The organism is Legionella massiliensis (genome assembly GCF_000756815.1).
Lineage (GTDB): Bacteria > Pseudomonadota > Gammaproteobacteria > Legionellales > Legionellaceae > Tatlockia > Tatlockia massiliensis.
On record NZ_CCVW01000001.1, the window covers coordinates 692,056 to 749,726 of the forward strand.

Consider the following 57,671-nt stretch of genomic DNA (forward strand, 5'->3'; position numbering starts at 1 on the left):
GACGTACGTCATGTCGAACGTAGAGAGACATCTCCTGAGTGTAGCACTGTGCTAATCCCGGAGATCCCTCACTATGTTCGGGATGACGGGGTCTTTATCGATGTTTGCCCCTAAGAGGCTGGGGCGCTCAGGATGACGAAATATAAGGTGATCCTATAAAACCCCCCTACCCCCTCACTGTAAAAACCCGACCATTCTGTACAGTGGCAAGCACTGGAATATCCTTGATTGTCATAGATGGCTCTGTCAGTGGGTCGCGTGCTAAGACTGTAAAATCAGCCCGTTTGCCAATTTCTATACTACCAATTTCATTTTGCAGATTAAGCAGATAGGCTGCATTAATGGTGACAGCCCGTAGGGCATCCTCTGCTGAGATTCTCTGGCTTGCATTTAAGACACGCCCAGAGGCTGTAACTCGATTCATTGCTGTCCACATGGAATATAACGGACCGAGGGGTGTTACCGGCGAATCACTGTGAAGGGAAAAAATAAGTCCCTGGCGTTTTGCTTCTGCAGCATTATCCAAACGATTTGTCCGATCAGGACCTAAGACAAAGGAATAATATTGATCACCCCAGTAATAAAGATGGTTTGTCAACAGGTTAATATAGGCCCCTAAATCTTGAGCTAATTTTAATTGCGTCGCATTCGCCATTTGGCTGTGTTCTATAGTGAAAAGGGTCGGCGTGCGCGGTGCGAAGTTTTGCAAATATTGCAGGCTATTGAGTACGGCAGTTATGGCCTGATCGCCATTGCTGTGAATATGAATTGGAAAACCAGCCTCCCAGAACGGCAGTACTTTCTTTTCAAGTGCTTCAGTAGTTGCATTAAAAACGCCATTGGATTTGCCATTAATGTAGCCTGGCCAATCAAGGCGAGCTGTAAGTCCCTCTATGGAACCATCAGATACAAATTTAACATGGCCAAAATTTAAATTCGTTGAATTTAGCGCCATTAAATGCCGAAGATGACGTATCCCTGTGCCGGCATTTCTAGTTTCCAGGTTGTAAAGTAATTCTCCATTGTAAACAAGCACCATGCGCTCAGGAAAATTAGGATCTTTGGCTGCTTGTTCTAGAATGGGTACCATTAGCTTCTCTCCTGAGCCCCCAAACATCAGATCGCTAAAGGTGGTTAATCCCAAATGTTGTGCGGTGTCTGCCAAGCTATAGAGCGATTGCCTAAACGATTCTTCAGTGAATAATTGATGATAGAAGGTCTTAAGTGCTGGCCCAATTGCCGCCATTTCTTTTAACACCCCAGTCGGCTGACCATTGGGCCCCTTGAGTACCCCTGTTAGTTTGCTCTGTGCGTTATAGTCTAGATTCTTAAGTAAGACGCTATTCACATAAGCAATTTGATCGCTGGCATGTAACACAAAAATGGCTCTAGTCTTAGATACCTTGTCCAGGTCTTCGGCGCAAAGTGTCTGGTCTTTTAATGAAAGCGGGTCATAGCCCCAGGCAAAGAGCACGGTCTTAGGATTTGTTAAGCGTTTATTTTCTGCTTTAAGCCGAGCAAGTATTTCTGCTTTAGACTTGGCAGCAGGAATAGTGGTTCCATTGAATCCTGGATAATCCCAATAACCTACATAGGGTTGGGACATTAGAATGGTGAGTAAGGTTAGATGGCTATGCGATTCGATAAGCCCGGGAGTTAGGAAATGATTAGCAAAGTGACTATCTACTTTATAACTACCTGGCTTCATCCAGGTTTTCATTTCTTGCAAAGTACCAACAGAAAATATTTTCCCTTCTTTAACTGCAACAGCACTGGCTTCGGGTTGTATTGGATCCATGGTAATGATTTTCTTAGCAACATAGATGGTAACGGCGGGCTGTGTAGCGTAACTTTCATTAAAAAAACCGATGCAACAACAAAGCAAAAAAGCGAATTTATAATGCGATCCCTGCATGGAGGCTCTCAATACAGATCTACGGAAGATCATTATAGAGGGGTAAAAAATGCCCTGTAAAGCGAGTTGATGTAATAGAGATGAAGAGCTGAGATCTTGCAAAAAAGATCAATTATAAAAGAAGAGCTTATGTTTTTAAGATTAATTATTAATATTCGGTATTAAGAAATTGAAAGAAAGTCAGCTATTTTCAAGGGTATCAAAAAGAGCATTTGCCTAAATTAAAACCAAATATTTAGAGAAAAACTTTTAATAACAAGGAGTTATATCTAAGTATTTGAAGCTTGGCTAAGGATCTCGGTCTAAACAAAAGATCGGATGTAAACCTCAGTATAAAAGGTTCTTTGTTTGCCCAATGTATCTAGAAATGATATTTTTCGCACAATATTTAATCTCCAAGTGATAAGATGGCAAAAAATACCTTATATCAGTTTCTCATTGGTTTTAAACAGGAAGCCGCAGCTCATGGTATTAGAATTGAGCAGGATAGTAATAGACAACAGGTTTCTTATCTTCGTATTTCTTTACCTGAAATAAATGCTGCTCCCTTGAAATTGCTGGCGCATCATATCAGTGTTTATGCAAATGAAAGTGAATCAAACCCCTTCCTTAGCCAATATCACTACACTGGACTGTTTATGGATGAGCTGGGTCATACATGGAAGGCACATCTTTACTTTAACGAAGAGGATCTGATCATTCACTGTGATTACACAGTAGTTGCAAATTCAACCGCTAGTTCTTCCACTGCCCCCATTACTCATACACAGCTAAAGCCACCATTCAGAGATGATGAAATGATGCAGCTGGCAAAATTAGTCTGTGAGCCGGTTATGAGTTATTTGCGAGTCAGCTTTAATCACAAGGTATCATCGCTTTGCGAAGCCTATCAGCGCCTCGAGCAAGAAGCAACTGAGTTATCAAAAGACCCACGATGTGAGCATTACCCAGCAAAGCTTGTTGAGATTTGTGGGATTCTTCGTGAACTAGATCCCCTGGTTAGACATTCAAAATATAAGGCTATTCAGAATTTTATAACTCGGTTATTGGTTGGATTACAAACTATCGAATCTCAGGATGCTCCTGTTGAGGAAGAGCCTATATCAATATCTGTTGCTGCTTCTTCTGAGCCTCAATCCATGTCTTTTTTCTCTCAATCACCTAGGGAACCAAAGAAAGAGCGGCAATTAGATGATGAATCGATTGCGGAGTTATCTTTGCGCTTTACTAATCTAGAAGAAGCAACACCAGAGGTACAGGTTCAGCAATTTCCCTCTTTGTTTGCTATATTGAACTCCTTGTCATTGTTGCGGGGAGCAGGAAGGAATACCCTGGTGAGCTTGCATCAACTTTATAAGGATATGAGGACTTTTGGGGAGCTAGTGTTTAAAAAGTCTTTGCTGTTGGGATACTTTAAAGCTGCCGCGGAAATGAAGATGTTTCATCATTTGTTATCCGAACAAGATTTGGAGTTGGCCTTGCATTTAAACAAGGCACTTCTATTAAAATTTATCCTGAAACACGGTGATAAATCTCTACTTAAAAGGCCAGTAAAGGTTAAGGGCTCTGTGTTTCCTTCGCCTGTTCATGCCTGTATCGGCTTGGATAATTCGAGTAGCTCAATGCATGATTGTTTAACCGTATTGGTAAATTTTGGCGCATCCATGCTACAACGATTTGATAATGGACTGCCCATAGGCCACATTATCCTATCGAGGAAGGAATCTAAACTTAGGGATGCACTGTATAGTTGTCCTAATAGTCCCGGTCATTGCCCAACATTTTTTAATCATTTGATCAATACACTGCAGGTTTTTATCAATAGCCACTCAGAAATGGAAGCCAAAGAAAGGGAGTCACTGGAAAACTCGATTAAAGAGTATTCCTATAGAAAAACAGCAGCTTCTTGGACTCAATATATACAAACTTCTACTTCTGGTAAGAGTTATATAAGAGATCTTGGTTTTGCAACAAGCTTTGCAGATTCTGTGCCACTCATCAAAAAACTAGTGGATGATCTTGATTATTTGGCGATTCTTGCAGAAAAACAGCAACTAGAAATGTGTTATCTAAAATTATGTAGTAATAGTGACCGACAGGCCTGGGTTAAATCCTCAGGTAGTACTAATAAGGCTGTATTTAGTGTTGCCCCTGCGACTTTTTTGATGCTGGAACTTGTTCCTTACGAGGTATTTAAGCAAATGATACTAAAAAAGATTCGCCAAGAGATAGAAGAGTTAAGAGTTGCTTGTGAGACTTTATTACAAGAAAGTGAAATCTCTAGGAAGAGCAATCATCAATCACAGCGCTCTCGCACTAATCATATTCTATGTGAGGCTATGGCAAGAACTGAAGATCAGATAAGCCAATTAGAAGACAGGGGTCATCAATATCAAGAATGCGAAGAATTGAAGGAGCTTGTTGCCGAAGCACTTACAGAGAGTTATCGGCCCTGAGTATTACCTCTTAGCTTTGTCACCCTAACATAGCCCGTCATCCAGATTGCAGTGAAGGATCTCCTGAATGTGGCACCGTGCTAATCTCGGAGATCCTTCGCTGCGCTCTGGATGACGGAATGTAGGGCAAGGGGGCGACCTATTACAATCCGGGAATTCGGAGCCACTGCTCCCGGATTTTGCTGCGCTGCATCCAGGCTACGATAAGGCAACTAGCCTACTCAAAATCAAACTGTCTCTACCTTTGCTCGCTCTTCCAAAATCGCTACAGCAGGCAAGGTCTTACCTTCCAGAAACTCAAGGAAAGCGCCGCCGCCAGTAGAAATATAGGAAATCTGCTGGGTCAGATCATACTGATCAACCGCCGCAAGCGTGTCTCCGCCACCAGCAATTGAAAAGGCATCACTGTCAGCAATGGCAATTGCCAGGGCTCGTGTTCCATAGGCAAATTGCGGAAATTCAAATACTCCTACAGGACCATTCCAGATAATCGTTTTCGCAATATCGATAATAGCAACATAATGTTTTACAGTTTCTGGACCTATGTCCATAATCATGTCGTCGCTGGCAAGATTGTTCAGGGCTTTATTAAAGGCTGGGCAACTGTCAGAAAACGATTTGCCAACTACAACATCCGAAGGTAGTGGCATCTGACAACCATGTTCAGCAGCCAACGCTAGAATTTCACGGGCTGAATCGAGTAAGCCTTCTTCATAAAGCGATACGCCCACTTCAAAGCCTTGTGCTTTGAGGAAGGTATTGGCAATTCCACCGCCGGGGATTAAATAATCAACTTTGGTAACTAATTGTTTTAACAGTGTTAATTTAGAAGAAACCTTGGCACCGCCAACAATCGCGACAATGGGTTTTTCTGGGTTTTTCAATACATGATGGAGGGCTTCCAATTCACGAACTAGCAGGGGGCCTGCAGCAGCTAACGGCGCGTATTTGGCCACACCATGGGTTGAAGCCTGGGCGCGGTGCGCAGTACCAAAGGCGTCCATGACAAAAATATCGCATAAGCGAGCGAGTTTTTGTGCTAGCACATCATCATTTGCTTTCTCGCCAGGATTAAATCGCACATTTTCGCAGATCACTAACTCGCCTGGATGCACATCAATTCCATCTAGGTAGTCGTCAACAAAGCGAACTGGGTATTGGAGATTAGCAGTTAAATAATCTGCAACTGGCTTGAGAGAAAAGCGTTTTTCAAAGCGCCCTTCCTCTGGTCTGCCTAAATGTGAGAGCACCATAACAGCTGCGCCTTCTTCAAGTGCGGCTTGCAGGGTTGGTAAGGCAGCCTGTAGTCGTTGGTCGCTGGTTATAATTCCGTCTTTGATAGGAACATTTAAATCTTCACGAATCAATATTCGTTTACCACGAAGACTGAGCTCGCTCATTTTTACTAGATTCATTTGACTGTCCTTTAACGAGTCATCATACAATTCGCGGTATCTAACATACGGTTAGAAAATCCCCATTCATTGTCATACCAGGCAACAACTTTAACAAGATTGCCCAAGACTTTTGTTTGTGTCGTATCAAAAACAGCTGAGGCAGGACAATGATTAAAGTCACAAGAGACCAGAGGGTCTTCGTTAATATGCAAGATATCACTTTTAGCTTTACGCATGATGTCATTGACTTCAGCTGCTGTTGTCTCACGCTTTGCTGTAAAGGTCAAATCAACTACAGAAACATTAAGTGTAGGAACGCGCATAGCAAAACCATCTAATTTACCTGCTAGCTCAGGGAGGACTAAGCCAACGGCTGATGCTGCGCCAGTTTTTGTAGGAATAATTGATTGAGTGGCTGAACGCGCACGACGAAGGTCAGAATGGCTGCCATCCAATAACATTTGATCTTTGGTGTAGGCATGGACGGTATTGACTAATCCATGTTCTATGCCTAAGGCATCATGTAAGGGTTTAACAACTGGAGCCAGGCAATTTGTTGTGCAAGACGCATTAGACACTATGATATCGGTTGCTTGCAGCACCTGATGGTTTACCCCATAGACAATCGTGGCATCCGCCTCTTTTCCTGGTGCTGAAATCAACACCTTCTTTGCACCCGCTGCAATATGTTGCATTGCTGCATCGCGCTGAGTAAAGCGCCCTGTGCATTCGAAGACCAGATCAATGCCTAATTCTTTCCAGGGCAGTTCTGCAGGATTACGATCAGCTGTGACGCGGATGGGATGATTATCGACGATTAGGTTTGAGCCATCGACACGGACTTCAAAGCCAAAGCGACCATGCGTTGAATCATAACGTGTAAGATGAGCAGTGGTTTCTATTCCAGAGACATCATTGATCGCCACAATATTGAATTGGTTTTGGCGGTTATATTCGAAAATTGATCGCAAAATACATCGGCCAATGCGGCCGTAACCATTTATAGCGACGCGTATTGTCATACTACTTCTCCAAATTGCATTGACCCTTTCGATGAGCCAATTTTTAAATTAGTTCTTCTCTAAGGCCAAGATAATATTGTCTACTGTGATACCCAAATAGTTATAGGCGTCAGACGCAGGTGCAGAAACGCCAAAACGATCGATGCCAATAACAGTCCCGTCTAAACCAACAAAACGATACCAATAAGTGCTCGATGCTGCTTCAATCGCAACACGCTTACGTACTGAGTTGGGTAAAACCTGTTCTTGATAAGCACGGTCCTGTGCTAGGAAACGCTCACAACATGGCATGGAAACAACCCTGATTTTTCTACCAGTTTCACGCATTTTTTCTGCCGCTTTCAGTGCTAATTGCACCTCCGAGCCTGTCGCCAAAAGAATGGCTTCGGGAGTTCCCTGACAATCACTCAGGATATACCCCCCTTTAGCAATTAGCTCCGCAGCATTGTCCCCTAGGGATAACGCGGGAAGATTTTGTCTTGATAGCAACATAGAACTAGGGCCGGTATGATGTTCAAGCGCTTGCTGCCAGGCAACTGCTGTTTCTACTAAGTCAGCAGGCCGCCATACTTGCATATTCGGGGTCATGCGTAACATGGCCGCATGTTCAATAGGTTGATGCGTTGGGCCATCTTCACCTAGACCAATGGAGTCATGGGTAAAGACATAAATAACTCGCTGTTTCATCAACGCGCTTAAGCGTACAGCATTTCGTGCATAATCAGCAAAGACTAAAAAAGTACCGCCGTAGGGAATAAAACCGCCATGCAGGGCCAGGCCATTCATAATAGCTGCCATCGCAAATTCGCGTACACCATAGTACAGATAGTTTCCAGAGAAATCATCAGCCCTAATCGCTTTTGTACCTGTCCAATCAGTATTATTCGAACCAGTTAGATCTGCAGAACCACCTAACATTTCCGGTAACAGACTTGCAAATTGCTCTATGCATTGTTGTGAGCTTTTGCGAGTTGCCTGCGCTTTATCATTTTTCCGGCATTGCTCAATAAATTCTTTGGCTACTCTGTCCCAATTATCAGGCAAATCACCATTAATACGGCGCAAAAACTCGTGATAATCACTTTGGTGCTGCTCTTGGTAGGCGTGGCAACGAGTCAGCCATTGCTTTTCATCAACCTGTCCTTGTTCGACATGATTCCACTGAGCATAAATGTTATCTGGGATTACAAAGGAGGCATGTGGCCAGTTAAAGCATTCCCGTACCTTAGCAACCCCAGCTGCTCCTAGAGGTGAACCATGTGATTTTTCGCTGCCAGCAACAGGCGAGCCAAGACCAATAATTGTTTTACAGATAATGAGGCTGGGTCTTCTAGTGTCTTGACGGGCTTGTTTAATAGCCTGTTCAATTGCTTGCTGATCATGACCATCAATCGGGCCGATAACTTGCCAGTTATAGGCTTTAAAACGAGTTGCACTGTCATCGGTAAACCAGGATTCTACCTTACCATCAATCGAAATGCCGTTATCATCATAAAAGACAATCAATTTACCTAAACCCAAGGTTCCCGCCAAAGAGCAAGCCTCATGGGAAATACCTTCCATCAAGCAACCATCACCGACAAAGGTATAGGTGTAATGATTAACCAACTCTAATTCAGGGCGGTTGAACTGAGCAGCTAGTGCTTTCTCAGCAATAGCCATCCCTACAGAGTTTGCTAATCCTTGGCCTAAAGGCCCTGTTGTGGTTTCAACGCCAGGTGTATCCGCATGTTCTGGATGGCCAGGTGTTTTGGAATGCAATTGACGGAAATGTTTCAATTCATCCAAATTCAGGTTATAACCTGTTAGATGCAACAAGGAATAAAGCAGCATAGATCCATGACCATTTGACAAGACAAAACGGTCACGATCAAACCAGTGCGGGTTTTTGGGGTTGTGCTTCAGGAATTTTTTCCAAAGCACGGTAGCAATATCTGCCATACCTAAAGGCATTCCGGGATGTCCGGATTGGGCTTGTTCGACTGCGTCTATGCTTAAAAAGCGGATGGCATCGGCTAATTCATTGGAAAGGCTCATGCGTTCTCTTTAATGCTATCATCAGGGGCACTATTGTCGCTCAGAAGCTACTAATCGGCAAGTTGGCTATCTATTCATTGTAGCAATTAGGAGAGAATTAATTTCATCTAACCAGGAAATGATGAAAATTATCTTCAAAAATTTACTTTTTGTTTATTTTTTGGGATGATTGCACGGTTTCCACTAATTTATAGGTACTATGTCAGTAGTATTGCAAGGATTACAGCCCCTAATCGGTGAGCCATTTATTAGGGAGGATGGGAATGAAGCTACTTGGGAGCTTAGCGGGAAGCTTGCTCTGAAGGAGGATGCTTTTTATGAGCCCATGGTAACCGATCATCCTATTCTAAATATGCGATACAGCGTGTTATGCGCGCGCTTGGCCCATAACTTGGCCCTTATTGACAAAGAAGCAGACTACGAAGAACAAAAAGCAGAGGAACTGACCCAGCAACTTGCTGATGCTCTAGCCTTGGCGGAAATACTAGCTTTTATTTACGGCTATTATCTTTATGTGCCCAGAGAGGTAAAGCGCTTGCTGGATGAACAAGAGGCTTTTCGTGATTTACTGAAAATGCGCGGTTATGTATTTCCCGAGGCCTCTAAGAAACCGACCTTAGACGAAAAACAGGCGGTTAGCTTTACTGAATCGTTGAAAACGCACCATAGAGAATTGAATTGGCCTAGATTATTTTCAGTTCGTCTTCGTCGTATATTTGTAGTTCTACAACCTTACTTCCAAGATCTAAAAAGGTACGGTGAAGTTTTTGGTATGGTTGATCAATTTATTGCCCCAGTACTCAATCATCTCGCCTATCTCTTTTTTATCCCTAGATTAGCTGTAAATACCTTTTTGCTTTTCAAACATCTTATACCTGGATGGTGGCTGTCTGCGGAAGAAAAAAAGCTAAGTTGGTTGACTCGTCTCCAAGCGCAATTACAACGACGTTGGTTTGAAATGTTGAATGATACTGCTTGGATGATAGGTGGTTTGCTCAATTGCTATGTATTAATTGGTGCTTTGGCTCCTGTAGGAATGTATGTCAGTATTTCTCTTTTTTTCTTCGATGTGATACTTGCTGGTGTGAAGGCTTTTATTGAGTTAGGGCGATTGAACACACTGCGAAATGAATATAAAGACGCTCTCAATGGAGAGGGGCTAGATCCCGACGCGCGTAAAGAAATAGAAGACTATCAAGTTTATCTCGAGCAACGTTTTATCAGTGAGCGGAGACAACTGCTACTTAGTGTTGTGAGTACTAGCGCCTTATTTTTAGCAATGTGTTTCGCAATACCGGCTCTTGCTGGAACCCCTGCTCTTCCGCTTGTTGGGGCTGTTTTGGTGCTTATTATTACTTTGGCAACCTACTTAGTTGGAGAGTGGTTAAAATCTATTAAGCCTTCTTATGACTTAAAAGGAATTAAAGAAGATGGCACAGCACTATTTGCAAAATCACCCCATAATTTCTTCCATCACCCCAGGAATACCCAAGACTCCGATGAATCAGCAGAGCTGAGTGACGTAATACCTAGGCCTATACATATATCCAAAAGTTCGCCGAATTTTTCATTGCAGACTGGGACATCTTCTGAGATACCAGGGTATCTCTAGCTTAGGCATAGAACTCAGTGTTACTCTTAAGAAATTTGAAGCTATAGAGGACATTATGTCAGTCGTTAATTTGCCAAAATTTACCAGCATCGATACAGACACCTTTGTTAAACAGCTTGATAGCTTATTGCAAACTAATTTAGAGAAAATAGCGCAACTTCTTGCAGAAAGTAAGCAATACACCTGGGGTAATTTGATGAGCCCCCTTGATGATATGGATGACGCCCTGTCTCAATTTTGGGCGCCTTTATCTCATTTGCATGCGGTGGTAAATTCCAATAAATTGAGAACTTGCTATCAGGAATGCTTGCCGAAGCTTTCTGCTTATGAAGCAGCAATTGGTCATAATGAAAAACTCTATCATGCGATTAAATCCTTAGATGAGAGCCAATTAAATTCTGCGCAACGCAAAATAGTTGATGATGTGCTCCTCGATTTTGAGTTGTCTGGTGTTGCTTTATCGGAAGAGAAAAAACATCGATTTGAAGCAATCCAAACTCAATTATCTAACCTTGCCAATCAATTTGAGAACAACGTATTAGACGCTGGGCAGGCTTTTAGCATAGCTATTGATGATGAGAAAAGGTTAGCCGGCCTACCAGAACATGCCTTGCTTACTGCCCGAGAGTTGGCCGCTGAAAAAGGCCTGCAAGGATGGATGTTAAATCTTGAATTTCCTTGTTATCTCGCGGTAGTAACCTATGCGGAAGAAAGAGCTTTGCGAGAAGAAATGTATCAAGCCTTTGCCACCCGTGCCTCTGATCAGGGACCAAGTGCAGGCCAGTTTGATAACAGCAAGCTTATTGATGAAATGTTGCTTTTGCGGCAGGAAAAAGCAGGACTACTTGGTTTTGCCAATTATGCAGAATTATCTCTAGCAACAAAAATGGCGGATTCTACGGAACAGGTGATTACTTTCTTACAAGACTTAATCAAGCGTGGCCGCCATCAAGCAGAAACAGAATTTAAACGTCTGGAGGACTTTGCTGCAAAACATTATGGATTGACCAAACTTGAGCCTTGGGATCTTGCATTTCTTTCAGAGAAAAAAAGCCAGGCACGCTATGCTATTTCACAGGAAGAGTTGCGTCCCTATTTTACTTTGGATAAGGTAATGGCCGGCTTATTCGCAATTATCAATAAGCTTTACGGTATGAGTATGAAAGAAGTTAAGGATGTTGATACCTGGCATTCCGATGTGAAGTGTTACTGTATAAGTGATGAGAGTGAGCAAGTACGCGGTTATATCTACGTTGATTTATTTGCCCGTCAACACAAACGCGGCGGTGCATGGATGGATTCATTACAAAGCCGTCGTATATTGACAGATGATTCTGTGCAATTACCAATCGCCACTCTTACCTGTAACTTTGCCAAGCCCGCAGCAAACAAAAAGGCTGCCCTGTCTCATGATGAAGTCCTGACCTTATTTCATGAATTAGGCCACTGTTTACATCATGTATTGACCAAGGTTGATTACTTGGGTGCATCTGGCATAAACGGTGTGGAGTGGGATGCTGTCGAGTTACCCAGCCAATTTTTTGAGAACTGGTGTTGGGAGCAGCAAGCGCTTGAATTGTTGACGGAGCATGTTGATACTGGCGCAGTCTTGCCTGAAGAGTTATTTAAGAAATTATTAGCGGCCAAAAATTTCCAATCAGCAATGGCCATGATGCGCCAATTAGAATTTTCTCTATTTGATTTTCGCATCCATCAAGAATTTAAGTCAGGAGTGCCAGGGTTAGTAGCTAAAATCCTGGCCGAAGTACGCAAGCAAACCACCGTTATTCCTATCGTACCCTATAACCGCTTTCAGCATAGTTTTTCCCACATTTTTGCTGGAGGATACGCTGCTGGCTATTACAGTTATAAATGGGCAGAAGTTTTATCCAGTGATGCCTTCGCCCGTTTTGAGGAAGAAGGAATTTTTAATGAAAAAACTGGCAGAGATTTTCTTCACTCAATTTTAGAAGTCGGTGGTTCAAAGAAAGCAGCAGAGGCCTATATAAGCTTTAGAGGACGACCCGCAAAAGTAGATGCTTTACTAAGACACAGCGGGATTGAATAAGAAATATTGGCCGAAAAAAATTATCATTATAGCATATTTGTGAGAGGCATATATGTTATACTATAAATGTAAACAAAAAGGGGGCGACCTGGCTTCGACGTGGGTTGCGAAACCTGATGTGCATGCCGAGATTGAGACTTCTCGTTAATCAGACTCACTAAACATAAATGCAAACGATGAAAACTTTGCAGATGGAGAAGCTATCGCTGCGTAAGCTTTGATAGGTTTTTCGTCGCACCGTGTGCTGCTATAAAACCAGCACCCCGTTGACCGAGCTTGCTTATCGGTATCGAATCAACGGTCATAGAAGATAAGCTCGCAGCTTGATATTTCCCGTATCAAGATGTTAAATCCAGGGAATCGCCGCGAACCATCCTGCCTGTCGGAGGGGACTCGGTTAATTGAATAGACAAGGCTACGCATGTAGAGCTGACGGCAGAGGATTTGCGGACGCGGGTTCAATTCCCGCCGCCTCCACCAATTAACCTGTTGATTTTCAATATATAAACACCTCTCTTATCAAGTTGAGGCACCATAGCGGCACCACTTTATACTATTTAATGGGTTTAAGTCTTCCTGCTGCTATTTCTGTATCTATCCATGCTTTTGCATCGCCAATTATACGTTTTTCTGCTTCTTCCATTGTATCGTGGGCCCCGCCGGTAATTTTGTAAACACTTGTGTGACTCCCAGCATGAATTGTGATCCATGCTTCTGAACCATAAGAATTGCCTTCGCCGTAAACCGACCAACCAATTTCAGCACCTTCATAGTTTTCATTTCCAGCCGTTCTCATATTAGAGTCCTTTCTAAAAATATTACTTTGCTGTCAATTATAGTTTACTCAGTTGATGAAAATGCTAGAGGGGTATGGGGGATGAGTTTATTTCAAATGGTTATCCCAGTTGTGAATGGGCCGATAACCTGATTGTGATGAATGATCTGGTATCCATCTGCCATAAGTCTTAATGACCATTTCAACATCAACATGCCCCAACGATACCCACATAATGTTTTCACCTTGAGATAGCATCATGGATGGCACCGTCAATTTAACCTTTGAAAACGCAAGAAAGATCAGTTTACAAATTTTAGGCGTAAAGAATTTCGGTAGCAGTGTTTTGCCAAATTTCTTTAGCCTTTAGGAATTGAATTCGTTGTTGAGATGCTGAGTTAGTGTAACGCCCAACAGCCACAGCAAAAAGATTTCTGGTTTTGCCCATGATAGCAAGAACCTGTTGAGCACTGGCTGGCGACTTGAATCGAATAAGGCACTTTTCTTTTCTTCTGGTGGGCTGATGTGCATTCTCAGCCCGATTATTGAGCCCTTTGTGCGACCGGTGCTCCGTGCCTTTGCTCATCTGAGAAATAGGCTTCGTATAGCTTCTTAGCTTGTCCGTTACAATGACCTGTGGCTTAGGGTAGGCATTCAATAGACGAGAGAGGAAGCGAATGGCTGCCTTTTTGTTTCGACGCTTTTGTAGGAATACATCCAGCTCAAAACCTTCCTCATCCACTGCACGCCATAAATAATACACCTCACCGTTAATGCGCAGTTGCTGCTCATCTAAATGCCATTTATCCGAAGGCTTGGGCTCTCGTTTCTTAATCACATCTTTAAACTGAGAACCAAACTTGATGCACCATTGGCGTACCGTCTCATAGCTTACTTCAATACCTCGGTATAGCAGACGCTCCGACACATCTCGATAACTGTCATTAAACCGATGATAACTCCATACAGCAGTGCTGATAATTTCTACAGGGTAACGATATCTTTGTGGTTTGTATTTCAGCATCTTAATCTTCCGATAAATAATCCTCAGTTTAACTCACTGTTAAGTTGACGCTGCCAGTCAAAGAACTATTGGTTGATTATACGCCTTCAAAAATAGGCATTCATTCGGTTCAATTACGCTCCAGTGAGTTAGTGATATTGCTTGCCCAAGGCCATCCCATTAAAGCAGGACTTCCAGAACTAGGGTCGGAGTAAGCTGGTAGTTCTACTCATTCACAACCCTAACAGCTCATTCATCGATACTCTACTGAAAACTCAGAAACCATTTGCCATGGTGGTCGTAAAGCAACCATGATTTTAAGACTGAATGAATTTGGAAAGGCCCAATCTAATGGTGAGCAAATTGTTATAGGCTGAAATTCAATGTATGTTTCTACTTGTAGTAAGCACTTTAAAGAAAAAAGTTATAGTAATCTAAAGTAAGGTTCTTTGTTATTGAATAAACCCTTTTTAGGTCATAGGACCTAAAAAGGGGATTTGTTTAAGCAGAAGTAAATACATTGTTAAAGGTATTAGAGAATTGCCAGCCACCATTTGTACCAGGCATTCCAACAGAAAAAGGTTTCTCGACTAATGCATTCATTCCATTGGCAAAACAAAAAAGTCCTTGGGAATTTACAGAACAAGCCGAAGACGTGTAATAACCTAGACTAGGTACCCCATCAGTAGTTACGATAGCCCACGAGCTACCATCCATTGTTGCCGCAAGGAGAGGTGAAGGCGAATCAAAAGAACCACTGATTCCTACGGCAACACAACTTACCTGTCCATTAAAGCTAGCACAGCTCGCTGTAATGAATAATCCTTCTGAGGAGGTTACATGTACTGGGACCCAATTGTTATCTGAACTTAGACCACTATTTTGCAGTATAAAAGGTCTTCCACTCTGCGAATTTGCATCGGACTGCGAACCTACGCCGATACAAAAAGCAGCATTAGCATTCAGAGCATTCTGAGTGCAACTCACTCCAAAAATTTGAATATTAGAAAACTGCTGAGGATCTAACTCTACGGGTGTTGTAGAATAGACTCCTCCGCTCAGCTGTGTTTTGAACAGACGTATGGAGTTTCCGCTAGTGCTGAGTGCAACAAGGCAGGAAATATTTGAATTAGCCAGGGATACACAACTTATTGCGGAAGCGCGAGCGGCTGGGTCAACGCCTAACATGGATAGTGACTGCTTTTTCCAATCACTTGAGGGAGTATAGTTAAAGATAACCGGACCTGCATTAAAGCCAGTTATCTGGCATAGGCTGTTAGCCGCACTTGCCGTACAATTTACACTGTTTAAAATGGACTGCGAAAATTGCACCGTGGTTGTATCATGCACTATGAACCAAGTTTTACCGTTATCTACTGTCTGGATTACAAAAGGAGTAGATGTAGTGACTCCTGTTATTATATCTCCTATTGCAACACAGGTATTAGTTCCACTTGGATCAGTTGCACAACTGACCTTTCTAATCTTACCTTCTGCAGGCAGAACCAGATTAAGAGGGTATTCCCAGGTAGTTCCTCCGTCATAACTTTGCATGATAAATGGCGCTTTATCGATTTTACCTACAAGTGCGCAGTATGTTTTGTTGTTGACCGCTTTTCCGCAGCTTGCAGACAATAAATCAGCAGAAGAAGGGATACCTGTCTGCCCATTGAACGCTTTAGCAAAAAGATTCCAAAAAAAAGTGACAATTGGCTGCACTCTCAATGGTGTAAATCCCTCTGGTAAAGTTGGGTCTATGGGAAGTGTCATCGAATTGGTATAGGAAGTATAAAAGGCTATTGTTTGTTCAACAGGAGTAAGGGATGGATTAGCGTTCGAACTACTAATTGTTAGTGGGATTGACGTTCTGGAACAACGATTAGGATCTGGCTCTATCCTTCCTGGAGTCACCGTTTTACAAACAGTTGGATAGCTTGAGATAACTTGATTGGGAGCCATTAAGGCGCCATTTATCTGTAGTTCTAATGTGCAGCTTTGTCCACTAGCCAGAAAAAATACAGGAGTTGAGCAAGCATCAGGTGTGGTTGCTACTTGATTTATTACCGGAGAGATAGGCAACATCGTTAAAATTCTGGGTACTCCCTCCAGATTGCGTACTGTATATTTAATTGTTGCTGTTGCGTTTAATGCAACTGGCATAGTAGGAAAGTATCCGGGCGCCAATTCTATGCTGTAAGTAGCTCTAGACGTCTCCGCATGAGTAATCCCGAAGCAATTTAACAGGGTAAAAAGCCCTGCTGTAATAAGTAATTTTTTATTCATTGAGTCTGTCCTTAAATTTGATAACTTAAAGAAAATTGCAATTGATGGGTGTAAAGATGGCTTAATTTTGGCCCTGAGCCCATTGATTGAGCGATAGAGCGAGACAATTTGGATTGACCCCAGTCGGCAAATTCATAACCAACGCCAAAGCTCCAATGTTGACAAAACGACTTTTGCAATCCAACACCTGCTGTATAAGTAAAACTGGTTTGCGTGTGGTCGACAAAGCTTGGTGGAGTTAATTGTTCAAAGATTTTAGGCGTTAATCTGAAGTCATGGGCGCGGTTAAAGCCTACCCCCAAGCTTCCGCTGATATAGGGTTGAGCCCAGTATTGCGTGCCGGCTAATACCTTCGCTTTTACGGCGACATGGGTGTGGTTAATCTTATAGTTATAGAAAAAATCATCAAAGCTGGGATCTGCATCAAGCCAGACATTACCAGACAATTTGGCATTGGAACTTCCAGCAAAGGCTATACCCAACTGCCCAATAAAGGATTGTCCCAAGAGACGTTGCATTCCCAAGAAAAGTTCTGCGCTTCCAAGAGTAGAATCATTTTTCTTGGCTTTGTAAGCATTAAATACATCGGGTTCAAGATAGAGCACCTGAGATTTACCACTAGATGTCCAGGCAGGACCGCCACTCAAGGTTATAATGTTCTTATAAATTTCAGGTGCCTCGCCCATCGTACCTGCAAATCCATTTGTGGATACTAAGTAAACTAAGGGAGCTAAAAAGAAGGTTTTATTCATTATTATCCTTATAAATTTCTGATTGGGCTGTTATTGGCAAACAATACCGAGGTCAACACAATTGACTTGTGAAGGACAGGCGGAAGATGTGGGAAGCGTAGTGCCAGCATCAACAGAACTCTTAAGTTTACCATTATAAGTGGCAACACAACTCCCTGTGCCATTTGAGCCTGCGCAGGTACACGTTAATTCCTCTCGGGTGACACAAGTCCCATCGCCATTATCCTTAACCGATACTTGCGCGGGGCTACTAGTGGGAGGGGAGCAATCATTATCACCGCACGAGCTAAGCATCATAGTTATAGTTATGAAAAGTAGAGATAATACTAACCTCTCTAATTTTCTCCTTAGGTTTAATTGACCTATCATCACATTCTCCTGTAGTTGAATTTGGCCACTCCTTTTTTGCTGTGAGAGGAGGGGAGTTGGGTAAAACCAAAAAACGTTGTCAAAGCTTTAATTTGCAATCAGTCGTCTTATGTCATGGATAGGGGGTGGAATAAAAAGGGTGTCTTGTTTCGATGTGCAGGTGAGGAGCTTGCTGCAGGCGAGATAAAACTGAGTTGATAAAAAGGGCATACTTCATCATTATCCTTAAACTAACTTCATGACTTCCTTAGAAATTTTATTAGATTACATGAAAAGATATGAGAAATTCAACGAATGTTATCATTTAAATTGACGGGGCCGTTCAAACGCATGTTGAAGACTCGCATAGTTATAATGCATGCAGGGTTTGGTAAGAACTCTAGGTGCCCAATCTTTGCGAAATTGGCTAAGTGCCTTACACAGTTCATTGTCGCCGGTCATGTCTTTATTAAGCAATGCAGTTACTTGTTCAGGAGTAGCTTTTTTAATCAATTCAATCAATGGTGATAAATCATAGGGTTTTTGGGTTAGCATGCTTTCAATATGCGGTCTATAACGTTCATATTGGCGTATCATTTCTTGCTCGCCGTTGTCTATTTTTGCAAAATAACTTTGCACAATCCCCGCTAGCTCATCATCACCGGCACCTAATAGAAATTCATAAATAGTCACACGCCTTACTTCATCACCACCCGGTGTTTGCACATTGCCGGCTTCAAGCAATAAAGAAGGATTTTGATCTAACATCTCAAGTAGCGCCTTAACATCTTCTTGTCTGGCATAGGCGGCATGAGTTAATACTTTTGCAATAGCGCTATTGGGGTTTTGGCCATAATCACTGATTTCTTTAATTAAATCTGTTGGCAAGTTGGAGAAAACAGTGCCTTTGCGGCGGCGCAATATCAACATCGTGTAAATTTGTTCGCGGGTTATCATTCAGTCATATCTATTTAATAATTGGCAATGTGGGTTATTACAAAGCCATTATGGTTATATTTAAATCACACATAAGAAAATTATAAAATTATTGAAATAGCTTGAGGGCGATCGAATGCAATGGATACTCATGAAAATTTGAGCGAACGGCAAGTAGATGGTGGTATTTTATTATCTTGCTTCTTAAAACTATTGAGGATATGTCCTGTTGAGTAGTTTACTCTATGCTTTTTTGAATCATTATCGTGTATACCAAACGATTTTAGTAATTTTTCAAGCTTAATAGAATGTCTTTTTGTTAGAGTTGTTTGTCTTAGAGTGTTTTTAAGCGTAGAAATAGCAAAGTCTTTTGGATCGCCTGATAGAAATAATTTTACAATAGTATTTTCCATCATTGGTTGTGTATGATGCTCAAGTAGTTCTTCGGAGAAATTATCATCAGCCTCCACCATAATTAAAAGAGTTTTATCAATGTAATAATCAAATCTATCAACGAGATTGGTAAATACAAGTTTTTGAATATGCTTTCTGTGCTTTTTTCATTTGAAAATTGAGCTAGCTCATTTAGGGCTGGTTTCAATTCTTGTTCTAAGAAGCATTCAAAAATTATTAGATTTTCATTTTTATCGGGTTTCATGGATTTTTTATTTTTATGAAATATTTCCTTAATAATAGTCGAGCTAAAATTCTCTGCAAATTTTTTAATATGAAATAATTCTTATAAATAACCTATAATTAGCGTGAAAATCTCATCTAAGTTATATGAGTTTTAAGATCTTTTCTTTTTCAAATTTAGAAAATAGAAAGACCAACACTATAGATGCTCTACATGCTTCTAAAGCTTGTAAATTATATCATAACTGATATAATTATATCAAAATGGATATAAAACAATAATTAATGAAACCGATACGATTTTTAGGTGATTCGCTAACCCGTTTGCGAGAGTTTAATACTGATGCAAAACAAGATGCGGGTTATCAACTAGATAAAGTACAAAGAGGTGAGCAGCCTGACGATTTTAAGCCTATGCCTTCAATTGGTAAGGGAGTTGAAGAAATTAGAATTTGGGATGAATCAGGAACGTATCGTGTAATTTATACAGCAAGGCTTGCAGATGCAGTTTATGTTTTACATGCATTCCAGAAGAAAACTCAAGCCACAGCGAAACGTGATCTTGATCTTGCAAAAGCACGTTTTGCTGAACTTATGAGGAACAAATGAGATGAATGAAATAGAAAGTTATGAAAATATTTGGGATGCAATTGCTGATACAGCGGGAGAATCAGCTAGTATGCAAGCAAAAGCCGAGTTAATGCGCCAAATTGTAGCGATTATTAAAAAAAATAATTGGAAACAAGTAGAGGCTGCACAGCATTGCGGAATTACTCAGCCTCGTTTGAATGATATGTTACGTGGACGGATATCTCGATTTTCATTAGACGCATTGGTAAATATCGCAGCAGCTATTGGACAACGTGTTCATATTGAATTAGAAGCTGCTTGAGCTGATAAAAGGCACCATAGCAGCACCATTTGCAGACAATCAAAGCCAATGAAAGACAATTAAGTGATAATTTCAATCCAGAATAAAGCCTTAATTTAACTAGTCTTTGATGGTCTTTTGTGGTTTTTCATAAAAAGTTAAAAAACCATAGTAGCGGGTTCAATTCCCGCCGCCTCCACCATATAACGTATTGATTTATAAGCCTTTTGATATGCCGGACTTATTTGTGGGTTTCCAAAGGGGTTAATCGCCACATTCTAACAATCTCTTCTTGCAATAGATGGAACGTTTTACCAAGCGAAACCAGAGCCCTAAAGGAGCTATTCTTAAGCGCATTAACCATGTCTAAAAATTTATTGGTGCTTTTCTATTTATAAGGACAGCTAGTTAACCACAAGTAGTCTAGTCCTCATCTATAATTTTCGAATTTCTCTAAATTCAAAGGCTCGTCTATAAGTTAATCGATTGCTGAGGCTAGGAACTGAGCTCCATTCTTTGAGAGAAAATTATGCCATGTTTTGTGACAGATCATTGATAATTACTAGCAACGAGTTGAAATGAAATTCGCCCTGGCGTTTCAAGGGTTAAGCAAAAAAGAAGTTGATGTGCTTTGGCAACCATTTCGGGATTGGCTCGCAAAACATAATCAAAATTATCAACTTACTCTCAGTAGCGTTCCCCGCCCTGTTCAGCAGTACTGGGATTTAGACTATTTAATCAGAAATCAACCCGCAGTAATTAATGTTAATCAAAGCAAAAATGCCACACCCGGTGAGTTTTGGTGGGCATCGAATCAAGCCGAAGTCTCCATGTATATAAACTATTATCTCTCCATGTATCTCCCTTTCAAATTATTTGAAAAAGAAAATGCTGCGCGCCTCGCAAAAACCCTTTATGCTGCATCCCGCCTGGCTGCACTGACACTTCATTTCAATAAAGGATTATCTGGCGCATCAACAGACGCCATAAAGCGGCAAAAAAATACAGCAATGAATCCAGAGGTATTGGATGCTGCAGCTTTAGTTATCATTGCTGATAGCCAACGAAATCGCTATAGCAATGTAAAAAGTTATCAACCGAATTTAATTAAAGCCAGTGAAGTAAGCAAGAAAGCAAATCAGGCGATGGCATTAATCCATGCTTTAAGCCCTAAGTCAGGTACTTATCCCAATGAAGCCGATTATTTCATTAAAAATTGGCAAGTCAATTTATGGAGCAACAATTATCCTAAACTGCTGCGCATAAAACACAAGTACGATCCGCAAAACCTGTTTACTTGCCATCATTGCGTAGGAAGTGACACCTAGCAACTGTCTTGAATTTTTAATTGGCCTGATGTGTACGTCCGAGCCAATTTCGGACAACATTTTAGTTTAATTAAATATCTATATTTTTAAATTTACGGCCAATAATAACAACTACATTAATAAGGAATTATGGTTGTCCAAATTGGCTCGGACGTACACATCAGACCTAATATGGCTTACTCGAGCCTTACCATGAAAATTGCCTGTTTTACGTAATACCTGTTGCACCATAAGTATTGTGGGACTTCACAAACTGCTCCTTTATGAGCTTACTCAAGTCTTCATTGTCTTGTTTACGTTGAATTGTAAATAATCCTGTAGATTAGCGGCTAAATTTTGTGACGCAAGTGCGACAACTTTCTAAATAAACCTTAATTTTTTTAATTTAAAATAATCTCTGATTACACAGGTTGATCATTATTTTTACATAAATATAAAATTTAAGGTGGTATTATGAAACAAAAAATTGATTACATTGCACGATATCTTAAGCTGAAGTCTCCAATTATTAATAAAGAAGAAATTAATAATATTGTTATAGCTCAAGATGCGCTCAAAACTATTGGAAAACCAGAACATGGATCACATAAACTTGTTGTAGTTAAAGATCTAACAAAAGAAGTTGAATATGTTCAAAAACAGACAAGAAACCAAACCGAGACTGAAAAAGAATTTATGATGGCTGGTTTTCTAAATAAGGTTAATCCAAATCATCCTGAATGCAAACTAGTAGAAACCAATAACGGTTTTGTCAATATTCTCTCCCGGAAACATGAAAACACTCAAGATGTTGAAGATTTTGTTCGAGCAGGAAGAACTAATGAATTATTAGAGAAAAAGGTGATTGGCCTTGAAGATACATTAATAGCGGATAATATTTTAGGTAAACAGTCAGATACCAAACTAGCGAATATGCTTGTGAAGGATGAAGGTGATACCTTGGTTTTTTCTAATATTGATCATGAGCGAGCTAATTTACCCACGTTTAGTTTTTTTAATTCGGGACAAAGGAGATATCCAATTTCTGCTCAGGAATTAATTGCTGGTATTGCCGACTTGCACGAGCCTAGTGATGACAACCGTTCAGGCCTTGCTGGTGATAAACGAGCAAAAGAATTTAGAGAGGTGGCAATGAAAGTAATGAGTTCAGAGGGAATTAAATCAGCTTATGCAAGAGTTGCAAATGCCGATATAGATTCGCTATATAACAAATGTAGCTCTTTATCTCGAAACAGCACGTTTTTTGGAGGTAAAAATAATTGTGACGCTTATCAGCAATATTTCAAGGAAATCCAGAAAGATGCGGCAGACATTGTGTCAAAATTTGATTTGAAAAATAAATAGTAAAATCTACTCGGATCAATCTAGTACGCTAGATGCGTTGTAGTCTCAAACTCTCTAGCTTACTATGGTCCCTTCAAAAGGTCCCATGTACGAATTCCTGATACAGATTGCAATTTTAGGATATGAAAGAATGTATAGTAAAATATTAAGAGGCGCCGCTACCACTATGGCTGGATATGTTTCTTACGTGTTGCTGAATGAAACAAAAAGAGAGCATGCAATAAAATCGAAAGAAGAAATTAAAGACTGTGGGGAGCTTGTTAAAAATTCATTCGAATTTAAAGAAATAGGTAGGCCAATCCATGGAACTCTCTCATCCTCTTATGTGCAGCATACAGGGACTGGGAATATTTATGTTAAAAAAGGAGCTCATTCTCGTAGTGATTTAGTAAAAGAATTAATGGTTTCTAATGCCCTTCATAAAATTCGAGAAGATCAACCTGAATGTTTAATCATGCAAACACCAATAAAAAATGGTTTCCAATACCACACCTTGTCTCGAAAATTTGATCATACTCAAGATGTTGAGGAGTTTGTTCGTAATGGACGAATAGACGAGTTAAAGAAAAAAGAGGTCATTGGATTAGCAGATACCCTTATAACTGATCAAATTTTCGGTAAACAATCTGATACAAAACTTGCTAATATGGTGGTTAGAGATGAGCAAGATAAACTAATTTTTACTTCAATTGATCACGAAAGGGCTGTTAACCCAAATAGCTTTCGTTTCTTTCATCCTACTCCTCCTATCTATACAAAGAATAAATCCACACTTGTCAGATCCATAAATGATTTAGGTGAACAAAGCGAGGATAATCATGCGGGTTTAGCAGGTGATCCTAGAGCAAAGGAGTTTTGTAAGGTAGCAGAGAGCGTTATGAATAACTCGGATATTGATAATTATTATCAAAAGGTAGCTGCGGCAAATTTATCTAGTGTAAAAAGCGAATGCGAGAAATTAGCTATAGCCAGTAAAGGCAAGTTAGTGCGGTTAGGAGATTGCACAGGTTATGAGACTTTCTTCGAAGAAATGCAAAGAAATGCAAGAAATCAATTAAAATCGTCTGAATCTCAAGATAATTCATCGATAGTGAGGAAAAGTTATTAGCCAACTCGTTACTGGGGTTATGTCGCAAAAAAAATTCTAAATTTGCTTATTTTTATCTAATTGTTTAGAACGGTCGCCAAGCCTACCAAGTGATCTAGCAGAAGCCAATCCTGATTTTGTTCTTTCTCGTATTAAATTTCTCTCAAACTCCGCTAATGCTCCAAACATATGAAATAGCCCCAACGGTTAGATTAAATCTATCGTTGAATACTATAAATACTATTTCAACACGGGGTCTGAAAGTGGATCATTTGACTATTAACCGCTGGTCGTTGGTTCAGACAGTATTCTAGAGAAGGTAGCCATAGATAAAAGCGATACCAATAAGCGGGTATTGATACCATCACCCGTAAGCTGGCTCTCCTTTTCATGATGGTGGCGTGTTTCTTCAATTTAATGTTAGGCAAATCGAATACCTCAATAATATCATGGAGCAAGAGCATCTGTTCATCAATAAAATGACCAAACCCATGAAGGGATTTAAGGCTTTTCATTTTGCAGAATCAAGTTTATTTGCGCCATTTATCATTAAGCCGCCTCTTAAAATGATTGGGGCTATAGGCTAAACAACTACTCTATCTTTAGTCACGCAGATTTTACTCTAGTTCAGGGGTTATGATGGACTGCAAAGAGCGTCATTTGTTGTCAAAGTTAATTGGCGGGACTATATTGTGACTGTATTTTCACACTAAAAATATCCCGATGACATCATTTCCAAGTTTAGTAGATCTAATTGAGAGAGATTAGCTGCAGGTTGAGTTTTTAAATTGTCTAATTCCCTATCGACAAGTGAATGAATCAAAGGAATACTAACTATGGGAGTAGAATTGGCAGTCAATAAACTTAAAGAAAGAGCGAGAAGAGAAGAACAACTTTTAAAAACTCCCTTTATCATTACCTTATCGGATTCCGTGAGATTTTTATCATCAAGTGATTTTATCACCTTATATATTTCGTAAATTAAATCAGATTCGTTTAATGTGCTATTTACACGTTTTTTATCGATTCCATCTGCAATTGGCTTTGTGGTATCAAGAGCTTCATTTTTTTGTTGTAAAGTAGGTTGGCTTTTTCCTTGAGAATTTTGATGAATATCAGTGGAAAAATTTTCTTCCTTCGATTTTTGCAAAATCTTAGGGTTAGTAGATGCATTTTTTTGGCTAAGTGTAAGGAGAAATATCCCCAAAACAGCGGGGCTTACTGGAGAAAAGCTACTTGAACAAATCAATGCTAGTGCCGCTGAACATTTAATCAAAGCTATTCCTCCCTTTTTAATCGCTTTTATTTCTTGAGCATTAAATTTTATAGAACTATCTTCTAATAAATTTTTTAAAAATGTGTGATATTTATTGTTACTATTCTGATCAAAATTATCTGAAAAGCTATCCATCAAAGCCGATTCCTGCAAACTATCTTTGATGCTTTGAAATTTTTCAGGTTGGAGTAATTTAAGGATTTTTGAAATACTAACTGACACGGCAAACACCAAAAACAAAACACAATGTATAATTATATATCACCTTGGGAATTTTACAACTGTTTTGGTGCCCTACTAAAACTCTCACGCCTAGCATTAATGTTCGTCATGGAAGGTTGCAAGCTCTAGTGCGAAGTAATTAAAAGCTATTTGGTGATTATTTTTCTTAACTCAAAATCATTTCTTATTAAAGTTGGAATGATTTGACTTGTTTCTTCACAGTTGAGTTTCTTTTTTATACTCTTAAATTGTCTTTCTACCGTACGTTTAGAAACATCAAAAATAGAGGCTATGCGTTTTATATTAAAATCATAGAAAAATAGATATATCAGTTCTTTTTCTCTATGAGTAAGTTTTGGGGCAGCCAAAAAACTGAAAGGAAGTTGATTATAGTCTAATACATTATCCTTTATAATTTCTGCCATTTTTTCATGTGAAGATTTTAAAATAAGATCTTTAAGACTTTCTTGTTTATTATTATGGCTAGAACTCAGGCGTTCATTTATTTGAATAATGCATTCTTTAGGTAAAATTAAAAAATTATCTTTGCTATGTAATCTATGTGCTTTTTTAGATAGATCTTCACTAATAATATTAAGGTAATCAAGATTGTTAAATACAAAATTGTTTGTACTAATTACATTATGTGAGGAGCCGAATGTAATCATTTCTACACGATTTGCATTTTGACGTATAATATCCACGAAAAATATAAAATTACGATCTAACAAACATTTTTTTATACCTGATGCTATTACATCATCACTATCAACATTACATACATATAAAATATCATTTTGGTAATTTTTTTTACAAAGATTTTGTTCAATAAATAACTCCTTGCTTAAAATATCACTTATGATTAATTCCTCAGAATTAAGTTGTAAGTAACGACCTTTAAAATCAAAATACAAATATCCCCAAAAATCTATAGGAGTTTTTTCAAAAATATTTTGATAGCAATCATAGAAATATCCTGTAAATGCTTTCATAGTAGATATAGGAGTCATTGCGCACTACCTTAAAACAAAGCGGTTTGTTTTAATTTTAAACTATATTGGTTTATTTTGTCCTTTTTTGTGTAATCCCTGAAAAATAACTGATGGTAAAAGTAGAATTTTCTCATAATCCATGCTGAAGGAGATTCTTTATGAAACAATCAAAATATTTAGACAGTCAAATACTATCGATATTAAAACAATATGAAGGCGGTACACCTGGTTGGGGTTCTTCTCAGGAAGGTACGAAATTTCCCTGCGCATCCGTACACCCCTTTGCTAGACTAATATATAGCCAATAAATTGATTTTTTCATTGGTTATTAAACTTTGTATAACATCATGTAAATTAATACGTTCTGACGTAATAGTATGGACCCTGCCACTTTAACGAGGCTTCATAAAGAGCCAGAATGAGAGTGTTTAGTTTCATTCAAAAAAGTGGAGGATCCATAATGAATAATATTAAAGTATTAGGAATAGATTTAGCAAAAAATGTTTTCCAGCTTCATGGTACAGACAGTAATGGAAAAGGTGTTTTGCGTAAACGATTGAGTCGTGAAAAACTAGTTGAATTTATGGCAAATTTATCACCCTGTCTTGTTGGCGTTGAAGCCTGTGGAGGAGCTCATTATTGGTCTCGATTATTTGTTGAAATGGGCCATACAGTAAAAATGATGTCACCACAATTTGTAAAACCTTATGTAAAGTCCAATAAAAATGATGCAAAGGATGCTGAGGCAATATCGGAGGCTGTAACACGGCCGACAATGCGTTTTGTACCAATAAAGAATATGACACAACAGGATGTATTATTACTCCACCGAGCTAAAGAGCTTGCGGTCAAACAAAGAACCGCTCAAGCGAATCAAATTCGTGGTTTTTTAGCAGAATATGGAATTATTATTGCTCAAGGTATTCAGCGTCTTGTGCAACTACCTGAAATACTAGATGCTAATGAAGATAAGATAAGCTCATGTTCAAAGAAAATATTTTTACAGTTACACGAACAACTTAAACTTTATGATGAGCAGGCCAAGTACTACGATAAAGAGATACGTGAACAAGCAAAAACTGATCCCCGCTGTGTAGCAATTCAAAGCATAGAAGGCATTGGACCTATAACAGCCTCGGCAATAGTAGCTACAATTGGTGATCCCACTGTTTTTAAAAATGGCAGAGAGGTAGCTGCCTGGCTGGGTTTAGTGCCTCGACAGAATTCCAGTGGCAACAAGATTGTTTTAGGCTCTATCACAAAAAGAGGAGATCGTTATATAAGGACATTGCTGATTCATGGCGCACGCACAGTCATAAAAACATGCGGGAACAAAAAGGATAAAAAAAGCCAGTGGGTAATAGAGAAAAAGCTTCGTATTGGTTTTAACAAAACGGCAGTAGCATTAGCCAATAAAAATGCACGTACAATTTGGGCGATGTTGGCGACAGGCGAGTCTTATCGTAAGCCATTGGCAATTGCATAATGAACTCATAAATAAAATTTATTAATCAAATTATAGTTTCACTTAATATTACTGAATGTAAAAAGTACATTCAGCAATATTAAGCGATGTAAGTAAAACAAGAAGTTACTTTGTTCTGGAGATTGCTAAAGGTAGACAAAATTGATAGCAAAATAGGTAAGACCAGCTCTTTCAAAACCTGTATTAGACCAAGATCGTTTTCAAGATCGTTGACGTGATGAGGAGAAAGAGCGCGAATACTATCAGGGTTAGAGTGATTTATAACACTTATTAAAAACCGAATATATGACTGCATCTCAACCTATTTTTGTTAAAAATTGAAATTTACCTCTTGCGGTGCCTGGCAGGGTCCATATATGGTCTAATGATATGTACACCCCAGTTAAGAGATAATGTACTTAACTGGAGAAAGTAATGATGCTAAGAAAGAAATATCCCAAAGAATTTAAATTGGATGCCATTAGCTTGGTATTAGAGCAAGGTTATGGTGTCACGGAAGCAGCAAATAATATAGGCATAGCTCAAGCGCTATTAAGCCGTTGGATAAAAGAACACAGAGAACAAGATAGCCAAGCATTTCGAGGCAATGGCAAGTTAACTGCAGAGCAATTAGAAATACGCCGCCTACAGGAAGAAAATAAGCGCTTGAAGATGGAAAAGGAGATCTTAAAAAAGGCGGCGGTCTTCTTTGCTCAAGAAACGAAATAAAATATTCGTTTGTTGCCCAAAATAAGAAGACCTGGCCAGTTGGCGTAATGTGCCAACTACTGGGCATTACACGGTATGGCTATTACAGTTATCAACACCGCCAAAGAAATAAGCCAGATGATCCTGCGCATCAAGAAACTCTTGAATGGGTAAAGAAAATAGCTGAAGCCAGCCAGTATTGTTATGGAAGCCGCAGGATGAAGAATGCTTTAAATGCATTGGGTTATCCAGAAGGTCGAAGACGAACTCAAAATTTAATGAAAGAGGCGCAAGTTTTTGTTCGCTATCGAAAGAAATGTAAAGTGACAACAAATAGCAACCATAAACAACCGGTTTATGAAAACATTTTAAATAGACAGTTTGATGTTAAAGAGGCAAATAAAGCTTACGTATCCGATATTACTTATGTCTGGACTCAGGAAGGCTGGCTTTATTTAGCGGTTGTTATGGATTTATTTTCAAGAAAAATAGTGGGTTGGAGTATGGGTTCTAGAATGAAAGCAACATTAGTCTGTGATGCTCTGAATAGGGCTATTTGGCAGTGAAAGCCATCAGCAGGGCTCGTTGTTCATTCCGATAGAGGAACTCAATACGCAAGTTACCTATACCGTAACTTATTAACGAGTAAAGGCTATATTGGCAGTATGAGTAAAAAAGGAGATTGCTGGGATAATAGTGTTATTGAAAGCTTCTTTGAGAGTTTAAAACAAGAGCGAGTTCAATGGCGGAATTATCAAACTCGATGGGAAGCCCAACAGGACATTTTGAATTACATCACCATGTTCTATAACAGCCACAGATTGCATTCTTATTTAGGATATTTAAGCCCAAATCAATTTGAAAAACAGAGTGATTTTTTAATGAAAGTTGCTTAACTGGGGTGTAACATTTTGGTTGACCACGTCACCCCGTCAAGGCTCATTGCAGAGCCATCCAGTGACACACCTATCATTTTTGCCATTTTCTTCAATGGGTTAAATGCATCCCTTATCATAGGTGATTCGTTTTTGTTGCCAGGCGCTGTGACAAATGGCGCAATAACATTACAGTTCCTGTCACAGATGGCAACGGCTTTATCCCCTTTGAAGTGCTTGTGACCACTGTAGGCAATGTTGTCACCCCTTTTTCAGCCAGGCCCTAAAGTGCTTGAATACCCGGGTGTAGCTTATTTCTGGTTTACCCGCTGCTGTTTTCTCAATCGGCAATTTATACCATTGGCATCCTGTGTGAATGATATACAAAATGTAATTAAATATTTTATAGAGAGCTATTTTCGGTCTTGGTCCGCGTTTCCCATTTTCAGGTAAGGAAAGACAAATTCATTGAACTCTTTTTCTGTTAATTCCGTTGGAATCCTTTTGTAGCCGGCCTTTCTCATGCCCTCACCTTTATTTTTATTGTCTGAATCAGACCTTGCAATATGAAGGCAATTAATTGTATTTAAAGGCTTTTCTGTAATTTATGAAACTAGCAACAAGTTGCAATCCATAACTGGCTCAGGAAATCTCTATTTTTTCCCAGGGGGACAAATTATCCCGAGATGTCGCTCGCCTCGAGTAAAACTAAAATGAATCAAAAGAGAGCTAGCTGATTTATTTAATATCTTTTTAGTTGGGCGACCGTTCTAAAAAAACGGACTGCCTAATTAAAGGACATGTTTTGTGACAGATCATTGATAATTACTAGCAACGAGTTGTAACAAAAATTAATCAATTCTTAGGTTGGCGGGAATTTATAGAATGCGAGATTCAAATTAGGAATAGGACTTATTCTGAGGTGTTGGCAAGTCAGCTCTGCTTAGTATTGACGGACAATAGAAAACGAAGTCGAAACCTGCATTGAGGGTAGGTCGTTCATAATCTGGAGCATTTCAATGGCTTCTTGATTTCCTTGTGCCGCTCTTGGAGCTAACCATTCTACGGCTGTTTTTCCTTGATATTGACCATCAATATGAAATTCCTGTGATGATAATTCATATTTTTTGATAGCTGCCTGAAGAATTGATTTGGACAACATCATGGCTGAAAAGCCAATAATTTTTACCATATCGGTGCCACTCACTTTAGCTGGAAGTGCTGCAATAGAGTCAGGCACATCGAATTTTTTATCAATTATCTGCCATAAAATATTTTCTACTTTTTTTTCTCTCATTCTTAACTCCAATAGCTCACTTTTATAAATTAAATTGCTCTCCCGGAGAGGGGGGGCTCATTTCTTCATGCAAGACTTGTTGAAGTCTTGCTTTAAAATTCTGGGATACAATACCCTGCTTCGCTTCCTCCTGAATACGTTCTAAGGCAGTGCAGACATGGGGCATAGTTGCTAATGTTGCAACACGAACAGGATTAAATTGCTTGTCCCCATTCTGCTCATAATAAAAAACAGGCAGCGTTTTTAGATCTGCTTTATTGATCATCTGCATAGGTACAGAAAAAATGTTGCCTTCTATGGCAACGACCAAATGATTCGGTAAGGCAACTAACTCTTGGCCTTCTTCCAAGCGAATATCGTAAAATAAATTAGTGCAATTTTGCAACGGAGTTACAGTTGAATCAACATTAGCGATTTTAATTTGCCCTTTGCTCAGATCACAATTTAATAGTCCTAGAGTCCCGGCAACAGAGGATTGGATACGTGTTTCCAGATTATCAGGTAAACAGCTATCGGAAATCACCTTTAGCCCTCTGCTCTGATGAGGAACTTCCTTGATAATCCTATGTTGTTCCATCGAAGAAAAGCGATGTTCTAGAAAATGGAGTACGGACATAGGATCATCTAAGTTATGCCAAAAACCATGAAATACGCGTTGTTCATTTTGTTGTACATCGTCTACATCAATATTCCATTTTGTTTTCAGGATTTGTAACTTATCATAAATTTCATTCCAAACCTCCATAGGAAGCTGAGGGGGTTTTCCCATCGATTGCCAAATGGTTTTATCGGCTTTAAATCCCCGAATCAGTAAATTTTCCCAGGTAATATCTTCCATAATATAGGCATGTTTGGCTAATAAGGGCTTGACGATTTCTTGATGAAATTCATCTAAAAATTCTTTGCGGAATACCATTAAAAAAGGTGTTTTAGGGCCACCCAGCTCTTTAGTGGCATGAAAAATAAGATATTGTTTATAGTAATCGATAGCCGGAGCTAAAAGTGGGGCAATACTTGATAATTGTGCTTTATAAGACTCTTTACTGCCCCCCGCTAATTTTTGTTCATCAGGGCGTAATTTTTTATAATTATCAAAAGAGTTTTGCAAGGCATCTGCAAACATTTCGATTAAACCCTCATCAGAAAACCCCTTTAAGAAAGGAATACCTTCGGTAAAATTGCGAATAAGACCAATGAGTTCCTCTTCATTTTTTCTTAAAAACTCGAGGGTTTGTTCTTGAGTCATTGGAAAAAAATCTTTCCCGGCATTGGGCAGATCGACCCAATACATGCCAGGTGCCGGATCAGTTGCAAAATAATTTTTAAGCCGCTCAATAGAGGTTTCGTTAAGCTCTAAATAATCATCTCCAGACATCATGACTACATAATTGCTTGCCTCATCGCCAACGTTCAAAGAGGGATTTAACGCAGTTAAAATTTGATCCCCAACAGAAGCGGCATAAACATAGGAGCATTGACCGCTAATTTGCACCTCACCTTTGGCCTGATCCGGAGTAGCGAATTTTAATAAGGAGGAGCGACTTGCGCTACCACCATCGAGGACAATAATGTCCTGTTGCGCTTCTTTATCCATTTCACGGCGCATCATTAAGGGCAATATCGAGCCAATTTCAGTACATTGTTTACTTTCTTTAGGATGAGGATCTAAGGGAACAGAAGTCGTTTGTGTAATCGTATGTAAAAAGGGACGGCTAATCGCTAAGGTTTGTGGCTCTGTTTTGAGGGGAGGGGATTTAATAAATGGTTTTTGGTAACCGTATTTTGACAGCTTAAAGGCTTCTCTTTTTGCTAAATGAGCCTGATCTACTTCTGCGAGTTCTTGAATTGGTAGATTAAGCCTTTCAGGAAACTGAATCGCAAACGAGGTTAAATCGCTCATCCCGAACCTCTCTATACCAAAGCGAGTAGGTTCTCGTTTTTGTTTTACCGCTTCTACGTCTGGTTTAACTACCCTGTTAAAAAACGTTTCTAATTTTCTGGTGTAGGCTTCAAGGATACGAGTTTTTACTTCTGGGTGTAGCTTAGAGCTGTTTACAGCGGCTTTAATTTCTTGAAAATCAGCCCGTTCGGTTAGTTTCTTTAAAGCAGCTTCAACATCTAACTGCCTTAAATCATCAATAATTTCTCCAGGATCCAAACTCATTAATGTTGAATCGCCGGTGGATGAGCTAGGATAATACCCTGTATCACGCATAAAATTAGTATCTAAATCAAATAGCCCTCTTTCCCATAATTTATCAAAAAGACCAATAGCCTCATCAAATAATTGGTCAATTTGTTCGCACTGTAGCATTTGTTCATCTAAGTCACTTTCTGGATTTACTCCTTTGAGACGCTCATAAAATCGATCGCCAAAGGTTTCACTGACAGGAACGGATTGTTTGACATTGGAGTATCCTTCGATGATTCGCTCTTGGCCCAAGATATTGAGTTTAATAGGATGATCTATCATCTTGAATGGAATAATTAAATCCTTGCCAAAGCGCAAAGAAGTTTCATAACCAATGGCTTTATAGGATTTATTTTCTACCGCAGAAATCACCCGCATCACAAAGGCATTTAGCTCTTTCCAATTTCTAAGGGCAGCCATATTTTGCTGAATCACGGGATGAGCCATAATTTGATTCAGCACGCCTGCTGTTTTAAGGGTTTCTTGTTGCGCATCGATAGTCGTTGCCTGCCTATCTTTAAAAATAACATTTTTAAGAATCGTAAAAAAATCATCGCCTAATGCTTCATGGGGAATTTTGATAATGGATCCATTGCTTAATCGGAACACCATATTTTCCGCACCGCAGCCTAATAATCGTGTTTCATCCGGTTTCATGTCGCCATAGAAGCTATCATCGAGTCGACCTCGAATTTCAATTAACCCTTGAAAAATACTGGTTTGTTGTTGGGTTTTGTATTCCATTTCATTCTGTCGGGAATCAAAAAAATCAACCGGAAATTCAGAAATTGTAAAACCGCATTTAGCTGCGATTTGGAGTAGTTCGATATCAAATCCCATCGAGTTATCTTGAGGATTTTTATCACGAATAGCTTCCCAGGCAGATTGGCTGAAAAACTTAAATCCAGTTTGGCTATCGCTGAGATGAAATAATCTTGGATACATGGATTTAATAAATAAATTTAAGAAGCTGCTTTGCAGTAAGGGAATAATTGGCTTATTTTCCACATCAGATTCTTCTAATCGTCGCGAACCTATTGCCAGTGAACCCTTTTCAATCCCTTCATGACAAATTTGAGAGATAGCCGCGCCAATTTCTTCGATATGGATTTTATCTGAAAAATCGACATAGCCGACAATGTTACATTTTTGGGTTTCAATGCCATAATCCATTCCGAATTTAACAGCCTCTGCTTTAGAGTATTGTGCTCCAGGTGGCGGATTAAAATGAACCTGACTGCCCGTACAGTTGATCCCTGCTTCATTTGTTTGGGTCAGAAGACTGTCAATATATTCATCTATTTTAGAAGTACATTTATCCTTGGGGCGAGTATCTACTACGATAAAATGAAATTCGATGTTCTCTAAATGCCCATATGCTGCTTTTAAAGCCTCAATTTTTCCTTGGATGTTTTTATCGATATAGGCTTTAGAAGTGCTATCCGAATTATAATTCAACACAATACCCACTTTTATTTTTTCTGAGGCTTTCTCATTTATCGTTTTTAAATCCTCTTGATTTTGAGCTAATCGCTCTTCGTTCATGGACTTAAACACACGCTCTTTATCTGGTTTTTTAGGTGCTTTAGATAATTGCCAAGCCTGCAACTGCCCTCTATAGGTATTGGTTTTATGGAGATTAATCACCTGTTCAATCAATTGAGTTTTCTCAGTCGACTCGGAAAGTTCAGTAAGTTGAGTGTTAGAACTCATGGGTAAGTTATAACGATGCACTCCTTCAAAGGTATATTTCTTTCCACCTGTGATAAGAAGCACTCTATTCATATTATCGATAATGATGCGCTCTTCGGATTGACTAAGAGCATCTAAGCGCGTTAGATCATCTACTGTTTCTACAATAAATGCTCTGGGGTTAACCTTTCCAATTAGAACTTCATCAAAGGCCACATCTTTCAAAGGCAGTCTAGGTTCATCTTTAAAACCAACAAGCAAATTTAAGGGGTTATCATCGCCTAAAAGCAAGGGGATAATCACGCGAATATAATTAGGGTCACGTTGTAATAATTCACCAATAGCATAGGCTTCAGGAAAGGTATCCAGAATAAAACCGAGATAATCTGAAGCGTCCATATTGGATAAAATTGAGGTTAAATCCTCAGTGATTGTGCGAATAATCGCTTCGCTATCCTGTGAATTAGTCGCTAGCGCAGTAAATAGGCGATGACTATCTACCATCAATTTCTTAATTTCTTGAGGGGCAATTGCGGTATAAATTTCATTAAAATAATCCGCAATGACTCGAAACCGATCGTCATTTGCCAATTGCATTAATTGGGTGAAACATTCACCTTCAGTACTTAACTTTTCCAGCAAACTTGCACTGGTTACTAAATTTTCTCCTTTTTCAGGGGCTTTATGTTGGCTTGCTACACGCTGTGAGATGGACCGTAATCCAGCAAACATATTCATCGATTGACCGGCCGATTGTGATTCAAGCGCTGAATCACGCCAAACTCTGCCGGTTTCCTCCAAATGAAGTCCAAGGGAATATTTAGGTGCACCTGATATTTGAAAATCTTTCATTAAACGAATGATTTCCGGATCAAAGGCCATAGATATTTCATCGAAACCCTTATGGATATCATTTATCATTTCTGCGCTAAACGCTTTCGCCCCCACTTGGGTATCTGATAATTGGATATTTAAACTGGCACGTACTAATTGATTAAATAGAAAAGACTGTAACTCTCGTAATTGAGAACGGCCATACACATGGGAATTTTGGATTCTTCTCGAACCTATTGATGCATGTTTTTGTTTCCTTAAGATAGGATCAATTTCCAGTCCTATACCAGCCAGATTAATTGATAAATCAGCATCGGTACTAAAAACCACATCGGCTTTAGGTGATTTGTATTTTTTTTCTCCTGAAGGGTTACAGGCTTGCACTAAATAGCGCATCCCTAAATGCACGGCCGCTCCTTTTACCGACTTTCTTGCTAGATCATCGGCAGAAATGGTACTCAGTTCACGGTTTTTATAGGCTTCTTGTTCTTCGTGTAAATCTTCTGCATAGTCTAGGCAGGTTACTTTAGAGCTCAGATGAAGGATTCGTTTGTCTTCCCTAAGTCTTTTATTGATTTCATCAATAGAGCGATGTTTGGAGTCAGCCTTTGCTTGATCCTCCACAAAGGTCACATGCCAGTCTATATTCTCAATGCCTTCAAATAAAAATTCTAATTGTTGCAATTTTCTGGCTAAAAAATCCTCGCCTGTATAACACTGACTTTTGGGTTTAAGACGATTATGCTCTTTATGAACAGGAATTAAAATGCCAATATTTTTTCGTGCATCGGGCTCATCACTTTCCTTAAGTAAAGCACTATTATTCTTTAAAAGAATTTTAGAAACGACCATTTCGATAACACTATAATCATCAATATTGAGGCTGTGACTTCCATCCCCATAATGACGGGTTCTTAGCAGTTGTTCTATTTGTTTTTGAATATGTTCTCTAGTACTGATATCGGGATCTAAAGGGTAGGTAGCCTCTTGTTCAAAATGCTGCAAGATTCTAGTTGCCAACCGAAATTGTTGAGCTATTTTTTGATTCTCTAACTCATAGGAAGAAGCCAGTAATTCTTTATAGGTTGATGTTTCTGATTCAGTTCGTTTAGATCCTTTTTTATGAAGATATTCCAATCGTTTTTCCTGGTCCTCTTGAACATAAAGGTGAGATTGCTGTCCTTTTTTTATTTTTTCTTTATAGTCCTTATATTGAAAACCAAGAGCAACTACACCACTTCGGGCACTAGGGTCTAATAAAGTACGAGTACCCAATCTTAAGGTATTAAAAAGCCCTAATTCAGAAGTAGCTTGTTTTGCTTTATATAAGACGGAGGTTAGCGTTTGTGTAGTAGCTACCGCGGAATTGAAGGCTGTTGTTACTTGATGAGCAACCCCGCTTAATAATGAGACTGGAAACCATCCGGATTGGGCTTCTTGGACTAATTTTTGTTCATATAAATCATTATAAATTAATTTCTCATTTTCTTCGGCAGAATGCCGAATACGAGCAACTTCACTTTTCTCTTGGGATAAGGTTTCTAGGCTTATATTTTCAGTGATTTTATATTCACCCTGCGCATCCAGCTCCTCAAGAGATAACCATGAAGGGTATTCTCCATTAAGTATTTGATAATAATTACCTGATGCTGAGGCTAACATCCGTACATAAATCATAGGCCGTTAGTTTTATTTTATTTATTTAAAATATAGCACATTGTTCAATAAATGATTTGAGAGAGAGGGTCAAACTGCAGCCGAATCATGGGGTGTGGTTTTTACTAGATTGGCTGATTGATCTTGCCTCAAAATTCCGGACCCCAACTTTATGCAGCTAACTGAAACTCATCTGGTGTCTGATATCCCAGAGTAGAGTGTAGTCGCTGACGATTATAAAACTCTTCAATGTAGTCGAATACAAGTAATTGAGTTTCAGCTCTGGTTTTAAATTTCTCCCCATAAAGTAATTCAATTTTCAATGTGTGGTAAAAGCTTTCTATCACTGTATTATCATAACAATTGCCCTTGCCGCTCATTGAGCATATAAAACCATGTTGTTTTAAAAGAGTCTGATAAATATCACTACAGCACTACGATCCCCTGTCTGAATGATGAATCACGCCTTTGGGTGGCTTGCAGCGCTTGATTGCCATCATTAGAGCATCCTCAGTGAGCTGGCTAACCAGCTGCGTCCCCATACTCCAACCAACGATCTTTCTATTGTATAGGTCAATTACAGTCGCCAAATACAGCCATCCTTCATTAGTATGGAGTAGAGTAAGAGTTGAACTATTTCCCTGCATCTTCTCCCCAAACTGCACGTGCACCTCTCAGCGCATGCAGCTTTCCATTTAAGAGCAGCTAAGAGCCGTTGCAACTTTATGATAGTGTGACGTTATCGTATTTCTTTTCTCCTTACGTTTAATATAAGGATTAGACTCTGGGTTACGCCATTTAAATTGATATTTACTACTGGTGACGAATCTCTTTAAGAACACTCGCTCAAAGGAGCCTCGTCTGTTTAGTCCTTCTACCATCCACGTTTTAGCCCGTGCCGCTTTTGGTTTACGAATTCCTTTTGCGGCACATTGCTTGATCGAGGATTTGTATTTAGTTCCTAACCAATGTGCTAGTTTCCAAAATACTACGCGATCAAGTTTGCTATAAACATAGGCTGTGTAATCAGTGTATTGATAGAAGTTAGTCCATCCTACAATCATGTAGTTTAGATTCTTGACTAGTTCAACTTTATTTTCACTATGATTACCCGGTAGCATTTTCGTGATTTTATCTGACAAACCACGATATTTACTCTTAGGTATAGTGGTTACCGGTCTCATGTTACCGTGAGGGCCGCGTTTGCGGATAATACGATCCCCAAGAAAGACAAAACCATCATCTACGTGAGTAATATGCGTTTTATGCATATTAAACGTTAGCTTAAGTTTCCCTTCCAGGAATTCCCTACTTTCCTCACGGATCATTTCTGCATGCTTTTTAGTCCCTTTTACTATCAAGACAAAGTCGTCCGCATATTGGCAATAAGCAACAGCAGGTTTCCATTGCCGATTTTCTTTTATCGTAATAGGGCTCTGTTGTCTTATTCTAAAGTTCCAAGCCCAACGATCCTTTCTGGTCTTTTTATTTAGGTACTTTTCTTCTAGCCATTTATCAAACTCATTTAGCATAATGTTTGATAGAAGTGGCGATAGTACACCGCCCTGCGGTACACCTTCATGCGCAGCACAGAATAAATTCTTCTCTACATGCCCACTCTTGATGAATTTCCATAAGAGTGTTAGTAAACGGTTATCCTTTATCCTTTTGCGTAAGCTCTTCATAAGCAATCTATGGTGAACTGTATCAAAGTAGCTTGATAAATCACCCATCGTCCCGCCTCATTTCCTTCTGCTCCGTCTTGAAGTTGAAGTTTTACGGTGCGAATTGCATGATGCACACTTCTTTCTGGTCTAAAGCCATAGGAAAGTCGATGAAAATCGCTCTCCCAGATAGGTTCTAATGCCATCAGTATTGCGCGCTGCACAATTTCTCTTAGTTCCTTAAAAAAAATGATGCATTCCATCTTTACTCTTGCTTTGCTTACTAAATCCTTTTAGTTTCAAAGACTGGGCGCACTATAGGTGATATCCGATGCCCAAGCTTTATTTAAACAGTGAGGTCTAAACTGTCGGCCTAAAATATTTTCGGCTATAGGTTTATTATGGTGACTGTTGGTAGTTACTTTAAAATGCCTTGCTGCCTTGGGTTTAAGTCCTTCCTGTTTCATAATACGGCTTATTCGTGCCTTACCATGAAAATTGCCTGCTTTACGTAATACCAGTTGAATTCTTGGAACACCATAAGTATTGCGGGACTTCACAAACTGCTCCTTTATGAGCTTACTTAAGTCTTCATTGTCTTGTTTACATTGACTGGGTATTTTCTTAGACCAGGCGTAATAGGCGCTTCTTGATACACCTAAAATGAGGCAAAGGCTTTTGGTGGTGTGGAAAGCCTACTGTTCTTTAATCATCGCGTAGATCGCTGGCTTTCCTTGGCGAAAAACGCTGCTTTTTTTAGTATTTCACGCTCCTCCTCAAGTTCTTAGAAGATAATTAGTTAACACTGTCTTTTGACTTAACCCCATTATCATTATAGTAAAGGCTCAAATTTTATAAAGATTTTCTAAACATCCCTTTTTGAGCCTTCCATGGAGCGCAGCGAAAGACTGGGGACAAGCTTAATTGCTCTGTCCCCTGGGTCCTGGGTTTAAATAAGATATATAACTCAGATTCCAATTCCCATGTTACACGTTAAGAGTAATTATTCCAGAGTAATTCAGCTACAGTACTTTTCGATATTGAGGTCACTCCTGCTGGAGTCCCTGTATAGATAATATCACCTGATTTTAATGGAAAAAACCGGCATCGTCATGCTTTATAACCCTTACCGCTTGCATTCCTATTTGGGATATCAAAGTCCCAATCAGTTTGAAAAACAGACGGTAAGTTTAGAGAAAGTAGCTTAACTGGGATGTATCATTTTGCTTGACCACGTCAAATTTCCATGGCTTGCAACGTTCAAGTTTAGCTATATGAACAAATTTTTGACGTAACCTCTTCCATCCAATTAGGAAGGTTACATTTACTCCTTTGTTGTGTTAGTCTAGCGATAATCCCTTCATCATTCGAAGTAGAGAGAAGGTAATCAATAAAGCGATAACTATTGAATATCTCTGGTAATTCCTCCATAGCTTCATTTAATTTTTTAAGATTGCCTGATTTTAATTCATAAATAAAAGTGGGGAAAGCTAAAGTATAGGATGGCTCTTCTTTTTTTATAGTTAATAAAGCTGAAAAATCAATCGTATGCGCACCATAAAAATTAAACTCCATTGTATCGGTCATATTTATGCCTATTTCCATTAATGTTTTTTCTAACTCATGATCACTTAGTTTGTCTAGCTCGGTATATATTGACTTTTTATAGTAAGAATTTTCAGAGAAATCCAAACACATTAATCGATCAATAAATCTAAAAAAATTAAGTGTTAAAATTTGATGCATATCTTTTGTATTATCGGCTATCAGAAGTGCTTTTGTTATATTAGACAAAGCGTATATCTCTTTGCCTGAGGGGCAATAAAGCACGAGTGAAGAAACTTCATTTGGTTGTCCTCTATAAGTCCCTGTATGTGAAAAGTACAGGTCTAGATTACCAATTTTAACATTCCTTATTTTCTCTGGATCGAATCCTAAATCTCTTTGCTTATAAAACACGCATGGATTATTTGCTGTTACCATTTTTATATCAAATTGTAGTTGAATACCCTGTTTGGCCTGCGGATCAATTGCATTGGCTCCCAGGCAAACAACATTTGCATCGCCGTCTTCAATGTCACTTGGGAACAAGGATGCCGGCCTAAAAGACATATAAAGTTCTAACATGTTGCGCCGTCCATAAAGCCCATCATTAAAAATTGATTCTAGAGCTGATGCAGCTGTTAAATGAGTGACTGTAGAAAATAACTCTACTCTTTTTGCTGCTTCCATAATTCGTTTGGCTAACTTTTCTTCGCATTTAGGTTGATAAGGTTTATTCGCATCTAGCAATATTGTTTTAGCGAATTTCTCACCATCTTCAGAGGTCATTGGCTGATCCGGATTTTGCCATAAATATCTATATCGGTGAGGCAATCGTTGTAAATTATGCTCTTTCCTTATGCCATCTCTAATTCTGCGTTGTACTTTAACAATTTCACCTTCAACATAAGGGAGATCATTTTGGTTCCTTTCCAACAGGTTAACTATTGCTTTTGTTGAGTCTTGCTCTCGTTTAAAGATTTTTTTTGGAAGGTCTTGTCCTTTAAATACGTTCGCCCTTGGCGTAGGTAAATATTTTAAAAACATATTGATTAAGCTTTCATCACTCAATGTATAGAGCCTTCTCATAAACTGTGAATTAGCAATAGCTACTGGTAGCATTGAAGTTCCACGAGCTTTTGCTTGTGGTGTAACCTGTTCCATACATTTCTTTAGTGCTTCTTCAATCGAACTTAATCTTTCTTGTGTCGTAGCAATATCATTCTTATTGCTAATATATTCTTCTATTCTTAGCCATAGCATAAAATAGTCCAGCTCATCACTTGATTTTTCGTCGAAATGATTCCTTAGTGCAGGATGATTTCTAAATTCGGCACTTGAGGTACCTAGGGGCTCATCGTTTATTAGCTGCAACAATACCCCTTTTGTCTCATTATCCAATGTATCAGACTTTTTTAGGTTACTTATTACTTGCTCCTCTATCGGTTTCATAATTTTCTCTCTATTAATCTTTAATATTGCCTCATAATGGCACATGGGTTTTAAGATGAGGATTAGACATCCCCAGGCTTTTTTGAGCACCGAATCCAACGCAAAATAAGAGTTAATGTTATAAATGTGGGTACATGTGACATCTTCACCACAGCTATTTTCATATCAAAAATATGAAATCTTCTTCACAAACAAGTTGAAATGCTAAGAACTTAAACGATGCTGTATAAAATGATAATCAATTAAACTTAATAAACTCTGATGGCTTATGTCGTCTTTACGACAGAACCATTTTATTCGCCGCATGACGTTAACCCAAGCAAATGATGTGGTGATGAATGCCGATATTTGAAAAATATACCTGGCTGATTATGGGATTCATGCGAGCATTGGTGGTCAGAAGTTAGAAACTAAATTCAATTCTATTATGGCAAGGTTCTCAACAAAATACTTTGGGTTTGGTCAAGGAGTATCTGCTTACACGTTGTCCGCAAACTGGCTGCCTTTATGCACAAAGATTATTGGCGCAAATGAGCAGGAAAGCCATTATCTGTTTGATATGCTCAATAGTAATACCAGTGATATTGAAGTTGCGGCGGTTTGTGGGGACATGCACAGTTGACGTGGTCAACCAAATTGTTACACCCCAGTTAAGCAACTTTCATTAAAAAATCACTCTGTTTTTCAAATTGATTTGGGCTTAAATATCCTAAATAAGAATGCAATCTGTGGCTGTTATAGAACATGGTGATGTAATTCAAAATGTCCTGTTGAGCTTCCCATCGAGTTTGATAATTTCGCCATTGAACTCGCTCTTGCTTTAAACGTCCAAAGAAGCTTTCAATAACAACTCGTTGCTAGTTTCATAAATTACAGAAAAGCCTTTAAATACAATTAATTGCCTTCATATTGCAAGGTCTGATTCAGACAATAAAAATAAAGGTGAGGGCATGAGAAAGGCCGGCTACAAAAGGATTCCAACGGAATTAACAGAAAAAGAGTTCAATGAATTTGTCTTTCCTTACCTGAAAATGGGAAACGCGGACCAAGACCGAAAATAGCTCTCTATAAAATATTTAATTACATTTTGTATATCATTCACACAGGATGCCAATGGTATAAATTGCCGATTGAGAAAACAGCAGCGGGTAAACCAGAAATAAGTTACACCCGGGTATTCAAGCACTTTAGGGCTTGGCTGAAAAAGGGTTGTTTTGAACAACTGTTTGAATCATCAGTAGCTCTTCTTGCTCAAAGCAATAAGCTGGATACGAGCGTTCTTCATGGAGACGGAACCACAACCGTTGCTAAAAAAGGGGTGACAACATTGCCTACAGTGGTCACAAACACTTCAAAGGGGATAAAGCCGTTGCCATCTGTGACAGGAACTGTAATGTTATTGCGCCATTTGTCACAGCGCCTGGCAACAAAAGCGAATCACCTATGATAAGGGATGCATTTAACCCATTGAAGAAAATGGCAAAAATGATAGGTGTGTCACTGGATGGCTCTGTAATGAGCCTTGACGGGGTTTATGATTGTAAAGCCAATCGCCAGAATTAACTTGCGCCATTTCTGCAATCCATAACTGGCTCAGGAAATCTCTATTTTTTCCCAGGGGGACAAATTATCCCGAGATGTCGCTCGCCTCGAGTAAAACTAAAATGAATCAAAAGAGAGCTAGCTGATTTATTTAATATCTTTTTAGTTGGGCGACTTTCTAAAAAAACGGACTGCCTAATTATAGGACATGTTTTGTGACAGATCATTGATAATTACTAGCAACGAGTTGCTTAATATACGTTTCATCCATCCTTAAGGAACCTCCCGTGGAACGCTTGTGGCGCTTGCAAAAAGCTTCTTCCAGTTGTGGAGAATATTCAACTACCCAGCGATTAATGGTTGAATGGTCTACCTTCAGGCCACGCTCCAGAGCAAGCTCACATCTTGTTTGAAATGCTTCCATTTGAAACTAAGCATTGCCGAACTCCAAAAAATTTCGAAACTCTAATAGAGTCTCAAATTTTCTGCGACAAAGCCGAGAATTCACGACCTATCTATCGTGTTGGCGATATATCAGGTGCTGGTGCTTGTTCTTCTTTAACTTTACTTAATGTGTTTTTGTATTCGTTAACTTGTCTGGCGCTTGATGCCGCAGAAGTTATCTCTCTTTGAGCCGTATTCTGTACAGTTGCAGATCTATGTCTGACGGAGGAAAAAAATCTGCTGGAGAAACTACTAAAGCCTTGTTGTGGTCCTTGGGCCGAGGGCGTATCCAGGTCAATACCTCGTTCTATTATAACTGTAAGACCAGAAGGGGTTATCTCTGTAGTTGTAGGTCCACGCCTAACGGGAGCTAAGGCTCTGCTGAAGGAACTACTGGGGCTTTGTTGTGGTCCTTGGGCCGAGGGCGTATCCAGGTCAATACCTCGTTCTATTATAACTGTAAGACCAGAAGGGGTTATCTCTGTAGTTGTAGGTCCACGCTTGACGGGAGCTAAGGCTCTGCTGGAAGAGCTACTGGGGCTTTGCTGTGGTCCTTGGGCCGAGGGTATATCCAAGTCAATACCTCGTTCTATTGTAACTCTAAGGCCTGAAGGGACTGTCTCAATAACTGTAGGCCCACGTCTAACGGGAGGTATTGCCGTTGCCGCAGAATCTTGTCTTAATGGAAATTGGTCGGTAAGTTGTGCTTTCTGAGTGTCCGCTAGAGGGCAATTTATATCTAGGATTTTTTCTAAAAGAGTTAGACGTACCGGAGCAGAAACTGTTGGTGCAGCAGCCGTGACAAGTGCGACTTTCATATCATCAGATAGACGGTTTGCTTTAAGTATTTCATCCAGAACTACACTAAACACCTCGGCTTTTCGCTCTTCAGGCAATTGGCTGGAAAGTAGTTTATCAAGAAAAATTTGAATTACCTTATCGCGCTTAGTTGTTATTGCTAATTCTATGATAGACCCATGTCGCTCTGTTTTGGCAAGAATGATTGCTATTTTAACATCATCAGACAAGTTATCATTATTAAGTACCTGATGAAAAAAAACAGAGGTAGTTTCCAGTCGATTTTGAAAGGCAGCTATATGGAATCCTGGGAGGCCGCCAGATCTTGCTAATATTAACGCCGACTTTTCTTCTGTTGTTAAAGGCCCCTTCAAAACAGCATCTATAAAAATCGCCAGCGATTTAGCATGCCCTTCTTGAAAACAAAACCATGCACCAGGAGTACCACCTATGCGGGCCTCCAAAACATCAACTGGTAGACTGGCATTTTCTTGCAAATAATCTTTTAACTGCTCGTTTAGGCCATATCTCAAAAAGGAAAAAAGTTTTTCTTTTTCATCTACATATCTTGTTGTAGTTACTGATTTTTCAGGGTAGCGATTTTTATCGTAAGATATCAGTGTCATATGCCTGGATTCTCTGAAATGGGATCTTGCGTCATTGCAAAAATCACTGAATTCCAAATTACGAAAAATCTCTCTATTCAAGCATAATGCTCGAATATGAGAGGATGTTTCATTAGGATCGTAGAATTTAACAATATAATTTGGCCCATGACGTTTGATAGTTACTGCCATGCTATGCACGCTACTATTTACTAAAAAACTGGTTCTTTCACCATCGCTTAAGTTCTCACTCACATCGTAAAGTGCATTACCAAAAGTGCGGTAATCTGTAAAATAGTAATAGGACCCTGCATACATGAGCTTTTCTGAATCAAAGATATTTCTTCTAAGTGAATCTATATTGCTAATACCGAATTCGCTACTCAACGAATTATGGTAGTTTTTCATATCGTTTTGGACAACGTAGTAAGCCAATTGTCTGCATTCAATTTCCTTATTGTAAATATCTTTCGCTTGCCCATTCAGGTTAAGATTACTTTTACCATTTTTAGACTTATAAATAACATGTTCGCTACCAAGCTTTGTAACTCGTCTCCCCTTACCTAGTAGTTCCATAGCTTTGGCTCGTAACTCACTTGAGGTTTGGGAAGGTGCTACCATGATTATCTCCGTGTTTATCTTTAGTGCAATTTCTTAAAGCACCTCTATATTATTCCCTCTAGGCTTAATAAATTGTTAAAAACACCTTGATAATACAAATGGTGAATATTGAAATTTTTCGCAGTTTCAGTAGGGCTTTGAAAAACCATAAATTTCTAGCAAGGCATCAAGCGTAGGACTTGTCAAAAACCATTTTTTTGTAGAAATTTTAACTTTCTTCTCTGGATACAGAGCGATAAAGGATTCATTGATGTAGGATTTGTCCTTACGGGTAGCCTTAGTATTGAATCTCTAGTTGAGCATTTTGAAAATTTCTTTCGAAAAACTAAAATTCGCAGTTGTTATAAATGGACTACTATTTTCAATTACACGGTTAGACTAATGACCGTTCCTATGATTTCGCAATCATGTATTTCCGGCTTTAAAAATGAAGAAACGTATGTATGGCCTTATATTAATGGAGATATTAAGGGGCTAGCATTAACTCCGATATACAAAACTTTACCAAATGCTTTGGATAGAATCCCTGACGAAAATTTTTATGTAATTATTAGTGCACTTGATCTGATTAGGTTGGGTGGTAAACGCGAAAATAAAATTGCAAAAGAGACCTTGGAAAATATGTATGGAATCAATAAGAATTAAGCAACGTAATGAGGCACTTTACCAGGCAGCGACTCATTTAAAAGATCTTAATGAGCGAGTTTTTTATGTTGGTGGTCGAATCGTTGGGTTATTAATAACGGATTTAATAGAAGATGATGTCAGTCCAACTTATGATATTGATGTTGCCCTAGATTTAGGTGCAACAGATATAGTTGCACATTATTAAGTACAGAAGAAACTAGAGCCTTAGGTTTTAAACGCCATAGAAAAACTTACTTCTCTTGAATCTTGAAAATTTAAGGGGTTTTTGCGGGTTTATTTACCGCCAATAAAAGACAATGAAAGACAACCAAGAGGTAATTCCAAGATCTTTGTTTAGATCATATTTTATATAGTCTCTCGTGGTCTTTATAGCCTTTCATGAAAAGCTATAAAACCATGGTAGCGGGTTCAATTCCCGCTGCCTCCACCACATAACCTATTGATTTAACTATATATTTACCATTTATTCTGGGATTCCGGGTTTAAAATGCATTCATTTAGTCCTAATTAACTATGATCTGAACCACCAAATACAATCAAAGACAATGAAAATCCATGTTTTGACATAGGTTAATTAAAACTATTCCCGCGAATAAATCGTGGGAGCAACACGTAGGCGTTGGGGACCAATTGTCAACACACCCTAATAAAATAGGGAAAGGGAAATATCATTCAAATGTTATGGATAATTTCGACCTTCGTCCATGCTACTAGGGAAATGAACATAATTTCCAAGATACACTGCAAGCCCTAATTAGTCGAAGTCGATGTATTATTGTAGGTGCGGAATGTAAATCTTATCATTCTTTATGAATTGGATTCCCGCCCTCATTATCCATAGCATTTTTTCCTTCTTCATCCTCATCTTTTTCTTTTATAAGAGTAACAGAGGAGGAGTGTTGAGTGGCACAAGTGGGGCATGAAAGATGTTTGGATGGATAAATAAAGTCACATAATTTGGTAAAGAGGCAAAGGATTACGCCGACAGCAAATAAAGCAACAATCGCGAGCGCCTTTCCCGTAGAAATAGTTAGATATGTCGCTATAACTAGCAAGAAAATACCTAATATTTCAAAACGTAGTGTCCAAATACAACTTCCTGTTTTGGAACATTCTATTTTTCTCATGTCATACTCCTAATGCATAATGCTCTTCAAACGCCAAGTTTAGGCATCCCATAAATCCCAGTTTCTTTGTAGGTTAAGCCAAAATTCTATTTCTATATTTAATGCATCCTCCAAGGGTTTAAGAAACTCTTCAAAAAGCATTTCAACTGGGAGAGTAGGAGGCTATTTGTAGATCATCAATTTCTTCAGTTATGATAATCTCTAATACACACATATGGGTATAATCTTGATAAGACCTCTAGTGCTTTGTAAAACCTAAAATTTTTAGGCCCTTTTCAATGTTGTTGATTACATTCGGTTGCGATAACAAGTATTGACCTATATGCTTTGTTAATTGTTCTTGAGCTACACCAAAAGCTTCATTCCATTCGGTCTTCCTAAAATCTCCATGGCCTAAATACACTAAAGCAACTAAGGTTGCTTGATGGTCCGGAGGGAGGGTATTTATTATAGTAAGCATATTTTGGTATTCTGGATCAGATAAAATGTAGCCTGAATCCTTTTCCCTGGTCAATTTAGGATATTTATCTATTTTTTCTTGAAAGTGTTTTATTTGCTCAAGAATAGCTCGTATTTTTTGAGGTTCCATATTAAGCATTCAATTCTCCTATTCATTAATTTAATTATAGTCTATGTTTGGCTTTCTTTAATAAGGCCCTTATTTATGTGAAGTGGTTTAATAGATCTGTACACCCCAGTTAAGAGATAATGTACTTAACTGGGGTGTACAGATCTATTAAACCACTTCATTGTGAACTATCACCCATCAAGAAAGAGTTTTATGCGAATAATCGTCGAGTATCTAATTTAAAAATTAAAAGGGATTTAAATGTTTCTTTAAAATACCCAACTTATAAAGAAGGGCTAGCTCAAATTTGGAGAAATGATTTTGAGCGCAAATAAGCTAATGAAATTACATTGAGGCTAAAAAAGTACAAAGTCATTGCAAGGTTATTAATTCGATAGCATGCAATGGCAATTAAAGACGCAATTTAATGATTTTGAAAAAGAATCTTCCTGCTAATGCTAAACCAGTCTAATCAGAGAAGGGAATGAGAAATCGTTTTTGACTTTGGTGAATCACCTTTATAAAAAGATATTTAAATACTCTTGAAAAAAATATTTTTAACCTAATATTAAATAAACCATTCAACATTATGGAGGTTTTTTCAATTAATTCATCATGTTATGAACTCGAAATAGAAACAAGGTACCTTAATTTTTTGTTATTTTTTAGTTGTTATTAAAAATTGAGAATTAAGAGGATTTAAACTATGACAACCGTTCAAACAATCGTTCGTGGTATTTCAACAACCTCAGGAATCAATTTCCAGATCAATAAGCATTTCAATAAACTTAAAAGATCCTACTGTAAAATAAAGAAATGTAGGGTAAGTATTGAATTAGCAAAAAATAATACACACAAAGATAAACTTTATTGTGTGTGCATTAGTATTACTATTCCTGGGAAACAGCTAATTAGTAAAAAGCAAGAGCCTAATTTATTCATAGCTATTCGAGATGGTTTTTTAGCAATCGAACAAATATTAGAAAAAAATCATAAAAAGAAAGTGTTTTTCAAAAAGAGTTACTCGCATTATCTGCGTGGTACAAATGAGACAATCAATGACTCGAGGCAGTTGATGTAATGTCCAATTGAGGGCGTAGTCATCATCTAGGCAGGGCTAAAAGCCCTTGCCACTAAATTTTCAAAAATTAGAACCCAATTACTATGATAAAGAAAGAGGCTGATATGAAAAAAGAGCTGATTCTAGTTTTATCTTGTGCGCTCATACTCGCAGCAATGATGTCTGTAGTTAATGCTGAAGATAATAAATTTGTGCAAAAAAGCACTCATCAAATTACAGGGCCATTTGATGATCCTGTAATTAATCAATTAAATAAAATACAACAAACTATGGATCATATGATGCAAATGCATTTATCTCAAATCCACAGTAATCAATTGAGCTTAGCTAAGTCGATGAGCACATTGGAAAATACCCAAGAAATTCAAATGGAAGAGCATAATAACAAATTGATTTATAAGATTAAAAAAGAGCAAGGAACTGATAGCAAAGTGAATGTTTCTATTAAAGAGGGGCTGTTAATTATAAACACTCATACAAGTCAGAAAACTGTCAGTAATGAGGGTAAGAATAAAAACATCAGTTTTTCGCAAAGTAACTACAGTCAGTCTTTCCCTTTTCCTGATGATTATGATTCAAACTCAATGGATCTAAAAGATAATGATTCAAACCTAATTATTACCTTTAAAAAGAAGGGATAAATTTTTTTAAACTGGGAATTATTTTTATTATCAGTAATTAGAGGAGCAAAGGCATAAAATTAATTTGATCCTCTTGAATTTTGGAAAATGAACTCCATTTTTAGGTTTGTTGAAATCTGATTTTCGAGTCATAAAAGTCAGTTGGTTTTTACGAGCAAGATATTTGCTTAATTAAATTTAAGGCAAAGCCCTATATTAAAAATCACTAAGGAGATGCTATGAGTAATTTACGAAAACCATACCCCATCATTCGTGATATGAGTAGTTTACTGGAGCATTTTTTTAATCCTCAGTCACAGGAGGATGCTTCACTAATTGAAACTGGAACTTGGGTGCCTCTTGTGGATATCAAAGAAGAAAAAGATCGCTTCCTAGTTATTGCTGATATCCCTGGCGTTAAAAAAGAAGATTTTGATATTTCTTTAGAGCAACATGTTCTGACATTAAAAGGATTTCGATATTTTGATAAAACAGATCAGCAAAATGGCTATACGAGAAAAGAGCGGGTTCAAGGGCAGTTTTATCGTCGCTTTAGCCTTCCTCAAACAGCCGATGATGCAAAAATTACTGCGCGATATGCGCATGGAGTATTAGAAATCTCGATTCCCAAAAAAGATGCACTAGCTCAGAAAAAAATAGAAATTTCTGTGGAATAGAGATAATAACCACTTGTCTGAAATGAGCTGATTTTAGAGCCTAGGCTCCAAAATCGGTTCATTGAATTTATTAAAAAGAAGATTTTTAATTCTATACATTTAAATTATTATGAGCCTAAATTATAGTTTGACAAACCAGCCTGAATACCAGAGTTTTTTCAAAAGCGCCTTGGCATTAAAAGGTTCAGTCACCCCAAAAGTAATGAAAAGAGTTTGTTTGATAGTTCTTTATACTAGTCTTGTATTTTATTTATGCTACTTTTTTCCATCAGCCATTCTACCTATAGGCCCGTTCGAATATGGAGGATTAGTTTTAGGCTTAGTCCTTGTTTTTAGAGTAAATGCTGGTTATGACCGGTGGTGGGAAGCAAGAAAACTATGGGGGAATGTGGTTAATCAAAGCAGGAATTTGGCGATTATTTTAGTTAATTGCACAAGTAAAGAATCGCAGGATTGGATAGTTAAAGTGACCAATATGATTTCTGCTTTGCCCTATCTGATGAAAGATAGTTTAAGAGAACATACAAACATTCAATATCTTTTACATCTTATTGATATGGATAGTATTCAGCAATTAAACAAAGTAAAAAATCGTCCGCTTATGTTAGCTACAATGATTTCACGTGAGTTGCAAGTTGCGCGGGCTAGTCATGGTCTTGACTCCTTTGCATTTCACCATGCGCAAACGCAAATACAGCACATTATTGATGCTCAGGGTGCATGTGAACGAATTCTAAAAACACCAATGCCCTTTGTTATGGCTATAAAATCAAGACGCTTTATTTTATTTTTTTTATTAATGCTACCCTTTGCTTTAGCAAACGTTGCTTTGTTTTTCAGTCCCTTATTAATTGCTGGGATCGTTTCTTATGCACTTTTTTCCCTGGACCAGATTGGTTTTGAATTACAAAATCCATTTTCTGAAAATAACTTAAGCCATTTACCTTTGGATAGTATTTGTCAAACCATTGGTAGCAACATTAAGGAAATTCGCGATAACAGGTTGTTTTTAGATCCTTTGCCCAAGCTATCAGAATTTAATGAAATCTACCCTATTCAAAGAACCCTAGAGCCGTTATTTTATAAAGCTGGGTTAGATTAATTAATCGATTACTGTGTAGTTACTTTCAGAAAAACCTCTAATCTATTTGTAACTACCCTTGAATCCCCAACTTTGATATCGAAAATATTATTTGCCAAATGAAAACCAGATTGGCTTATGAATATCAAGAGCATCGACTGGTTTAAGGTAGGTGTTTCATTTATCTACTTGAAATAAAGACGATAGGTTTTGCTATTAACAAGCCTTGAATGAAATTGGCTACGTTCTGGCGCAAGAGCTCATCTGAGGGTATTGATAAAATAGAGGGAGAGTCTGATGGTTGATAGTGAAGCATTATCATCTTAACTAGACTATATTTTATATTATTATCAAATTTGTCGCGAAATGAAAAGCAAAGTTGAACCTGTGATAGCTCTAAAGGAAGCTGGAATTGCTGATGCAGTTAGAGCAATGAACCTCTTAGATAAGCTTGAGCTTGGCAAAAAATGGAGCAGAGTCAAAGGGCAAGGATGGAGTTTACGATGCCCCGTTAAACCAGAAGAAGCCCTTGCCTATATTGATCAGATAGAAAAAGCATTTGGTGATTACAATCTTTCAATAGAACGCGGTGAGGTGAATCCAGATGGGACCATTAATTTAATAATTCCAACTCAAATCACCTATGCTATAGGAGCACAGACTCCCAGTCTTGTTGTCGATAGAAATTGGTTTATAAGTCGATTAGAAACTGAATTAAAAAAAGCCATTCGAACTTATGATCTTGATCGCATTAAGCAGCTAATTAGTCATCCAGAAGTGGATGTTGGTAAGGTGGATGACGAGGGCAATACCTTACTTAATTATGCTATTACATCAGGCGATCCTGAAATAATCACGCTCATAAAAAGCCGTCAGGATCCACTCAATCAAGAGGATTTGGATCTTCCGGTTAACTGGTCATGGCAAGGGCATCTTATAAGCCGTGCCTCAGCTTTAGGCGAATGCGCTTTATTAATGCGCTCAGAAGAACCACAACAATCCTCTTTTAAAAAAATTTCCGCTGAATTAGAGGGAAAAGATGGTGTTATTTTATTTAATCACGAACTTTATTATGTTGATCAAAAGAAGGAAACCATTCAAAAAATTCAGAAAACCACTGAAAATAGTGAAAAATATACTGCTTTAATTGCAACGATATCAGCTACCTCTGGCTCATTGACAGTAGCAGACAGTGCAACCCTTCAAATAAGTGCTTCTTTAATAGGTAAAACTCCAGGCGGATATGAGGGGAGAGTCTCTGAGAGAGGCGTATGTTTTGGCATATCACATATGGCTATGCAAGCTTTTATGGCAAATGACTATGACAATTTTTATCGCCGTATGCAGTTAATTTCTGCTCTTCCAGTAGAGAGTTTCAATGAAAAAATAACTGGTTTAGAGGCTAAAAGAAGTACATTAACCAGTCAATCACGGATAGATTATAAGCAATTAAGTGAAGAGGAAAAAACGGCTCTTAAAAACGAAAATAAGGAAACAATTGAACGCATCAGAAAAGAAGTCAATCAGTGGAAACATAGAAACGGGAAATCAGAGGTTGAAGCAGAAAATTACCTAGCAGAAAAAACAGGTAATTTTCTTTTCTCAGCTTTTCTTGAAAAGAAAATACAAGAGAACTTTTCTAAAGATGAGTTACTGCTGCTTGATACTCGAACCTTATTTGAAGGAATCGCCCTCTACTTTGCCCCTCAAGAAGAGGCTCAACTATTTGACAAAAGAACAACACAAGATGTCTTAGCTACCGCACCTATTGTCCAATCACAAATAATGGAAGAACAAGGAGGCGTGGTTAAACTTGCTGCTTTTTGCGGAGCCTATGATAATCAAAAAATAAACAGCTATTTTGCAGGATTGCAGGAAGCTATCAACAACACAAAACCACCTCTTGAAAAGAACCTTACGCTTTCCTTGGGTAGCTCCAACCATAGCATAGTAGTTAGCTTTGATCCCAAGAAACAAAAATGGTTTTTGGTTGACCCGAATGGAATAGCTAAAGCCTTTAGCGCAGAAAATGTTGTCAAGGCGTTGTCAGACAACGGAATTGCGGTTTTTAGTACAGAAGTGTTTTCTACCCAATCAGGTAGTGAGGCATTAATACCGATTGTTGAGAATTGGATGCAAGGAGAGCAATGGAAAGTAGCGCATCAAATAGATAATAACACACCTCTTATAATGGATAGCGATGGCGTCAATTTAATCCTCATGCTAATTAAATCTAATCAAATAGAAACGCTGAAGGAATTACTGCAAAAAGCCGTTGATCCAAATAAACCTTTGCTCCAGGGAAAGACACCGCTGCATTATGCTATCGCTATGAATAAAAACCCAGAAATTATAAAAATACTTCTGGATGATCCGCGGATTGATCCTAATGTAAAAGGGCCGGGTGGAAATACGCCTCTCTATGATGCTATTACGAATAATAACCCGAAGGTTATAAAAATGCTCTTGGATGATCCAAGGGTTGATCCTAATGTGAAATCTGCTGATGGATATATACCACTATACGATGCCATTTTTATAAATAAAAATCCGGAAGTTATAAAACTGGTTTTGGATAATCCAAGGGTTGATCCTAATATTAAATCTCCGGATGGAGATACAGTACTCTACGAAGCTATTTTCTTAAATAGAGATCCAGAAATTATAAAAATGCTTTTAGAAAACCCAAGGATTGATCTTAATAATGAGGATGGTCAGAAAACATGGCAGTATGCTGTTGATAATAATATGGCTCCCCAAATTATTACAATGATGGATAAACTTCGCCAAAAACAGGATGAGAATATACAAAAATCGGGGAGAACAACAACTATAGAATTTAATGATGATCAACTAGAAGAGAGCAAAGAAGAAACAGAAGCTTTGGTTCAAGAGACTAGCCAAATACAACAAAATGAAAAAATAAATTTTAATTTGAACATTGCAAACTTTGCGTCCAAGAAGCCCCTTTCAGACGATAATGACCAACGCTCTGTGTCAGTGAGTCAAAACTATTCCACCCTTAAAGAGGATGTTTTATATTATCCTTATAGCATGGATGACCACTCTAAACTTCATTTTCAACAAAGTGAAACAATAAATTTTAGTTCTAATATTCTAAGTTTTGCCCCTAAGAGGTCTCTTTTAGTTGACCCGCAGACTGTTTCAATGAGTCAAAGCTATTCCATGCCCAAAGTTGAGGATTTATATTATACCGATGGCAAAGATGACCATTCCAGACATCATTTTCAACAAAATGAAGAAACGAATTTTAGTTTGAATATTGCAAATTTTGCCCCGAAGAAGCCTCTTCTAGATTCTAATGACCTGCAGCCAGTTTCAGCGAGCCCAAAATTTTTCTCCCTCAAAGATATGGATTCATATTATCCCTACGGTAAAGATGGCCATTCCAGACTTCATTTAGCCCCAGCTAAAAGTAATGATCCGAAGTATGAGCATTTGAAAGGTGATGTATTGAAAAGAAAAATTTTACTTGATTTTAAACATAAACTTGAAAGTTGTAGTAATGAAGACGATTTAAGGGCTGTAATCTCAGAAATAAAAGGCAGCAAGGAATATGCAATTTTAGATAAAGCGCAGACTTGGCAAGCACCAACTCCAGATGCAAAGAACGCTTTAGAGAACATGATTGCCGATTCTGAGCTAGAACTAGGTATTAGCCTTGAAGATAATAGCACACCGTCTATGTAACAAATTTTAGAAAACCTTGGTTATAGGTGACTGTGCTCTATCAAAATCATTGTGTCTTTTTTGTCAGCTAGTACAATATGTGAACCTCCCTCCATTTACCGGACACCTTGTTTAATGGGTATAATCCCAGAAACTAGGAGTAATGATGAGCAACAATAACTACACAAAAGAATTTAAAATAAAAGCAGTAGAGCTTCTTGAGCAAGGAAATAAGTCAGTAAGGCAAGTAGCTAAGGAACTGGGGGTTGCTGAAAACAATCTATATAACTGGCGAAAACAGTTACATAAGAAACAAGAAAATGCGTTCCCTAATCAGCCCAAGCATGATGAGAAAGAACTAGAGTTGAGACGCCTGAAAGCACGTATTGCTGAGCTAGAGGAGGAGCGTGAAATACTAAAAAAAGCAGCCGCGTTTTTCGCCAAGGAAAGCCAGCGATCTACGCGATGATTAAAGAACAGTCGGTTTTCCACACCACCAAACGCCTTTGCCTCATTTTAGGTGTATCAAGGCGCCTATTATGCCTGGTCTAAGAAAATACCAAGCCAACGTAAACAAGAAGCCTAAAATATTTTAGGCAGACAGTTTAGACCCCTCTGTTTAAATAAAGCCTGGGCATCTGATATCACATATATCCAAACCAATGAAGGATGGCTGTATTTAGCGACTGTAATTGATTTATACAATAGAAAGATCGTTGGTTGGGCTATGGGGACGCGGCTGGTTAGCCAACTCATTGAGGATGCTCTAATTATGGCAATCACGCGCAGCAAACCACCCAAGGGTGTGATTCATCATTCAGACAGGGGGGCGTAGTGATACCTATCAAACTCTTTTGAAACAACATGGCCTTATCAGCTCGATGAGCGGTAAGGGCAATTGCTACGATAATGAGGTGATGGAAAGCTTCTATCACACCTTGAAAACTGAATTGCTTTATGGGGAGATATTTAAAACCAGAGCAGAAACTCAATTACTTGTATTCGATTACATTGAGGTGTTTTATAATCGGCAGCGACTACATTCTACTCTGGGATATCAGACACCGGATGAATTTCAGTTAGCAGCATAAAGTTGGTGTCCGGACAGATAAACCCACTGCCCCTTTATTCTTATGTAAGTCTCGTCCATACGCCAGGAAGTTCCTACAGGACGCTTGTGTCGTTTACGAAATATTTCTTCCAGCTGAGGGGCATATTCAATTACCCAGCGATTAATAGTGGAATGATCTACTTTCAGGCGGCGTTCCAGTACCAACTCTTCAACATCACGGTAACTCAACGCATAGGCAAGGTACCATCTCACCAGCATCAAAATAATATCCTGTTTAAAATGTTTCCACTTAAATTTGAGCATTGGCTGAGACACCTGAAAAACAAGAGACTCTATCAAAATCAAAAAAATTTTGCGGCAAAACCCATTTGAACTGGGAGTTAAGTTAAATTTTCTGAGCTGACACAGTTAGATAAATACTCTCGTAAGAATTTCAAACCAATCAACTGCAGGTAAATGTTCTAAAATATGTTGGTAATGCTCTACTCTTAGACCAAGTCCCATACCTAAGGATGGGTATTTTTTCTTTATCCCTGGTGTCTTCCATTTATTTTAATTTCTCACGGGTTAAATGATATGAAAAAAGGATGTCCTAGGCGGACATCCGTGGTTAAGGGATTAGTATGAATTACCACCAGAGCTTTTGCAGCTGTTTTTGCTTTTACAGTTATTATAACTCTTACAATTGTTTTTGCTTTTGCAGTTATTGTAGCTTTTGCAGTTGTTATAACTCTTACAGCTGTTTTTACTCTTGCAGTTGTTGTAACTCTTGCAGTTGTTGTAACTCTTGCAGTTGTTGTAACTCTTGCAGCTGTTTTTACTCTTGCAGTTGTTGTAACTCTTGCAATTGTTTTTGCTCTTACAATTGTTATAACTCTTACAACTGTTTTTACTCTTGCAGTTGTTATAGCTCTTGCAAGAATTTTTTGAGCCATTAGAGTCGCCATACCCAGAATCAGAACCTGAGCCACCGTAGCCTGAATTAGATCCCCCTGAACCGGAGTTAGAGCCCCCATAACCCGAATTAGATCCCCCTGAACCGGAGTTAGAGCCTCCATAACCCGAATTAGATCCCCCTGAACCGGAGTTAGAGCCTCCATAACCCGAATTCGATCCTCCTGAACCGGAGTTAGAACCACCATAACCCGAATTAGCGCCTCCAGAATTTTTCGGAGTACTTCCATAGCCACCACCCCAACCGGAAGAAGCGTAAAGACCTGAGGTGAAGAATGCTGCAGCAGCAGTTGCAATAATTAGACTTTTCTTATCCATTTCTATCTCCATTAGTAAAATAGATGAGAATCTCTATTAAGAGTAGATGAACAGCTAAAAATATTCAAATTGTTGAAAATATGTTCTAA

Annotated in this window: 41 protein-coding genes, 1 other RNA gene and 6 pseudogenes; 21 read left to right on the plus strand and 27 right to left on the minus strand. The window is 38.6% G+C overall.

Translation table 11 applies throughout. From position 1 onward, the window contains the following. Window positions 1-166 precede the first annotated feature (166 nt). A complete protein-coding gene (locus tag BN1094_RS02940; protein ID WP_052403098.1) occupies window positions 167-1,915 on the minus strand; it encodes an amidohydrolase in 1,749 nt (582 codons plus the stop codon). Between the two features lie 407 nt (window positions 1,916-2,322). Between BN1094_RS02940 and BN1094_RS02945 the strand changes: the two genes are divergently transcribed. Further along, entirely contained in the window at window positions 2,323-4,371 is a 2,049-nt protein-coding gene (locus tag BN1094_RS02945) for a hypothetical protein (protein ID WP_043872894.1), read from the plus strand. Between the two features lie 227 nt (window positions 4,372-4,598). Here BN1094_RS02945 and BN1094_RS02950 read toward each other — a convergent pair whose 3' ends face one another. Genes BN1094_RS02950 through tkt form a run of 3 tightly spaced genes read right to left on the minus strand, consistent with a single transcriptional unit; the run spans window position 4,599 to window position 8,827 of the window. Further along, window positions 4,599-5,786 carry a phosphoglycerate kinase gene (locus BN1094_RS02950; RefSeq protein ID WP_043872895.1) on the minus strand — a complete coding sequence of 396 codons (1,188 nt, stop codon included), beginning with the start codon at window positions 5,784-5,786 and terminating at the stop codon, window positions 4,599-4,601. Between the two features lie 11 nt (window positions 5,787-5,797). Beyond that, window positions 5,798-6,790 (minus strand): type I glyceraldehyde-3-phosphate dehydrogenase, encoded by a 993-nt coding sequence (gene gap / locus BN1094_RS02955; protein WP_043872896.1) that lies wholly within the window; start codon window positions 6,788-6,790, stop codon window positions 5,798-5,800. Window positions 6,791-6,838: 48 nt separating this feature from the next. Then, window positions 6,839-8,827, minus strand: coding sequence for a transketolase (tkt, locus tag BN1094_RS02960; protein WP_043872897.1), 1,989 nt, complete (start codon window positions 8,825-8,827; stop codon window positions 6,839-6,841). A 199-nt stretch (window positions 8,828-9,026) separates the two neighbouring features. On the opposite strand from tkt, the gene BN1094_RS02965 reads away from it, so the two are divergent. The 3 genes from BN1094_RS02965 to ssrA all read left to right on the plus strand — a co-directional run bounded on the left by BN1094_RS02965 (window position 9,027) and on the right by ssrA (window position 12,987). Then, window positions 9,027-10,439, plus strand: coding sequence for a hypothetical protein (locus BN1094_RS02965; protein WP_052403099.1), 1,413 nt, complete (start codon window positions 9,027-9,029; stop codon window positions 10,437-10,439). Between the two features lie 52 nt (window positions 10,440-10,491). Continuing rightward, the gene (locus BN1094_RS02970) at window positions 10,492-12,507 is read left to right on the plus strand and encodes a M3 family metallopeptidase (protein WP_043872898.1); all 2,016 of its coding nucleotides are present in this window, start codon (window positions 10,492-10,494) and stop codon (window positions 12,505-12,507) included. Window positions 12,508-12,586: 79 nt separating this feature from the next. After that, window positions 12,587-12,987: a transfer-messenger RNA gene (ssrA, locus tag BN1094_RS19140) on the plus strand. A gap of 73 nt (window positions 12,988-13,060) precedes the next feature. Here the strand turns inward: ssrA and BN1094_RS02975 are convergent. From BN1094_RS02975 to BN1094_RS03000, 6 genes are all read right to left on the minus strand, one after another. After that, complete coding sequence (locus BN1094_RS02975) at window positions 13,061-13,303, minus strand: hypothetical protein (protein WP_043872899.1); 243 nt, start codon at window positions 13,301-13,303, stop codon at window positions 13,061-13,063. A 295-nt stretch (window positions 13,304-13,598) separates the two neighbouring features. Then, window positions 13,599-14,306 carry an IS6 family transposase gene (locus BN1094_RS02980; protein ID WP_081934953.1) on the minus strand — a complete coding sequence of 236 codons (708 nt, stop codon included), beginning with the start codon at window positions 14,304-14,306 and terminating at the stop codon, window positions 13,599-13,601. 480 nt (window positions 14,307-14,786) lie between these two features. Next, on the minus strand, window positions 14,787-16,568 hold the full coding sequence (locus tag BN1094_RS02985; RefSeq protein ID WP_043872900.1) for a hypothetical protein: 1,782 nt from the start codon (window positions 16,566-16,568) through the stop codon (window positions 14,787-14,789). Window positions 16,569-16,579: 11 nt separating this feature from the next. Further along, the gene (locus BN1094_RS02990; RefSeq protein ID WP_043872901.1) at window positions 16,580-17,320 is read right to left on the minus strand and encodes an outer membrane protein; all 741 of its coding nucleotides are present in this window, start codon (window positions 17,318-17,320) and stop codon (window positions 16,580-16,582) included. Window positions 17,321-17,989: 669 nt separating this feature from the next. Next, window positions 17,990-18,625, minus strand: a complete 636-nt coding sequence (locus BN1094_RS02995) for a hypothetical protein (RefSeq protein WP_245614142.1) — start codon at window positions 18,623-18,625, stop codon at window positions 17,990-17,992. Window positions 18,626-18,753: 128 nt separating this feature from the next. Next, window positions 18,754-19,077, minus strand: a complete 324-nt coding sequence (locus BN1094_RS03000; protein WP_043872902.1) for a hypothetical protein — start codon at window positions 19,075-19,077, stop codon at window positions 18,754-18,756. Between the two features lie 448 nt (window positions 19,078-19,525). Between BN1094_RS03000 and BN1094_RS03010 the strand changes: the two genes are divergently transcribed. The 5 genes from BN1094_RS03010 (at window position 19,526) to BN1094_RS03030 (ending at window position 23,891) form a co-directional block, all read left to right on the plus strand. After that, window positions 19,526-19,849, plus strand: a complete 324-nt coding sequence (locus BN1094_RS03010; RefSeq protein ID WP_043872904.1) for a type II toxin-antitoxin system RelE/ParE family toxin — start codon at window positions 19,526-19,528, stop codon at window positions 19,847-19,849. A 1-nt stretch (window position 19,850) separates the two neighbouring features. Continuing rightward, complete coding sequence (locus BN1094_RS03015; RefSeq protein ID WP_043872905.1) at window positions 19,851-20,132, plus strand: helix-turn-helix domain-containing protein; 282 nt, start codon at window positions 19,851-19,853, stop codon at window positions 20,130-20,132. Between the two features lie 557 nt (window positions 20,133-20,689). Next, the gene (locus tag BN1094_RS03020) at window positions 20,690-21,439 is read left to right on the plus strand and encodes a BBE domain-containing protein (protein ID WP_052403100.1); all 750 of its coding nucleotides are present in this window, start codon (window positions 20,690-20,692) and stop codon (window positions 21,437-21,439) included. Window positions 21,440-21,892: 453 nt separating this feature from the next. After that, window positions 21,893-22,783: a hypothetical protein gene (locus BN1094_RS03025; RefSeq protein ID WP_043872906.1), complete on the plus strand. Its 891-nt coding sequence runs from the start codon at window positions 21,893-21,895 to the stop codon at window positions 22,781-22,783. 85 nt (window positions 22,784-22,868) lie between these two features. Beyond that, window positions 22,869-23,891: a hypothetical protein gene (locus tag BN1094_RS03030; protein ID WP_099908989.1), complete on the plus strand. Its 1,023-nt coding sequence runs from the start codon at window positions 22,869-22,871 to the stop codon at window positions 23,889-23,891. A 36-nt stretch (window positions 23,892-23,927) separates the two neighbouring features. Here BN1094_RS03030 and BN1094_RS19145 read toward each other — a convergent pair whose 3' ends face one another. From BN1094_RS19145 to BN1094_RS03045, 3 genes are all read right to left on the minus strand, one after another. Beyond that, window positions 23,928-24,059: a recombinase family protein gene (locus BN1094_RS19145; protein WP_081934955.1), complete on the minus strand. Its 132-nt coding sequence runs from the start codon at window positions 24,057-24,059 to the stop codon at window positions 23,928-23,930. Between the two features lie 520 nt (window positions 24,060-24,579). After that, window positions 24,580-25,368, minus strand: coding sequence for a hypothetical protein (locus BN1094_RS03040; RefSeq protein WP_043872909.1), 789 nt, complete (start codon window positions 25,366-25,368; stop codon window positions 24,580-24,582). 146 nt (window positions 25,369-25,514) lie between these two features. Continuing rightward, the gene (locus tag BN1094_RS03045) at window positions 25,515-26,378 is read right to left on the minus strand and encodes a helix-turn-helix transcriptional regulator (RefSeq protein ID WP_043872910.1); all 864 of its coding nucleotides are present in this window, start codon (window positions 26,376-26,378) and stop codon (window positions 25,515-25,517) included. A gap of 442 nt (window positions 26,379-26,820) precedes the next feature. Here BN1094_RS03045 and BN1094_RS03050 point away from each other — a divergent pair, with 442 nt between their 5' ends. Together BN1094_RS03050 and BN1094_RS03060 are read left to right on the plus strand one after the other, a co-directional pair. Next, complete coding sequence (locus BN1094_RS03050; RefSeq protein WP_043872911.1) at window positions 26,821-27,846, plus strand: IS110 family RNA-guided transposase; 1,026 nt, start codon at window positions 26,821-26,823, stop codon at window positions 27,844-27,846. 414 nt (window positions 27,847-28,260) lie between these two features. Beyond that, window positions 28,261-29,429, plus strand: a pseudogene (locus tag BN1094_RS03060) (IS3 family transposase). Window positions 29,430-29,669: 240 nt separating this feature from the next. On the opposite strand, the gene BN1094_RS20255 reads toward BN1094_RS03060, so the two are convergent. The 7 genes and pseudogenes from BN1094_RS20255 to BN1094_RS03095 form a co-directional block, all read right to left on the minus strand. After that, entirely contained in the window at window positions 29,670-29,873 is a 204-nt protein-coding gene (locus tag BN1094_RS20255) for a transposase (RefSeq protein WP_218054608.1), read from the minus strand. A gap of 478 nt (window positions 29,874-30,351) precedes the next feature. After that, complete coding sequence (locus BN1094_RS03065) at window positions 30,352-30,705, minus strand: hypothetical protein (RefSeq protein ID WP_043872913.1); 354 nt, start codon at window positions 30,703-30,705, stop codon at window positions 30,352-30,354. 22 nt (window positions 30,706-30,727) lie between these two features. Further along, window positions 30,728-37,084, minus strand: a complete 6,357-nt coding sequence (locus BN1094_RS18685) for a glycosyltransferase family protein (protein ID WP_052403101.1) — start codon at window positions 37,082-37,084, stop codon at window positions 30,728-30,730. Between the two features lie 164 nt (window positions 37,085-37,248). After that, window positions 37,249-37,704: pseudogene (locus BN1094_RS20260) on the minus strand (IS3 family transposase); the annotation flags it as partial. Between the two features lie 69 nt (window positions 37,705-37,773). Then, on the minus strand, window positions 37,774-38,811 hold the full coding sequence (locus BN1094_RS03085) for a reverse transcriptase domain-containing protein (protein WP_342666457.1): 1,038 nt from the start codon (window positions 38,809-38,811) through the stop codon (window positions 37,774-37,776). 230 nt (window positions 38,812-39,041) lie between these two features. Then, window positions 39,042-39,407: an IS3 family transposase gene (locus BN1094_RS03090; protein ID WP_081934957.1), complete on the minus strand. Its 366-nt coding sequence runs from the start codon at window positions 39,405-39,407 to the stop codon at window positions 39,042-39,044. A 601-nt stretch (window positions 39,408-40,008) separates the two neighbouring features. After that, complete coding sequence (locus tag BN1094_RS03095) at window positions 40,009-41,736, minus strand: hypothetical protein (RefSeq protein WP_043872914.1); 1,728 nt, start codon at window positions 41,734-41,736, stop codon at window positions 40,009-40,011. Between the two features lie 376 nt (window positions 41,737-42,112). Here BN1094_RS03095 and BN1094_RS20265 point away from each other — a divergent pair, with 376 nt between their 5' ends. Next, window positions 42,113-42,358, plus strand: a complete 246-nt coding sequence (locus BN1094_RS20265) for a Tn3 family transposase (RefSeq protein WP_425411906.1) — start codon at window positions 42,113-42,115, stop codon at window positions 42,356-42,358. Window positions 42,359-42,386: 28 nt separating this feature from the next. Here the strand turns inward: BN1094_RS20265 and BN1094_RS19160 are convergent. Continuing rightward, window positions 42,387-42,584 (minus strand): annotated as a pseudogene (locus BN1094_RS19160) (IS3 family transposase); the annotation flags it as partial. Between the two features lie 161 nt (window positions 42,585-42,745). Between BN1094_RS19160 and BN1094_RS03100 the strand changes: the two are divergent. Beyond that, window positions 42,746-43,183 (plus strand): transposase, encoded by a 438-nt coding sequence (locus BN1094_RS03100; RefSeq protein ID WP_218054609.1) that lies wholly within the window; start codon window positions 42,746-42,748, stop codon window positions 43,181-43,183. A gap of 345 nt (window positions 43,184-43,528) precedes the next feature. Here BN1094_RS03100 and BN1094_RS20040 read toward each other — a convergent pair. Further along, window positions 43,529-43,678 (minus strand): annotated as a pseudogene (locus tag BN1094_RS20040) (IS6 family transposase); the annotation flags it as partial. Window positions 43,679-43,793: 115 nt separating this feature from the next. Then, entirely contained in the window at window positions 43,794-45,746 is a 1,953-nt protein-coding gene (locus tag BN1094_RS03110) for a ShET2/EspL2 family type III secretion system effector toxin (protein ID WP_043872915.1), read from the minus strand. Window positions 45,747-46,127: 381 nt separating this feature from the next. On the opposite strand from BN1094_RS03110, the gene BN1094_RS03115 reads away from it, so the two are divergent. Continuing rightward, window positions 46,128-46,391, plus strand: coding sequence for a hypothetical protein (locus tag BN1094_RS03115; protein WP_245614146.1), 264 nt, complete (start codon window positions 46,128-46,130; stop codon window positions 46,389-46,391). Next, the gene (locus tag BN1094_RS03120) at window positions 46,372-46,578 is read left to right on the plus strand and encodes a hypothetical protein (protein ID WP_043872916.1); all 207 of its coding nucleotides are present in this window, start codon (window positions 46,372-46,374) and stop codon (window positions 46,576-46,578) included. Before BN1094_RS03115 ends, BN1094_RS03120 begins: the two co-directional genes overlap by 20 nt. Before the next feature lie 616 nt (window positions 46,579-47,194). Here BN1094_RS03120 and BN1094_RS03125 read toward each other — a convergent pair. Both BN1094_RS03125 and BN1094_RS03130 read right to left on the minus strand, forming a co-directional pair. Then, window positions 47,195-47,521: a hypothetical protein gene (locus tag BN1094_RS03125; RefSeq protein WP_043872917.1), complete on the minus strand. Its 327-nt coding sequence runs from the start codon at window positions 47,519-47,521 to the stop codon at window positions 47,195-47,197. A 238-nt stretch (window positions 47,522-47,759) separates the two neighbouring features. Further along, the gene (locus tag BN1094_RS03130) at window positions 47,760-48,119 is read right to left on the minus strand and encodes a DUF3775 domain-containing protein (protein ID WP_043872918.1); all 360 of its coding nucleotides are present in this window, start codon (window positions 48,117-48,119) and stop codon (window positions 47,760-47,762) included. A gap of 676 nt (window positions 48,120-48,795) precedes the next feature. Here BN1094_RS03130 and BN1094_RS03140 point away from each other — a divergent pair. From BN1094_RS03140 to BN1094_RS19165, 6 genes and pseudogenes are all read left to right on the plus strand, one after another. Continuing rightward, on the plus strand, window positions 48,796-49,170 hold the full coding sequence (locus BN1094_RS03140) for an HPF/RaiA family ribosome-associated protein (RefSeq protein ID WP_043872920.1): 375 nt from the start codon (window positions 48,796-48,798) through the stop codon (window positions 49,168-49,170). A gap of 104 nt (window positions 49,171-49,274) precedes the next feature. Continuing rightward, on the plus strand, window positions 49,275-49,811 hold the full coding sequence (locus BN1094_RS03145) for an Hsp20/alpha crystallin family protein (protein ID WP_043872921.1): 537 nt from the start codon (window positions 49,275-49,277) through the stop codon (window positions 49,809-49,811). A gap of 218 nt (window positions 49,812-50,029) precedes the next feature. Next, the gene (locus BN1094_RS03150; RefSeq protein WP_052403106.1) at window positions 50,030-50,467 is read left to right on the plus strand and encodes an Hsp20/alpha crystallin family protein; all 438 of its coding nucleotides are present in this window, start codon (window positions 50,030-50,032) and stop codon (window positions 50,465-50,467) included. Between the two features lie 109 nt (window positions 50,468-50,576). Continuing rightward, on the plus strand, window positions 50,577-51,569 hold the full coding sequence (locus tag BN1094_RS03155; RefSeq protein ID WP_081934965.1) for a bestrophin family protein: 993 nt from the start codon (window positions 50,577-50,579) through the stop codon (window positions 51,567-51,569). A gap of 345 nt (window positions 51,570-51,914) precedes the next feature. Then, window positions 51,915-55,259 (plus strand): ankyrin repeat domain-containing protein, encoded by a 3,345-nt coding sequence (locus BN1094_RS18695; protein WP_052403107.1) that lies wholly within the window; start codon window positions 51,915-51,917, stop codon window positions 55,257-55,259. A gap of 145 nt (window positions 55,260-55,404) precedes the next feature. Next, window positions 55,405-56,329 (plus strand): annotated as a pseudogene (locus BN1094_RS19165) (IS3 family transposase). A 17-nt stretch (window positions 56,330-56,346) separates the two neighbouring features. On the opposite strand, the pseudogene BN1094_RS03175 reads toward BN1094_RS19165, so the two are convergent. Next, window positions 56,347-56,613 (minus strand): annotated as a pseudogene (locus tag BN1094_RS03175) (IS6 family transposase); the annotation flags it as partial. 257 nt (window positions 56,614-56,870) lie between these two features. Continuing rightward, the gene (locus BN1094_RS19755) at window positions 56,871-57,494 is read right to left on the minus strand and encodes a hypothetical protein (RefSeq protein WP_052403109.1); all 624 of its coding nucleotides are present in this window, start codon (window positions 57,492-57,494) and stop codon (window positions 56,871-56,873) included. Window positions 57,495-57,671 lie beyond the last annotated feature (177 nt).

What these genes read in the sequence shown, in the direction of transcription:
- BN1094_RS03065 (WP_043872913.1), bottom strand. Translation starts at nt 30,705, where the DNA reads ATGAGAGAAAAAAAAGTAGAAAATATTTTATGGCAGATAATTGATAAA.
- gap (WP_043872896.1), bottom strand. Translation starts at nt 6,790, where the DNA reads ATGACAATACGCGTCGCTATAAATGGTTACGGCCGCATTGGCCGATGT.
- BN1094_RS02990 (WP_043872901.1), bottom strand. Translation starts at nt 17,320, where the DNA reads ATGAATAAAACCTTCTTTTTAGCTCCCTTAGTTTACTTAGTATCCACA.
- BN1094_RS02985 (WP_043872900.1), bottom strand. Translation starts at nt 16,568, where the DNA reads ATGAATAAAAAATTACTTATTACAGCAGGGCTTTTTACCCTGTTAAAT.
- BN1094_RS18685 (WP_052403101.1), bottom strand. Translation starts at nt 37,084, where the DNA reads ATGTTAGCCTCAGCATCAGGTAATTATTATCAAATACTTAATGGAGAA.
- BN1094_RS03050 (WP_043872911.1), top strand. Translation starts at nt 26,821, where the DNA reads ATGAATAATATTAAAGTATTAGGAATAGATTTAGCAAAAAATGTTTTC.
- BN1094_RS03030 (WP_099908989.1), top strand. Translation starts at nt 22,869, where the DNA reads ATGTACGAATTCCTGATACAGATTGCAATTTTAGGATATGAAAGAATG.
- BN1094_RS19145 (WP_081934955.1), bottom strand. Translation starts at nt 24,059, where the DNA reads ATGTTTGGAGCATTAGCGGAGTTTGAGAGAAATTTAATACGAGAAAGA.
- BN1094_RS18695 (WP_052403107.1), top strand. Translation starts at nt 51,915, where the DNA reads ATGAAAAGCAAAGTTGAACCTGTGATAGCTCTAAAGGAAGCTGGAATT.
- BN1094_RS03000 (WP_043872902.1), bottom strand. Translation starts at nt 19,077, where the DNA reads ATGGTGGAGGCTGATGATAATTTCTCCGAAGAACTACTTGAGCATCAT.
- BN1094_RS03095 (WP_043872914.1), bottom strand. Translation starts at nt 41,736, where the DNA reads ATGAAACCGATAGAGGAGCAAGTAATAAGTAACCTAAAAAAGTCTGAT.
- BN1094_RS02945 (WP_043872894.1), top strand. Translation starts at nt 2,323, where the DNA reads ATGGCAAAAAATACCTTATATCAGTTTCTCATTGGTTTTAAACAGGAA.
- BN1094_RS03145 (WP_043872921.1), top strand. Translation starts at nt 49,275, where the DNA reads ATGAAAAAAGAGCTGATTCTAGTTTTATCTTGTGCGCTCATACTCGCA.
- BN1094_RS03010 (WP_043872904.1), top strand. Translation starts at nt 19,526, where the DNA reads ATGAAACCGATACGATTTTTAGGTGATTCGCTAACCCGTTTGCGAGAG.
- BN1094_RS03120 (WP_043872916.1), top strand. Translation starts at nt 46,372, where the DNA reads ATGGAATCAATAAGAATTAAGCAACGTAATGAGGCACTTTACCAGGCA.
- BN1094_RS03115 (WP_245614146.1), top strand. Translation starts at nt 46,128, where the DNA reads ATGACCGTTCCTATGATTTCGCAATCATGTATTTCCGGCTTTAAAAAT.
- BN1094_RS03125 (WP_043872917.1), bottom strand. Translation starts at nt 47,521, where the DNA reads ATGAGAAAAATAGAATGTTCCAAAACAGGAAGTTGTATTTGGACACTA.
- BN1094_RS03085 (WP_342666457.1), bottom strand. Translation starts at nt 38,811, where the DNA reads ATGGGTGATTTATCAAGCTACTTTGATACAGTTCACCATAGATTGCTT.
- BN1094_RS02975 (WP_043872899.1), bottom strand. Translation starts at nt 13,303, where the DNA reads ATGAGAACGGCTGGAAATGAAAACTATGAAGGTGCTGAAATTGGTTGG.
- BN1094_RS03155 (WP_081934965.1), top strand. Translation starts at nt 50,577, where the DNA reads ATGAGCCTAAATTATAGTTTGACAAACCAGCCTGAATACCAGAGTTTT.
- BN1094_RS03150 (WP_052403106.1), top strand. Translation starts at nt 50,030, where the DNA reads ATGAGTAATTTACGAAAACCATACCCCATCATTCGTGATATGAGTAGT.
- BN1094_RS02950 (WP_043872895.1), bottom strand. Translation starts at nt 5,786, where the DNA reads ATGAATCTAGTAAAAATGAGCGAGCTCAGTCTTCGTGGTAAACGAATA.
- BN1094_RS03045 (WP_043872910.1), bottom strand. Translation starts at nt 26,378, where the DNA reads ATGACTCCTATATCTACTATGAAAGCATTTACAGGATATTTCTATGAT.
- BN1094_RS03020 (WP_052403100.1), top strand. Translation starts at nt 20,690, where the DNA reads ATGAAATTCGCCCTGGCGTTTCAAGGGTTAAGCAAAAAAGAAGTTGAT.
- BN1094_RS03110 (WP_043872915.1), bottom strand. Translation starts at nt 45,746, where the DNA reads ATGGTAGCACCTTCCCAAACCTCAAGTGAGTTACGAGCCAAAGCTATG.
- BN1094_RS03015 (WP_043872905.1), top strand. Translation starts at nt 19,851, where the DNA reads ATGAATGAAATAGAAAGTTATGAAAATATTTGGGATGCAATTGCTGAT.
- BN1094_RS02965 (WP_052403099.1), top strand. Translation starts at nt 9,027, where the DNA reads ATGTCAGTAGTATTGCAAGGATTACAGCCCCTAATCGGTGAGCCATTT.
- BN1094_RS19755 (WP_052403109.1), bottom strand. Translation starts at nt 57,494, where the DNA reads ATGGAAGTACTCCGAAAAATTCTGGAGGCGCTAATTCGGGTTATGGTG.
- tkt (WP_043872897.1), bottom strand. Translation starts at nt 8,827, where the DNA reads ATGAGCCTTTCCAATGAATTAGCCGATGCCATCCGCTTTTTAAGCATA.
- BN1094_RS03140 (WP_043872920.1), top strand. Translation starts at nt 48,796, where the DNA reads ATGACAACCGTTCAAACAATCGTTCGTGGTATTTCAACAACCTCAGGA.
- BN1094_RS02980 (WP_081934953.1), bottom strand. Translation starts at nt 14,306, where the DNA reads ATGCTGAAATACAAACCACAAAGATATCGTTACCCTGTAGAAATTATC.
- BN1094_RS02995 (WP_245614142.1), bottom strand. Translation starts at nt 18,625, where the DNA reads ATGATAACCCGCGAACAAATTTACACGATGTTGATATTGCGCCGCCGC.
- BN1094_RS03130 (WP_043872918.1), bottom strand. Translation starts at nt 48,119, where the DNA reads ATGCTTAATATGGAACCTCAAAAAATACGAGCTATTCTTGAGCAAATA.
- BN1094_RS03025 (WP_043872906.1), top strand. Translation starts at nt 21,893, where the DNA reads ATGAAACAAAAAATTGATTACATTGCACGATATCTTAAGCTGAAGTCT.
- BN1094_RS02940 (WP_052403098.1), bottom strand. Translation starts at nt 1,915, where the DNA reads ATGCAGGGATCGCATTATAAATTCGCTTTTTTGCTTTGTTGTTGCATC.